Genomic DNA, 55,960 nt, shown 5'->3' with positions numbered 1-55,960 from the left:
CCTTCGGCAATGACCGTGAATTGCATGCTGCGGCCCAGGGCGATGATGGCGCGGACTATCGCCACATCGTGGGGGTCGTCCGGCAAGCCGCGGACGAATGATTGGTCGATCTTGAGAAAGTCCAGAGGCAGGCGCTTGAGATAACTCAAGGACGAGTAGCCGGTGCCGAAGTCGTCGATGGCCAGTTGCATTCCCAGGCGTTTGAGCTGATGCAGTACCTCCAGGGCTTCTTCGGCCTGGCTCATGATGAAGTTCTCGGTGATTTCCAACTGCAGCAACCCAGGCGGCAGGTCATAGTCGCGCAGCAGTTGTTCGATGCGGCCCAGCAGGTTGGGTTGGCGCAACTGGGCACCTGCCAGATTCACTGACAGTGGCCCGAAATTCTCATAGCGCTGACTCCAGGTATGGAGTTGCTGGCAGGCCCGTTCCAGTACCCAGTCCCCGATCAGCAGGATCATGCCGTTCTCTTCCGCCAATGGAATGAAATGCTCGGGGGGGACGTCGCCGAAGTTGGGGTGGTGCCAGCGAATCAGCGCTTCGGCCCCCACCAGTTCGTGGCTGCTGAGGCTGATTTTGGGTTGGAAATAAAGAGACAGCTCTCCGCGTTCGATGGCTCGTCGCAGTTCGTGCTCCAGGGCGACACGTTCGCTGGCCTGGGCGGTCAGGTCGCGGGTGTAGCGCTCGACCCGGTTGCGCCCCTTGGCCTTGGAGCGATACATGGCGGCGTCGGCGTTCTTGATCAGCGTGGCAACGTCGCAGCCGTCCTTGGGGTACAGGCTGGTGCCGATGCTGGCGCTGATGAAGAACTCGTGTTCGCCTGCCTGGAAGGGGGCGGTGAAGCAGTTCAGCAGCTTGGTGGCGATATGGTCGGCGTCGCTGGCCTGATGCAGGCCCGGAAGCAAGATGATGAATTCGTCCCCACCCAGGCGGGCGACAGTGTCGATGTCTCGCAACTGTTCCTTGAGACGTACCGCGATGCCTTTGAGCAGCAGGTCGCCCACCGGGTGCCCAAGGCTGTCGTTGATGTGCTTGAAGCGGTCCAGGTCGAGAAACAGCACGGCGCCCTGGCTGCCGTTTTCCTCTTGGCTGTTGAGCGCGGTCAGTAAGCGGCTTTCGAACAAGGTGCGGTTCGGCAGTCCGGTGAGGGGATCGTGGTGGGCCTGGTAGTCGAGGCGTGCCTGGGCATGCTTGAGGCTGGAGATGTCGGCGAACACCGCAACGAAATGGGTGATCTGCCGATCCTTGTTGCGCACTGCGTTGATCGTCAGCCAGTTGGGGTAGAGCTCGCCGTTCTTGCGGCGGTTGGAGATCTCGCCCTGCCAGTGGCCTTCCAGGGTCAGTTGGTGCCACATCGCCGCATAGAAGGCGCTGTCATGCAGGCCGGACGCCAACAGGCGCGGTGTGTGTCCCAGGGTTTCACTTTCGCTGTAACCGGTGATCTCGCTGAAGGCACGATTGACGGCGCTGATGCGCTGCTGGGTATCGGTGATCATTACGCCTTCGGCGGTGCTCTCAAACACCGTGGCGGCCTGCTGCAGTTTTTCCTGCATCAACTGGCGGTCGGTGATATCCCGGGCAATGGTCAGCATGCAGTCGTCGCCGCCAATGGGCAGCGGTCGGCTCGACAGTTCACAGAGACGGATCTGGCCATCGTTGCGTCGGATGTGGCAGCTGAAGTCACGGACAAAACCGTCCCGCTGCAGCAGGTCGAGCAGCTGCTTGCGCTCGTTGAGGTTGACCCAGATTCCCAGGTCCAGAGTCGAACGATCCAGGGACATGGCACTGTTGAAGCCGGTGATGCGGCTAAAGCCCTCGTTGACCTCGATCAGCAGTCCATCCCGTTGCCGGGTCAGCAACAGCCCATCTGGTGAAGCATGGAAGGCTTTGGCGAACTTCTCCTCTGAGGTCTGCAACTGTTGCTGGGTTTCCTTGAGCTGGCTGATGTCGCGCACTACCACCACCAGCGCCGGGGTGGTGTCGAGGTCGAAGGGTTCGGCGGAGATCAGGCCGGTGAAGAGTTGGCCATTGTGGCGGCGGAAGGGCATTTCCAGGTTGCGGATGCTACCGGCCTGCAAGCGCTGCAAGAGGCTCGGGCCGACCCCCGGGATGCCCCAGATATTCAGTTCGGTGGCGGTCTGGCCAATCACGGTTTCGGCGCTCAGGCCGATCTGCTCCTCGAAGGCTTTGTTGACCTCCAGCAGGCAGCCGTCGGACAGACGCGCGATGACCAGGATGTCCGGACACTGCTGGAACACCGAGGCGAACTTCTGTTCGGAAAGGCGCAGGGCCTCTTCGGTGTGCTTGGTCTCGCTGATGTCGATCATCAGGCCGCGCATCACCGGCTCATGGCCGTGTTCGATCAGGCTGACGATATCGCGCACCCAGAGGCATCGGCCGTCGGCGGTGATCACTCGATAGTCAAGGCTGTGGTCGCGTCCGGCCTGTACTTCGTGGTCGCAGAAGGCCTGGGCGCGAGTCAGGTCGGCGGGGTGGATGATGTTGCGCCAGAACCCCGGGATCAGCCAGTGGGATAGGGGGTAGCCCAGCAGGGCCTCGGCATGGGGGGAGACATAGCTGTAAGTGAAGTCGCTGACACGCGCCTCCCAGGCGATGGCCGAGAGGCTCTCCACCAGGCTGCGGTAATGGTATTCACTGCGGCGCAATTCTTGTTCCAGAGCTACCCTGCGGGAGATCTCCGAGCTCAGGCGACGGTTGATGCGGATCACCACCGCCAGCACTGTGACCAACAGCAGGAGGCCGGGCAGACCGTACATCAGGACATCCGACCAGAACGTCCGATGGTCGAGGACGCTGCCGACCCAATGTTGTTGAATCGCGCTGATTTCCTCGGCACTGAGGTCCGCCAGGACCTTGTCGAGTATGCCCGCCAGAATCTTGCTGTCCCGTGGGACGCCCATGGCCAACTGGTAGCGATAAGGGGTTTCGCCGCTGACGTACAGGCCCTCGAGCTTGAGCTGGCGCAGGCTCCAGACACTGGAGGCCAGATCGCCCACTACGGCGTCCACCTTGTCGGTGGCCAGGGCCTGCAGGGCCGAGCTGATATTGGGCAGGGCCACCAGGTTCAGGTCCGGGTGTTGGGTGCGCAGCAACTCGTGGGGGGCGTAGTTCTCCACCACCGCGACCTTGAGGCCGTAGAGATCCTTGAGGTTGCGCGGTTGTGCGCCACCTGCATGGGCCAGGATAACAATGGGGAAGTCGAGATAGGGGCGGGTGAAGGCCATGTAACTCTGGCGTTCCGGAGTCGACATGATGCCGGGCAGCAGGTCCAGCTTGCCTTGCTTGGCATCTTCGAGCACGGCGGTCCAACTGGCCGGTTCGACGGGCGTCAGGGTGATTGACAGGCGTTCCTGGATCAGCTGGATGTAGTCTGCTGCCAGGCCCTGGTAGCGGCCCTCTTCATCCCGATACTCAAAGGGCGGCCAGGAGGCATCTACACCCAGGCGCAGTTGCGGGTGGGCCTTGAGCCAGCCACGTTCTTCATCGGTGAGAGTCAGCGCGCCAGCCGTTGCGGTCCAGGTAAGTAGCGCCAGCAGAAGCATGGCCGACAGTCTGGGCATAACCGTCTCGTTATGGCACGGGGAATGTTTCGAGTGTAGACGGGCTATGGGGTGGGAGAGGGGGGGATCTGCAAAAAGCAAAACCCCCAGCTGGGCTGGGGGTTTTGGTCTTACTCGTCGAGGAAGGAGCGCAGATGCTCGCTTCGCGTCGGGTGGCGCAGCTTGCGCAGCGCCTTGGCTTCGATCTGACGAATCCGTTCACGGGTCACGTCGAACTGTTTACCAACCTCCTCAAGGGTGTGGTCGGTATTCATGTCGATGCCGAAGCGCATGCGCAGGACCTTGGCTTCACGGGCAGTGAGGCCGGAGAGTACTTCGCGGGTCGCTTCTTTGAGGCTCTCAACGGTGGCTACATCGATTGGCGACTGCATGGTCGAGTCTTCGATGAAGTCGCCCAGATGGGAGTCTTCGTCATCACCGATCGGGGTTTCCATGGAGATCGGCTCTTTAGCGATCTTCAATACCTTGCGGATCTTGTCCTCAGGCATTTCCATGCGTTCGCCCAGCTCTTCCGGGGTCGGTTCACGACCCATTTCCTGCAGCATCTGCCGGGAAATGCGGTTGAGCTTGTTGATCGTCTCGATCATGTGCACCGGAATACGAATGGTGCGGGCCTGGTCGGCAATCGAGCGAGTGATCGCCTGACGGATCCACCAGGTGGCATAGGTCGAGAACTTGTAGCCGCGACGGTATTCGAACTTGTCTACCGCTTTCATCAAGCCGATGTTGCCTTCCTGGATCAGGTCGAGGAATTGCAGGCCACGGTTGGTGTACTTCTTGGCGATGGAGATCACCAGACGCAAGTTGGCTTCAACCATCTCTTTCTTCGCGCGGCGGGCCTTGGCCTCACCGATCGACATGCGACGGTTGATGTCCTTGATCTCGGCAATCTTCAAGCCGGTTTCAACTTCAAGCGCGGTCAGCTTCTGCTGGCAACGGATGATATCCGGCTGCAGACGGGCAATGGCTTCGGCGTACTTGCTTTTGCCTTTGGCCAGGGCGTCGGTCCAGCTTTCATCCACTTCGTTGCCCGGGAACTGGCGCAGGAAGTCGGCACGCGGCATGCGGGCATCACGCACGCAGAGTTGCATGATGGCGCGTTCTTGCTGACGCAGACGATCCAGGGCGCTGCGTACACGTTCAACCAGGCCTTCGAATTGCTTCGGAACCAGCTTGATCGGCATGAACAGTTCGGCCAGGGCCAACATCTCGGCGATGGCTTGCTTGTTCTCGCGGCCGTGCTTCTTCAGCGCCTTGCGGGTGATCTCCATCTGATCGGCGACGGCGCCAAAGCGCTGTGCAGCGACGACCGGATCCGGACCGCTTTCGGCTTCTTCTTCGTCTTCGGTTGCTTCAGCTTCTTCGTCATCGCTGTCGTCATCCGCTTTCGCGGTTTTGGTGTCGACAGGAGGCGGTACTTCGGCGGCAGGCGGCGTAATACCGTCATCCGGGTCGATGTACCCGCTGAGAACGTCAGACAGGCGGCCACCTTCGGTGGTGACGCGAGTGTATTCGGAGAGGATGTGATCAACCGTGCCAGGGAAGTGCGCGATTGCGCCCATCACTTCACGGATGCCCTCTTCGATACGTTTGGCGATTTCGATTTCGCCTTCACGTGTGAGCAGCTCTACCGTACCCATTTCGCGCATGTACATGCGCACTGGGTCGGTAGTGCGACCAATGTCGGTTTCCACAGCCGCCAACGCTGCGGCGGCTTCTTCAGCTGCTGCTTCGTCGGTGTCGGCTTCGGCCAACAAAAGGGCATCCGCATCCGGAGCACTCTCGAATACGTTGATCCCCATGTCGTTGATCATGCGGATGATGTCTTCCACCTGTTCCGGATCTGAAATATCCTCCGGCAGGTGGTCGTTGACCTCCGCGTAAGTCAGGTAACCCTGCTCACGTCCACGGCTGATCAACTCTTTGAGGCGAGACTGCTGTTGCGCTTTTCCGGACATAACACCCTATCCACTGAAGGTCTTGGCGGGCAAAAAACAAGCCGAGGATTATACCCGAGCTATGACCTCACGCGCCAGTTGAGGTCGGGTTTGATGCGGGAACATTGCGTTTTAGAAGCTCAACCAGCTGTATTTTCTCTTCGCTGCTGAGCTCGCTTTGGCGCGATTTCCTGAGAAGTTGTTCTAAAACACGCTCGCGTTGGCGAGCGGACAAGCTATTAATGGTGTCGAAAAACTGTTGTTCAAGGTTATCTCCGTCGATCAACCACTCTTTTTCTGCCAGTGCGGTAAGCAGGTGCCCCTGTTGAGTACCGTGCCAGCGCGCCATCAGCTGATGAATAGAGCGTAGCTTAGGATTTTTCTGTACGGCTTCGATCAGGGCCACCAGCAACTGAGTGTTGGTGTTGTCGTCATCGGCAAAATGTCCGGCATCTTCAACTTTTTCTGCCAGTTGCGGGTGATGCAGCAGGGTGCGCAAGGCTGCAAGCGTAGGAGGCTCCACCGCCGCCGGGACGCGAGGGCCGCGAGGCTGGTCGCGATCGCCCTGGCGCTTGCCTTTGCTGTTCTTGTCCCAGGGCTTGTTTTCCCATTTCTTGCCACCGCCGCTTTTCTTCGGCGTCCACTCTTTTTGGGGGGCGTACGCTTCCTGATGAGGCTCGTGGTAGTCGGCATAATCCGGCATGGCGTCGTAGTCGATGCCAGCGTCATAGATTGGGGGGGATTCCGCTGGGGCGCTGTGGGCTAGTTGATTCACCGTTTCATTGGTCAGACCGGTGATTTCGGTCAGGCGCTGGCGCATCAGGGTGCGCAGGTTGGCCCCTGGGATTTTCTCGATCAGCGGTGCTGCCAGGGTCGCCAGATGAGCCTTGCCTTCCAGTGAGCGTGGGTCGGCCTCGTCGATCAGTTGTTGAAAGAAATAGTCCGCCAGCGGCTGGGCGTGCTGGTTGATGCGGGCGCGGAAGGCGTCTGTGCCTTCGGAGCGGACCAGGGTATCGGGGTCTTCCCCTTCCGGCAGGAACAGGAAGCGCGCGCGGCGCCCGTCCTGCAGGCAGGACAGGGTGGCCTCGAGGGCGCGCCAGGCAGCTTTGCGTCCGGCTTGGTCGCCGTCAAAGCAGAACAATACGTTGGGCACGATGCGGAACAGGCGCTTGAGGTGTTCCTCGCTGGTGGCGGTGCCCAGAGTCGCGACGGCATTGCGCAGGCCCTGCTGGGCCAGGGCGATCACGTCCATATAGCCTTCGACGACGATGATTTCGTCGAGGTTGCGGTTGTTCTTGCGGGCTTCGAACAGACCGTAAAGCTCTTGGCCCTTGTGGAATACCGGAGTTTCCGGAGAGTTCAGGTATTTGGGTTTGTCGTCCCCCAGCACCCGGCCGCCGAAGGCAATGATCCGGCCGCGGGTATCGCGGATCGGGAACATCACGCGATCGCGAAAGCGGTCATAGCGCTTGCCGGTCTCGGCGTTCTCAATCAGCAGTCCGGCATCGATCATGGCTTTCTGCTGCAGAGTGTCGCTGCTCAGATGCTTGAACAGGTTGTCCCAGCCGGGCGGCGCAAAACCCAGGCCGAAGTCCCGGGCAATTTCGCCGGTGAGGCCGCGCCCCTTGAGGTAGTCGACTGCTGCCTTGCGTGCCGGGTGGCTTTTCAGTGCCTGGCGATAGTAGTCGGCAGCGGCGCTGAGCAGCGGGTACAGCGGTGAGTCTGTGGGTTGTCGGGGTTTGCGCTGGCCGCGATTGCTTTCCTCGCGGGGGATCTCCATGCCGGCAGCTTTCGCCAGTTCCTCGACGGCCTGGGGAAAGTCCAGATTGTCGTGGTCCATGATGAAGCCGAGGGCATTGCCGCCTGCGCCGCAGCCGAAGCAGTAATAGAACTGCTTGTCGGGGCTGACGCTGAAGGAGGGGGTCTTTTCCTTGTGGAATGGGCAACAGGCTGTGTAATTCTTGCCGGCTTTCTTGATCTGCAGGCGCGAGCTGACTACATCGACGATGTCGGTGCGGTTCAGAAGGTCGTCAATAAAGCTCTGGGGAATAAGCCCGGCCATTGCGTTCTCGTCATCACTGCGGGGAAAAATAGCCCTGGCGACGCTGTCGAAAGATCAGGTGAGGCGGGGCCTGAAGAAGGCGCGGCTCGACTTGGTTTTCGGCTTGATCGCAGTCGGGAAGTGTATCTGCCGAACGTCCACTGACGTTAATTGCAATCAGTATTCGACTATTTGAGGCAGTGCGCTGAGTCCGACAGTGGCCATTGGAGGGCCTCGGATAGCTCATCAAACGGGCGCTGGAGAAGGGCGCCTTGGGCTGATCGTCTGCAGGAATCAGTAAGGGTGTGCTCGTCAGTAGCCTTGGAAGGCTCGTCAGAAAAGACGTGCACCGCTGGCAAGAAGCCAGGTCTGACGTGGTTAAGCAGATTCGTCTGGGTCGCATGGGCGGCTTTGACGGTGAAGCATCAAGCGTATTCCGCAAATGCCATTAGCCCGGCTGAGGGCCGGGCTTGGCAGAAGCTTGCAGCGAACGTCTGTGTATTAGTACAGACGTACGGCGCGGCGCTGTTCGCGCTGAACTTTCTTGGCGTGACGCTTAACAGCAGCAGCTGCTTTGCGCTTACGCTCGGAAGTCGGCTTCTCGTAAAATTCGCGGCTACGAACTTCAGCCAGAACACCGGCTTTTTCGCAGGAGCGCTTGAAACGACGCAGAGCTACGTCGAAGGGTTCGTTCTCTTTAACTTTGACGGCTGGCATCCAGAGCTACCTTCATTCATTACCGGGGTCAACGTTCTCGTCGCAAAAATCGCGGCTGAGGTCGTCGGTTTTTAAGGGTTGCGGATGTTAACCCCTCAACGCTCGGAATGCAAAGCCTCTGATCGAAAACCGCTGGCCGGGCGCAGGAGTGGCGACTATTATGCGCGCCTTCGAATTCAGCCTCTACAAGGCGCAAACCCATGCTAGTACTGGGATTAGAAACCTCTTGCGACGAAACCGGCGTCGCGCTTTACGACAGTGAGCGTGGCCTGCTGGCCGACGCGCTGTTCAGTCAGATCGACCTGCATCGCGTCTACGGTGGCGTGGTGCCGGAACTGGCCTCTCGTGACCACGTCAAGCGTATGCTGCCCCTGATTCGTCAGGTCCTGGCGCAAGCTGACTGTGTCTCCACCGAGATCGATGCCATCGCCTATACCGCAGGTCCCGGCTTGGTGGGCGCCTTGTTGGTAGGTGCCTCCTGCGCCCAGGCGCTGGCCTTTGCCTGGGGGATTCCGGCCCTGGGCGTGCATCACATGGAAGGTCACCTGCTGGCGCCGATGCTCGAGGAGCATCCGCCGGAATTTCCGTTCGTCGCTTTGTTGGTGTCGGGCGGCCACACCCAGTTGGTCCGGGTTGATGGCATCGGCCAATACCAGCTGTTGGGCGAGACCCTGGACGATGCGGCAGGCGAAGCGTTCGACAAGACCGCGAAAATGATTGGCCTGAATTATCCAGGCGGCCCCGAGATCGCCCGCCTGGCAACACAGGGCGTCCCTGGGCGTTTTGTCTTCCCGCGGCCAATGACCGATCGTCCGGGCCTGGACTTCAGCTTCAGCGGCTTGAAGACCTTCGCCCTGAACACCTGGCAGCAGTGTGTCAGTGCTGGAGACGACGGTGAGCAAACCCGTTGCGACATCTCTCTCGCCTTCCAGCAAGCGGTGGTGGAAACTTTGACCATCAAGTGCAAGCGCGCCTTGAAGCAGACAGGCCTCAAGCGTGTGGTCATTGCCGGGGGCGTGAGTGCCAACAAGGCCCTGCGAGCCTCCCTGGAAAACATGCTCGCCGGGATGGACGGCAATGTGTTCTACGCTCGTCCCGAGTTCTGCACCGACAACGGCGCGATGATCGCCTATGCCGGCTGTCAGCGTTTGCAGGCCGGACAGCAGGAAAGCCTGGCGATCAGTGTGCAGGCACGCTGGCCGATGGAGCAGCTGTCAGCACTCTGAGAGAGACGCGCAAGCTGAAGTCTTTTCATCTGTCGGATTCAAAAATGCCGTTCGCGCCCGGCAAACAGGTCGCGTAGATTGCCGCGATGGCGCCAAACGATCAGTAGCGTGAGTACGCTCATCGGTAGTAGTGCCTCAGGTTCCTGCCAGGCCAGTAGCGGCAGGGTCAGGGGGGTGGCGATCAGTGCGGCCAGTGAGCTGGTGCGGGTCAGGTAGAAGGTCAGCGCCCAGGCGGCGATGGCCAGGAGCGCCGCCGGGGGATAGAGCCCCAGCAACATGCCGGCAGCAGTGGCGACGCCTTTGCCGCCGCGAAAGCGGAAGTACAGTGGGAACAGGTGGCCGATTACGGCGTAGAGTCCGATCCACGCCTGTTGTTGCAACGAAAGCCCCGCAAGGTGGGCGATCAGCACAGGTACCAGGCCTTTGCACAGATCCCCCAGCAGGGTTAGGACAGCGAGTTTTTTGCCGGCCAGGCGCAGCATGTTGGTGGCACCGGCATTGCCCGATCCACTCATTCGCGGGTCGGGGTTGCCCGTGAGGCGGCTGAGCAAAATGGCGAAGGACAGAGAGCCAAGCAGGTAGGCGAGAATCGCCAGTAACCAAAACATGCTAACTATTCCGGGCGAGGATGCCCTGATTCTAACGGCGCATTGCGCCCTTGTCGTGCTGCGGAGAAGAGTGCTTGGACAGAGTGTTTATCGAAGGACTGGAAGTGGACACCGTGATTGGAGCCTACGACTGGGAGCGTGGCATCCGACAGTGTCTGCGTCTTGATCTGAGCTTTGCTTGGGATAATCGTCCGGCTGCTGCTGGGGACGATCTGACGCTGGCGTTGGATTATGCCAGTGTTTCCGCGCGGATCCAGGCGTTTGCCGAGCAGGCCCAGTACCAGTTGGTGGAAACCTTTGCCGAGCGTCTTGCCGAAGTGTTGATGAGCGAGTTTCACATTCCTTGGCTGCATTTGAAGCTGACCAAGCCAGGCGCTGTTCCGGCCGCCACTGGCGTGGGTGTGGAGATCGAGCGCGGATGTCTCTGACTCAGGTGTTTCTGGGGCTTGGTAGCAATATCGAGCGTGAAGCTCATCTGCGGGCCGGGCTCGATGCCTTGGCCGGTTTCCTGGTGGATATGCGTTGCTCGGCAGTGTTTGAAAGCCAGCCGGTGGGAATCAAGAGCGGTCCGTTCTTCAATCTGGTGGTGTCGGGTTACACCGACTTGCCGTTGACTGAACTGGACCGGCGTTTGAAGTTCATCGAGGCGGACAACGGTCGTTATGCCCCGGACCGCAAAGGTTTGCCACTGGATATCGATGTGCTGCTGTACGGCGACCTGACTGGCAATTTCGATGGCTTGATCCTGCCCCGTGCGGAAATCCTGAAGAATGCCTTTGTGCTTTGGCCGTTGTCGCTGATGGCGCCGGAGCGGCTACACCCATTGGCCGGCAAGAGCTTGGGGATGCTTTGGGATGAGGCGCAGATCGATCAGGTTCTAGCGCCCGTGGCGTTCGAATGGCAGGGCAGGCAACTGACGCCTCCGGGCCTGTAACTCCTCGGACTCTCCTTGTGCTGACAAGGCTGGAGCCTTGTCAGCCGTTTCTCAGGATGCGTGCTGTTCCTTGTAGGTCTTGATTGCCTTCAGTCGCTCCAGCCTCAGCGCCTCACCCAGTTCCGGGCCTTTGAAGCCCTGCTCCAGTAAAGGTTGAACTGCCACTGAGCGCGCCGCGTTGGCGCTGCCGCGCAGGTAATCTGCTTGGGGGTAGGGTCGTGACTCCAGTCCCAGGCGACCACGGGCGTCCATTTCGCAAGCGGCAATGAACTCTTCAAAGCGCTGCGGACGGCGGAAGACGTCGAAGTTTTGCAGCAGCTCAAGCAGTGTCGAAGCCTTCAGTTCCTGGGCCTTGTGGGCGTGGGTGTGATACTGCCCCACCAACAGCGCCAGCTCCTGGCATTCCCGTGGGGCCTTGAAGCGCTCATTGACGGCCTTGATCAGTTCAAGTCCCTTGTGCTCGTGACCAATGTGGCGTGGCCACTCCTCCTCAGGTGTCACGCCTTTGCCCAGGTCGTGGAGCAGGCAAGCCCAACGTACCGAGAGGGGCTGCTGGTGCAGCGCCGCTTGCTGCAACACGCTGAGGGTATGCAGGCCGGTGTCTATTTCCGGATGATGGGTCGGTGGCTGGGGAACGCCGAATAGTGCGTCGACCTCAGGTATCAGTACGGCCAGGGCGCCGCAGTCACGCAATACCTGGATAAAGACCTGAGGCTGATCCTCCATCAAGGCGCGAGACATCTCCTTCCAGCTGCGTTCCGCCGTCAGGGCTTGAAGCTCGCCTGACTCGCTGAGTTGGCGCATCAATTCAAGTGTCTCAGGGGCCACGCTGAAACCCAGGTCGGCGTAGCGCGCGGCAAAGCGTGCCACTCGCAGAACTCGCAGGGGATCTTCGGCGAATGCCGGTGAAACATGGCGCAACAGCCGGTTTTCCAGATCCTTTTGACCGTTGTAAGGATCAGTCACAAGACCCTGATCATCTTCGGCCATGGCGTTGATCGTCAGGTCGCGGCGAATCAGGTCCTCTTCCAGGGTGACTTCCGGGCTAGCATGGAAAGTGAAACCGCCGTAACCCCGTCCACTCTTGCGCTCGGTTCGAGCGAGGGCGTATTCCTCGCCGCTCTTGGGGTGCAAAAATACTGGAAAATCGGCGCCCACCGGGCGAAAGCCCTTGGCGATCATGTCTTGCGCACTGGCGCCCACCACGACCCAGTCGACGTCGGTGACTGGTCTGCCCAGCAGGCGATCGCGTACAGCACCGCCGACTTTATAAATCCGCATAAAAAAACCTCCGTTAGCACGACAGGATAACCCTTGTGCCGCGCTAACGGAGGCTCGTTCTTGGGCTTAGAGGTGGATGACTGCCAGGTCCAGTCGTCCGTAGTCGTTTTCGTTGTGATCGCTTCTCGGCGGTACGTGAAGGGTTTTTATCACCTGATCGCCCTGCAGGGTTTCCAAGTGAATATCGAAGCCCCAGAGGCGGTGCAGGTGCTTGAGCACCTCCTCGGTGGAATCCCCCAAGGGTTTGCGATCGTGTTGCTGATGGCGCAGGGTCAGCGAGCGGTCGCCACGACGGTCGATGCTCCAGATCTGCACGTTGGGTTCACGGTTGCCCAGGTTGTATTGCGCGGCCAGGGTTTCCCGAATGATTCGATAGCCGCTTTCATCATGGATTGCTGGTACCAGCAGGTCATCCTTCTGGTCGTCATCCATGATGCTGAACAGCTTGAGGTCGCGGATCACCTTGGGGGACAGATACTGCAGGATGAAGCTCTCATCCTTGAAACTGCTCATGGCGAACTTGATGCTCGACAGCCAGTCGGTGCCGGCCAGTTCCGGGAACCAGCGGCGATCTTCTTCGGTGGGGTCTTCGCACATGCGGCGGATGTCCCGGTACATGGCAAAACCCAGAGCGTAGGGGTTGATGCCGTTGTAATAAGGGCTGTCGAATCCCGGCTGATAAACCACGCTGGTGTGGGAGGCGAGGAATTCCATCATGAAGCCGTCGGTGACCAGGCCTTCGTCATACAGGTCATTCATCAAGGTGTAATGCCAGAAGGTGGCCCAGCCTTCGTTCATCACCTGGGTCTGGCGCTGCGGGTAGAAGTACTGGGCGATCTTGCGCACGATGCGGACAATCTCTCGCTGCCAGGGCTCCAGCAATGGCGCATGTTTTTCGATGAAATACAGGATGTTTTCCTGAGGCTCTGCGGGGAATCGCGCGTTGTCCTTGTCGCTGTATTTGTCCGCGCCTTTGGGAATCGTGCGCCACAGGTCGTTGATCTGTTTCTGCAGGTGCTCTTCCCGATCCTTCTGCCGGCGCCGTTCTTCCTCGGCGGAGATCGGGTAAGGCCGCTTGTAGCGATCGACGCCGTAGTTCATCAGGGCATGGCAGGAATCTAGCAGATCCTCCACGGCATCGATGCCATGGCGTTCCTCGCATTGCATGATGTACTGCTTGGCGAACACCAGATAATCGATGATCGAGCTGGCATCGGTCCAGGTGCGGAACAGGTAGTTGCCCTTGAAGAAACTGTTGTGGCCGTAGCAGGCATGGGCCACCACCAGGGCCTGCATGCAGATGGTGTTCTCCTCCATCAGATAGGCGATGCAAGGGTCTGAATTGATCACGATCTCGTAGGCCAGTCCCATCTGCCCACGGCTGTAGGACTTTTCGGTACTGAGAAAGTGCTTGCCATAGGACCAATGGTGATAACCCAAAGGCATGCCCACCGAGGCATAGGCATCCATCATCTGCTCGGCGGTGATCACTTCGATCTGGTTGGGATAGGTATCCAGAGCATAGCGAGCCGCGATACGGCTGATTTCGCGGTCGTAGGCCTGGATCAGCTCGAAGGTCCATTCCGAGCCGGTGGAGATAGGTTGGCGCTTCTGCTCTCTGGCGGTCATGTCACTAACCTGCGCTGGAAGAGTTCACGGAAGACCGGATAGATATCGCCGGCCGAAACCAATTGTTGCTGGGCGAACGTGTCGGAGAAGGCCTCGGCGATACGTTCGTACTCGAACCACAGGGCCTGGTGTTCACGTGGAGTGATCTCCACGTAGGTGTAGTACTGCACGAAAGGCATGATCTGGTTGATCAGGATATCGCGGCAGATGGGTGAGTCATCGTTCCAGTTGTCGCCGTCGGAAGCCTGTGCGGCGTAGATGTTCCATTCGTTGCTTGGATAGCGCTCGGCCATGATCTCCTGCATCAGTTTCAGGGCACTGGAGACAATGGTCCCGCCGGTTTCCCTGGAATAGAAGAACTCTTCCTCGTCCACTTCACGGGCGCTGGTGTGATGGCGGATGAAAACCACGTCGATCTTGTCGTAGTTGCGCTTGAGGAACAGGTACAAAAGGATGAAGAAGCGTTTGGCTATGTCCTTGGTCGCCTGGGTCATGGAGCCGGATACGTCCATCAGGCAGAACATCACCGCCTTGGAGCTGGGGTTGGGCTGTTTCACCAGCAGGTTGTATTTGAGGTCGAAGGTGTCGAGAAAGGGCACGCGGTGAATCCGCGCACTCAGGCGCTCGATTTCAGCTTCCAGTTCCTGGATATCGCCGAAGTTGTCCGGTTCTTCCCGCTTCAAGCGCTCCAGATCCTCCTTGGCCTCCCGCAGCTTGGCCCGGCTGCTGCCGGACAAGGCAATGCGTCGGGCGTGGGCCGAGCGCAAGGTGCGGATGATGTTGATCCGCGATGGGTTGCCTTCGTTGCTGATCCCGGCACGCACGGTCTTGAAGGTGTCTGTCCCGGTCAGGTTGCGTTTGACCAGGTTGGGCAGCTCCAAATCCTCGAACATGAACTCGAGGAATTCTTCCTGGGTAATCTGGAAGACGAACTCATCCATGCCCTCGCCGGAATTGCCCGCCTTGCCGCGGCCAGCACCGCCTCCACCACCACCCTGAGGCCTGGCGATATGCTCCCCAGCCGTGAATTCCTTGTTGCCGGGATGGACCACGGTCTGTTTGCCGCCACGGCCGTGGTGCAGCACCGGTTCGTCGATGTCCCGTCCGGGAATACTGATTTGTTCGCCATGCTCCATATCGGTGATGGAGCGGCGGCTGACGGCCTCTTCGACGGCCTTTTTGATGTGGTCACGGTAGCGCCGCAGAAACCGCTGGCGGTTCACCGTGCTCTTGTTCTTGCCATTGAGACGTCGGTCGATCACATAGCTCATGGGCCCCTCCGGGGAGCTTCAAGACATAAGCCTCAAGCCGTAAGTCACGCTGCAGCAGAGCCTGTGAGGGCTCTACGGCACCGCGCTTGCAGCTTGTGGCTAGAAGCTTGCAGCTGCTTTACTGCGATTTTCTGACCCGCAGATACCATTCGGACAGCAGCCGTACCTGTTTGTCGGTGTAGCCGCGCTCGACCATTCGTGTGACGAAGTCGTTGTGTTTCTGCTGATCCTCCTTGCTGGCCTTGGCGTTGAAGCTGATGACCGGCAGCAGATCCTCGGTGTTGGAGAACATTTTCTTCTCGATGACCACCCGCAGCTTCTCGTAGCTGAGCCAGGTTGGGTTCTTGCCATTGTTGTTGGCTCGTGCCCGCAGGACGAAGTTGACGATTTCGTTGCGGAAGTCTTTCGGGTTGCTGATGCCCGCAGGCTTTTCGATCTTCTCCAGCTCTTCGTTGAGGGCAACGCGATTGAGGATTTCGCCGGTTTCCGGGTCGCGGTATTCCTGATCCTGAATCCAGAAGTCCGCGTAGAGCACGTAACGGTCGAAGATATTCTGGCCGTACTCGCTGTAGGACTCGAGGTAGGCAGTCTGGATCTCCTTACCGATGAACTCGATGTAGCGTGGTGCCAGGTACTCCTTGAGGAAGCGCAGGTAGCGCTCGCGGGTTTCTGCCTGGAACTGCTCCTGCTCGATCTGCTGCTCCAGCACATACAGCAGGTGCACCGGGTTGGCCGCCACTTCATGGGGATCGAAGTTGAAGACTTTTGACAGGATCTTGAAGGCAAAGCGGGTCGATAGGCCATTCATGCCTTCATCGACGCCGGCACTGTCGCGGTACTCCTGGATCGACTTGGCCTTGGGATCGGTGTCTTTCAGGTTCTCGCCGTCATAGACGCGCATCTTCGAGTAGATATTGGAGTTTTCCGGCTCCTTGAGGCGCGACAGCACAGTGAACTGTGCCAGCATCTTCAGGGTGTCGGGGGCGCAATGGGCCTTGGCCAGCGAGCTGTTGAACAGCAGCTTGTCGTAGATCTTCACCTCATCGCTGACACGCAGGCAGTAAGGCACCTTGACGATGTAGATACGGTCAATGAAGGCTTCGTTGTTCTTGTTGTTACGGAAGGTGTGCCACTCCGATTCGTTGGAGTGGGCCAGCAGGATGCCGGTGAAGGGGATCGCCCCCAGCCCTTCGGTGCTGTTGTAGTTGCCTTCCTGGGTGGCGGTGAGCAATGGGTGCAGCACCTTGATCGGTGCCTTGAACATTTCGACGAACTCCATCAGGCCCTGGTTGGCCCGGCACAGCGCCCCGGAGTAGCTGTAGGCGTCGGCGTCGTTCTGCGGGAATTCTTCCAGTTTGCGGATATCCACCTTGCCCACCAGGGCCGAGATGTCCTGGTTGTTCTCGTCCCCGGGCTCGGTCTTGGCCACGGCGATCTGGTTGAGAATCGACGGGTAGAGTTTCACCACCCTGAACTGGCTGATGTCACCGCCGAACTCCGCCAGGCGCTTGGTGGCCCATGGCGACATGATGGTGTTGAGGTAGCGCCGCGGGATGCCGAAGTCTTCTTCGAGAATGGCGCCATCTTCCGTGGCATTGAACAGGCCCAGCGGCGATTCGAAGACCGGGGAGCCCTTGATGGCGTAGAAGGGCACTTTTTCGATCAGCTGCTTGAGCTTCTCGGCCAGGGACGATTTACCACCGCCCACCGGACCCAGGAGATAGAGGATCTGTTTCTTCTCTTCCAGGCCCTGAGCGGCGTGGCGGAAATAGGAGACGATCTGGTCGATGCATTCTTCCATGCCATGGAAGTCTTCAAAGGCCGGATAGCGCCGGATTACCTTGTTGGAGAAAATTCGCGACAGCCTCGAGTTGGTCGAGGTGTCCAGCAGCTCGGGCTCGCCGATGGCCAATAGCAAGCGCTCGGCGGCGGATGCATAGGCGCTTCGGTCCTTTTTGCACAGTTCCAGGTATTCCTGCAGCGAAAACTCTTCCTGGCGTGTGGATTCGAAGCGTTGTTGGAAGTGGCTAAAAATACTCATGACGTCACCTCGCTCGATACGTGGAGCCGGCGTCGGATCAGTCAGTCAAGTGCTGGCATGCGGCTGAGTTTCCAGCTGCTGTTTACCCCCCAGAACACTTTCAAAGCTATCGACCTTGAAAGCTAGTACCGATGACCCGCTCGCCGGTGTACCGGCTCTCCCCTGATTTGGATGGCCTGAGGCTAAGGATAGTTCGGAATCCGGGAGGTCAAGGCGAGATGGGGAATTAGTTGCGCACTACCGTTCGTCCGGTGGCGCGCAAGCCCGCGTAGTACGCGGGCTAGAGCTACTGAAAAAAATTATTCGGCGGTGCCTTGAGCGATTTCCGTCGGATAGGTACTGCGCCAAAGTTCGAAGCCGCCATCGAGGCTGTAAACGTCGGAGAAGCCCTGGCTCACTAGATACGCGGCAGCGCTCTGGCTGGAGTTGCCGTGATAGCAGACCACCACCAATGGGGCATCGAGGTCGGCACCACGAATGAAGTCGGAAATGGAGTGATTATCCAAGTGTTGCGCGCCGCTGATATGGCTCAGTGCATAGGTTTGCGGATCGCGGATATCCACGACCACGGCACCTTGTTCGCGCAGTGCCTGGGCCTGTTCTGGAGGGATGCGTTTGAATTCGCTCATGGCGGGCTCCTGGAGCTAGATAGTCAGCGCCGACTAGCGCTTTGCCGGGACGGGCAAGGGTTCTGGGGAAAGGGGCGCAGTGTGCCCCTGGGCGTCGCAATCGCAGGTCAGGCGCACGCCGGTATCGACATTCAGCAAGGTCATGGCCCCGCCCCAGACGCAACCGCTGTCCAGGGCGAAGATGCCGGGTTCGTTGCAATGGCCTTCCAGGGCCGCCCAGTGACCGAAGATGATCTTCAGGTCCCGAGTCTTGCGCTCCTTGTGACTGAACCAGGGCGCGTAGCCCGGTAGTGCGGTGTCCAGTCCTTCCTTGCTCTTGAGGTCGAGCTTGCCCTCGCTGGTGCAGAAACGCATGCGGGTGAAGTAGTTGGTGATGACGCGCAGGCGGGTCACGCCCTTGAGGTCGCTGTCCCATTTCGCTGGATCGTTGCCGTACATGCCGTCCAGGAAGGGCTCGAAGAGGTTGTCGTCGCGTAGCGCTTCCTCGACTTCGGCGGCGCACTTGAGGGCCTTCTTCAGGGACCACTGCGGGGCGATGCCGGCATGGACCAGGGCCACGTTGCGGGCTTCGTCGTAATGCATCAACTTTTGCTGGCGCAACCACTGCAACAGTTCTTCGCAATCTGGGGCTTCAAGGATTTCCCGCAGCGTGTCGGACTTCTTCAGCCGTTCGATATTGCGCCAGGCTGCCAGCAGGTGCAGGTCGTGATTGCCCAGCACGCAAACCAGCGAATCGCGGATGGAATAAAGGTAGCGCAGGGTTTCCAGTGACTGTGGGCCGCGATTGACCAAGTCTCCCACCAGCCACAGGCGGTCCCTGGCAGGGTCGAACGCGACTTGTTCAAGCAGGCACTGCAGCGGTTCCAGGCAGCCTTGCAGATCGCCGACGGCGTAGGTTGCCATCAGTGCAGGGCCCCGGGGACCGCCAGGCGGAAGGGGGCAATGATTGCGTCGAACTGTTTGCCGTCCTCGGCCAGCATCTGGTAACTGCCCTGCATGTTACCGACCCGGGTGGTCATCACCGTGCCGCTGCTATAGGTGTGGCTCTTGCCAGCGGCAATCAATGGCTGCTGGCCAACCACGCCAGCGCCACGAACCTCTTCTACATGGCCATCACCGTCGGTGATCACCCAGTGCCGGGACAGCAGCTTGGCCGGGAGTGATCCGTTGTTCTGAACGGTAATGGTGTAGGCGAAAGCGAAACGGTTCTGCTCGGGTTGCGATTGGTCTGCCAGAAAGCGGGTGACGACGCTGACGTCGACCTGATAACGAGGATCGGACATGCAAAAGGCCTTTAAAGCAAAGCGGGGCGCGGGACAAAGCTGATGGAGGTCAGTCTAGGTCAAGTATCGGGTAGTAAACCAGACATCCTGTCCGGCGTCCTACCCGATCTCGGGCAAGGGCGTTTCTCAGTCGTTGGCAGGCTTGGGCTGGTCGGCCAATTGATCGGCCAGGCGTACAAAGGCGGCCAGATCCAGCTGCTCGGGGCGCAGGCTGCCGTCGACGCCGGCGGCTTCGATCTCGGCGTTGCTGAGGAGGGCCTTGAGGGTATTGCGCAGGGTCTTGCGGCGCTGGTTGAAGGCTTCGCGCACGATGCGTTCCAGCAGTCGGTGATCCTTGGCCGGGTGTGGCAGTACCGCATGGGGCACCAGGCGCACGATGGCCGAATCAACCTTCGGTGGAGGATTGAAGGCGCCGGGGCCGACGTTGAACAGATGTTCCACTCGGCAGTGATACTGAACCATGATCGACAGGCGACCCCAGTCACCTCCACCAGGGCCGGCGGCCAGGCGCTCGACCACTTCCTTTTGCAGCATGAAGTGCATGTCGCGGATCAGCCCGGCGTTCTGCAGCAGGTGGAAGATCAGCGGGGTGGAGATGTTGTAGGGCAGGTTGCCGACCACCCGCAGGCTGCTTGGTGCGGCGCCCAGTGTATTGAAGTCGAACTTCAGGGCATCGCCCTGGTGCAGGTTGAAGTTGCTCTTGCCGGCGAACTGCTGGTTGAGGATCGGGATCAGATCCTTGTCCAGCTCCACCACGTCCAACTGGGCTCCGCTGCTCAGCAGACCTTCGGTCAGGGCGCCCTGGCCCGGGCCGATTTCCAGCATGCGGTCTTCGGGTTTGGCGTGGATAGCCCGCAGGATACGGTCGATAACGCCGGCGTCATGCAGGAAGTTCTGGCCGAAGCGCTTGCGCGCCCGGTGTTGGTATTGCTCGCTCATAAACGGTTCTCGGCCATCTGGTAGGCGGTTTCCAAGGCGACCTGCAGGCTGCCGGTGTCGATCTTGCCGCTGCCTGCCAGATCCAGGGCGGTGCCGTGGTCGACGGAGGTGCGGATGATCGGCAGGCCGAGCGTCACATTGACGGCTGCGCCGAAGCCTTTGTATTTCAGCACGGGCAAGCCTTGGTCGTGGTACATCGCCAGCACTGCGTCGCAGTGCTCCAGATATTTGGGGGTAAACAGAGTGTCGGCAGGCAGTGGGCCGCGCAGGTCCATGCCTTCGGTGCGCAGACGCTCTAGGGTAGGTTCGATGATGTCGATTTCTTCGCGGCCCAGGTGTCCGCCTTCACCGGCATGAGGGTTGAGCCCACATACCAGGATGCGTGGCTGGGGGATGCCGAACTTATGCTGCAGGTCGGCATGCAGGATTCGTGTGACCCGTTCCAGGCGCTCTACGGTGATGGCGTCGGCAATCTCCCGCAAGGGCAGGTGGGTGGTCACCAGGGCCACGCGCAGGCCACGGGTGGCCAGCATCATCACCACTTGTTCGGTGTGGGTCAGGTCCGCGAGAAATTCGGTATGCCCGGAAAAGGCGATTCCGGAGTCGTTGATCACGCCCTTGTGCACGGGGGCCGTGATCATGCCGGCAAAGTGCCCATCCAGGCAGCCTTGGCCGGCGCGAGTCAGGGTTTCCAGGACGAAGGCGGCATTGGCCTGGTCCAGCTGGCCGCTGACTACCGGCTTGGCCAGGGGCGTGTCCCAGACATACAGGCTGTCTGCGGGGGCGGGTTGACTCGGCAGTTGTTCCAGGGTCACCGGCAGCAGATTGACTGCCACACCCAGCTGCGCGGCCCGCTCAAGGAGCAGGTTGCGGCTGGTGATGGCAATCAGGGGGTATGGCTGGGGTTGCGAGGCGAGCAGCAGGCACAGGTCAGGACCTATACCCGCCGGTTCGCCGGGTGTCAGAGCGAAACGTCTGGGTTTCACTGGGCCGCCTGTTCAGCGCCAGGCAGTTTGATCTCGACGTAGGCCTCATCACGGATCTGCCGCAACCAGGTCTGCAGCTCTTCGTCGTACTTGCGGTTACGCAGGACGGTCATGGCTTGTTGCTCGCGGGCCTGGCTGGTGCTGTCGGTGGCGCGACGGCCAAGGACTTCCAGTACATGCCAGCCATAAGGGCTCTTGAACGGCTTGGACAGTTGACCTTGTGGGGTCTTGGCCATCACTTCGCGGAACTCAGGCACCAGGGCGTTCGGGTCGATCCAGTTGAGGTCGCCGCCGTTGAGCGCCGAACCCGGGTCTTCCGAGTAGCTTTTCGCCAGTTCGGCAAAGTCTTCGCCGGCTTCGATGCGGTCGTAGAGTTTCTGCGCCAGGCGCTTGGTCTCTTCTTCGCTGCGAATCTCGCTTGGCTTGATCAGGATGTGGCGCACATGCACTTCATCGCGCACCTGATTGCCGCCACCGCGCTTGTCCAGCAGCTTTAGAATGATAAAGCCGCCTGGGGTACGCGCTGGCTGGGTGATATCGCCCACGGCCATTGCGCTCAGTTCACGGTCGAACGGAGGAGGCAATTGAGCAGCTTTACGCCAGCCCATGTCGCCGCCTTCCAGGGCGTTGTCGCTGCCGGAGCGGGCAATCGCCAATTGCGCGAAGTCCGCACCTTGCTTGAGTTGCTGGTACACGTCCATGGCCTGGCGGGCGGCACTCTGAATCGCTTCGGAGTTGGCGCTTTCCGGGGTCGGGATCAGGATATTGGCCAGGTGCAGTTCTTCGGAGAGCTGCATCTTGCCCAGGTCCGAGGCCAGGAAGTTCTTCACTTCCTGTTCCGATACCTGAATACGCTCGGCCACCCGGCGCTGACGCACGCGGCTGATGATCATTTCACGGCGCACCTGGTCACGAGCGTCTTCATAAGATAGGCCGTCGCGGGCCAGAGCGGCACGGAACTGCTCGATGCTCATGCTGTTGCGCTGGGCAATGGTGCCGATGGCCTGGTTCAGTTCTTCATCGGTGATGCGGATGCCGGAACGCTCGCCAATCTGCAGTTGCAGGTTTTCAACGATCAGACGCTCCAGAACCTGCTGTTCCAGGACGCTGGTAGGCGGCACACCGCCGCCACGCTTGGCGATGGTTTGCTGAACTTCGTTAACCCGCTGGTCCAACTGGCTCTGCATGACCACGTCGTTGTCGACGATGGCCACAACCTTGTCGATGGACTGCACTGCGGCGCTGGCCGCAGTGCTCAGGAACAGCGCGCCCAACATCAGCGGGCGCAGACAATCAGAAAGCTTGGTCTTCACGTTCACGATAACCTTGGATGCCTTTGTCGAGGAAGCTCTCTACTTTGGTGCCCATGACGCCACCGAGACCCTTCAGAACAATTTGGAGGAAGATGCCGCGGTCGCCTTTCTCGTTCTCCGGAGCGTTCTGACTGAACTCGTCATACTTGACCCAGTAACGGCTGATCAGGCGCAGTTTCCAGCAGCAGTTGTCGTATTCGAAACCACCGAAGGCCTCGAGCGTGCGGTTACGGTTGTAGTCGTACTGCCAGCGGCTGATGGCGTTCCATTGCGGCACGATCGGCCAGATCACCGAGAAGTCATGCTGCTGGATCTTGTAGTAGTCCTTCACGTAGCCAGGCGTGCCTGGAGTGCCGTAGTCGCCGCCCATTTTCCAGGTACCGCTGTTCTGGTCGTAGCGGATCTGGTCGTTGCGATAGCGATAGCCGGCGTTGACCACCTTGTTCGGGTTGTCTTCAGGCTGGTAGTGGAACATCGCACTGCCGGAGCGTGCGGTGTGGCTGTCCGGGTCCCAGTTGTACTCTGCGTTGGCGCGCCAGTCGCGGTTGAAACGGTATTCGTATTCAAGGGCGTAAGGCGAGACGTTGGACGTCGCATCGTTGCGAGTGCGGTAGTCGATACCCGGCAACTGGACGGTGCGATCCTTGAAGTACAGGGCCTGGCCAACGCTGACGCGCTGACGCTGGAAGCCGTTGTCTTCGATCCAGCGGCTGGTCACGCCCAGAGACAGCTTGTTCTCGTCGCCGACACGGTCGGAGCCGGAGAAGCGGTTGTCACGGAACAGCGAGGCGTAGTTAAAGGTAGGTTCGCCGGTATCGAATACCGGAATGTCCTTCTGGTCTTCCTCGGGTACATAGAGGTAGAACGCACGCGGCTCCAGGGTCTGGCGGTAGTTCTTGCCGAACCATTGAGTGTCACGGTCGAAGTACAGGCCGCCGTCGACGCTGGCGATTGGGACGCCGCGGTTTTGTGAGCTCTTGTACGATTCACCCAAGGCAGCAGCTCTATTCCTGTTGGTGACCAAGTCGTCTTTGCCTCGGCCATCCAGATCAAGATTGTACTGGGTGTACATATACTTCAGGGATGGAGTCAGATAGCCATAACTCCAGTTCAGCGGCAGGCTGACACCAGGTTTGAGGTTCAGGCGATCACCATTGGCGCGGGCCAGGCCCGCTACGTTGGTGTCCAGGCGCGGATTGCCTACCAGCCCGGTGATAGGGTCAATCGGTCCGCCATCTTTATCTGTGTAGTTACCCTTCAGTAGATCCCGCTCAAACCGAACCAGCTCGGTTTCATAGGTGAAATCCAGACCTTGCGGATGGTACGGCAGGGCACCGTTGAAGGTGATCTGCGGCAGCTTGTTGTACGGAGTGATATTGGACACGCTTGCCAGCTCATACGCCTGCACGTTAAGACGCGCGGTGTAGTCGTCACCACGGTAGGTCACGGCGCCTTGCTGGTTGACGTAGTCGGTGGACTTCACGCCAATCTGATCGGTTTCCAGGTCCTGGAAGTAATACGGATCGCTGATCTTGGTGTAGTCGACCTCGGTCATCACCCGCGAATCAAACCCGCCCTTGTGCTGCCAGTTGAGCATGTAGCGGGTTTTTTCGTAGTCGGTCTGCTTCTTGCGATCGGTGTCGTCGTCGTTGAGGTAGGCGGCGCCGAACTGACCTTCGCTGCTCTTGGTCAGGTAGCGGAACTCGCCTTCCATCAACAGGCCGCGCTTGGACATGTAGCGCGGGTACAACGTGGCATCGTAGTTCGGTGCCAGGTTGAAGTAGTAGGGCGTGACCAGCATGAAGCCGGTATCGCCGCCTGTGCCGATGCTCGGCGGCAGGAAGCCGGACTGACGACGGTCGTCGATCGGGAAATAGATATACGGGGTGTAGAGCACCGGAATGTCTTTGACCCGCAAGGTCACGTTGGTCGCGGTACCGAAGCCGGTGGCCGGGTTCAAGGTGATGTTGTTGCCCTTGAGCTGCCAGGCGTTGCTGTTCGGTTCGCACGTGGTGTACGTACCATCCTTGAGGCGGATGATGGCGTTTTCCGCACGCTTGGCATACAGCGCACTGCCGCGAACCCGCGACTTGTGCATCACGTATTCGGCGTTATCGACTTTGGCTTCGCCAGTGTCGAGTTGCACGTCGGCGTGGTCGCCGACCATCAGCGTGCCGTTATCGCGGATGCGTACGTTGCCGCTGAGCTCGCCACGGTTCTCGGCCTGATACAGGTTGGCCTCGTCGGCTTCGACCTGCATGCTGCCCTGGCGCATGACCACGTCACCGGCCAGGGTCGCCACCTGTTCTTCCTGCTGATAACGCGAGGCCTTGGCACCGATAAAGGTGGGGGCGTCACTTTTATTCGTCTTGTCATTCATGCCAGGACGAATTGGTTCGATATAGGAACCAGAGCAGTAAGGACCGGTTTCGGCCAATTGAGCGGCGGTGAGCTTCTCGCGCGGTACCCAGTCGAGGTGGCTGTAGTCCGCGCTGCGGGACTTCAGACCCCGGCCTTTGGCCTCGGTGACCAGCACTGGCTTGTCGCCGGTAGCTTGCTCTGCGGTGCCACTGTCGGTTGCGGCGGCGCCGTTGGAACTGACCGAGCTGGCATCGTGAATCGGCCGTGGAGGCAGTGGGGCTGCACTGGCTTTCGGCGCACAGGCCCAGCCACCCGAAGCAGAGACTGAGCAGTCATACTGTTCCGCGGCGACCACGAAGGAAGTGGCTAGAGGTTGCAGGGCCAGCAAACCGCCGGTAACCAGCAACGGAAATTTTTTACGAAACGCGGGGGATTTCAATGCCATCTTATTAGTCCGGGCTTCCTGCGTGCCATCTGCCCGCGGTGTGGGCCGCACGCCTCTCGATGGTCTGAAAAAGATGCTGGATAATAAAGCATGACCCGCTTGACGGCTAGCGCCGTCGGAGACCCTTGTAATGCCTGACCAAGATGTACGCTTGCAACACCTGAAAGTTTGGCTCGATGAGCAGTTGGCGATTGTTTATGCAGCACAAGGCTGGGGTGAAGTACCCCCGGCGACATTGACCGCGGCCAGCAGCGACGCGAGTTTCCGCCGTTATTTCCGTTGGCAGGGTGCAGGCCGCAGCTTTGTGGTCATGGATGCTCCGCCCCCCCAGGAAAACTGCAAACCCTTCGTGGATATCGCCCAGTTGCTGGCGACTTCCGGCATCAATGTGCCGAAAATTTATGCCCAAGACTTGGTTCGGGGCTTTTTATTGCTCAACGACCTGGGCAACAAGACCTATCTCGATGTGATCGACGAAAGCAATGCCGATGCACTTTTCGACGATGCACTGCAGGCCTTGCTGGCGTTTCAACAGTTGCCGATGGATGCGCCATTGCCCAGCTACGATGTCGCTCTCTTGCGCCGTGAGCTGGAGCTGTTTCCTGAGTGGTACGTCGGACGTGAACTGGCTGTCACGCTCAGTGCGCAGCAGCGCGAACAGTGGCAGCGGGTCAGTGACCTGCTGATCGACAGCGCCCTGGCGCAGCCCAAGGTGCTGGTGCATCGCGACTATATGCCTCGCAACCTGATGCTCAGCGAACCGAATCCAGGGGTGCTGGACTTTCAGGATGCGGTCTACGGCCCAGTGACCTACGACGTGACCTGCCTGTTCAAGGATGCCTTCCTCAGTTGGCCGCAGCCCCGGGTGCGTGGCTGGCTGGAGGGCTATTGGCACCAGGCCCGAGCGCTGGGGATTCCGGTCCAGGAAGACTTCGAGGAGTTCCTCCGGGCCAGTGACCTGATGGGCGTACAGCGTCACCTCAAGGTGATCGGTATCTTCTCGCGGATATGCCACCGCGATGGCAAGCCTCGTTACCTGGCCGACGTGCCACGGTTCTTTGCCTATATAGAAGCAGTGCTGGCCCGTCGTCCCGAATTGGCCGAGCTTTCGCAACTGCTGCTCAGCCTGCGCCAGCCAGCGGGAGCCGATGCATGAAGGCAATGATTCTGGCCGCCGGCAAGGGCGAGCGCATGCGCCCCCTGACCCTGGCCACCCCCAAGCCGCTGTTGCCTGTAGCCGGCATGCCCCTGATCGAATACCACCTGCTGGCGCTGGCCAAGGCGGGTTTTTGCGACATCGTCATCAACCATGCCTGGCTTGGCCAGCAGATCGAGGACGCCCTTGGCGACGGTCAACGCTGGGCCCTGAACATTCAGTACTCGGCGGAAAGCGAGCCTCTGGAAACCGCCGGCGGTATTTTCAAAGCCTTGCCCTTGTTGGGGGATGAACCGTTTCTGGTGGTCAATGGCGATATCTGGACCGACTACGACTTCGCCTCCTTGCGTCGGCCCCTGGCTGGACTGGCTCACCTGGTGATGGTGGATAACCCGGCGCACCATCCCAGCGGTGGCGATTTCTGCCTGCAGGACGGGATGTTGCACGATGCCCGGCCCGGAGCTGCAGCCCTGACCTTTAGTGGGATTTCGGTTCTGCATCCGAATTTGTTCCAGCACTGTGTCCCGGGCCCCTGCAAACTGGCACCGCTGTTGCGCGAGGCCATGGCCCGGGGACAGGTCAGCGGCGAGCATATGCAGGGGCAATGGATCGACGTGGGAACGGTCGAGCGTCTGGCGCAGGTCGAAGCCCTGCTGCAAGCGAGGCGCTGATATGTGGTGGCCAGGGACTCTGATTGGAGCCGGAGCGGGTTTTGCAATTGCCAGCATTCCGGGGGCCATGCTTGGTGCGTTGTTGGGGCAGGCTCTGGACCGGCGCCTGCAACTGCACAGCTGGGCGCATGTGCGTGAGCGACTGGGCGGTCGCCCAGCGTTGCGCAATGATGAATTGCTGTTCGTGTTGCTGGGGCGCTTGGCGAAAAGTGATGGCCGGGTGGTGGATGGGCATATCCAGCAGGCGCGTCAGGAGATGCGTTCGCTGGACATGAACGATTCAGCCCAGCGCCGTGCCATTGCAGCCTTCAATCGAGGCAAGTCGGGCAATGACCGTCTGCGCGGTTATCTGCGGCGCCTGAGTGCCCAGCCCCATGCCGCGGAGGGTGTGTTGCGTGCCTGCTGGCGGATGGTTTGGGCCGATGGCCGGGTGGGTCCGGCGGAGCGTGAACTGATCCAGCTCTGGGGTAAATGGCTGGGCTGGACCACGGAACAGATCCAGGCGCTGGCGCAGGAGTATGGCCCGGCGCGCAGGTCGTTGGCCGAGGGAACCCTGACCTATCAGGAGGCGTTGCGCCTGTTGGGGGTTGCCGCCACTGCTGAACCGGCACAGATCAAGCGCGCCTATCGCCGCCTGCTTAGTCGTCATCACCCGGACAAGATCGCCGGTAGCGGTGCCAGTGCAGCCCAGGTGCGGGAGGCGACGGAAACGACCCGTGAATTGCACAGCGCCTATGCCCTGATACGCGAGCGCCGGGATTTCCGCTGAGGCGTGGCCGGGCCGCCATTGCCAGTCAGGCAGTGGCGGCTCGAGCTCTTCAGCTGTCGGTGTTCTGCGGGTTCAACCAGCCACGTACCCGGCGGAACAGCTGCTCTTGCTGGGCGGCATGATTGCCGGGCAGGGCTTTGAGGGCGATCTGGCTGAAGTTTGAATGCTTCAGGCGCTTGCTGGCTTGCAGTCGTTCCAGTGCCGCTTTCTGCGCAGCGCTTTTGTCGACATAGTAGAAATCTGCGGTTGCCAGCTTCAGGGTGGGTGTCAGCTCTGCCAGTTGTGGCTTGCCATTGGCAGGTGTCTGGGCAGCCACCATCACCAGCTTCTGTACCTGGGAGGGCTGCTTTTCGCTCAGGTAGCGTGCGGCCCAGTAGGCGCCGGTGCCGTGGCCCAGGAGCACGATGCTGCGGGCATTCTGCTGTTCGGCGAAGGCCAGGGCTGCATCGATCCGGGTGAAGATGCGCTCGGCATCGGCCTTGACCTGTTCTTCGGTGCTTTCTGCGACGGCGCGGTCCGCCACGTCGGCTTCGCCACCGGCGGCTTGTTCGATGGGCTTGGCCTCGGCGCTGGCGTCTTTGGCGGTGTTGCTGGTGTCCGCTGGCGGCGGCGCGGCCTCGACGATCCGCGGTTGTGCCGCTTCGCTGAGCATGTCCGGCAGGGTCAGGCTCAGGCTGCCCCAGTCAGTGTCCGGCAGTTTATTGCGCAGTGGGGCCACGGCTTGGGGCCAGTCGGCGCTTTCGCCGGCTCCCGGGAGGATAATCACCACGCCCTTGGGTTCGCTGGTGTTGGCCGGTTTCCACAGGGCCAGGAAGGTGTCGCCACCGGCTTGCAACTGCTGTTGCTCCTGGGCAGGCAACTGACGCTCCAGGGCGCTGGCATCTTCCTGGCTGCGTTCAGGCAGGGTTTGGCGTTGCGCCGGTTGTTCCTCGGGGCTCTTGGTTTCCGGGGCCGGGTCGGCGGCTTCCACAGAAAAGGTCCAAGGCAGGATCAGCGACAGGCACAATGCAGGCAGTGCCGAGCGGTGGACAAGGGGCATCGGATATTCCAGGCCAGAAGTAATTCCGGCAGCCTAATGGGTTGGTCAGTATTTGTCAGGGTGTGAGACTTCAGATGATGCGTTTTCGCTGCCTTCTGCTTATCGGCTGTCTGTGCCTTCCCTTGATAGGCGGGGCGGCACCGACGCCCCATGTGCCCACAGCACCCTTGAGCCACGAGCAGCGTCAATGGCTTGAACAACACCCGGAGTTGCGGGTGGGGCTGGTACTGCAGGCACCGTTCGCCCAATACGACCGGCGTCTGCAGCGCCTGTCCGGGGCTAACGTCGAACTGATGCAGACCTTGGCCCAGGCGCTGAAGATTGAACTCAGCTGGCGCAACTTTCCCGATCAGGCACAGCTGGAAAGAGCCCTGCGCGACGGCGAAGTGGACATGGCCCCCGGCCTGACCCAGACGCCCGCGGGCCTGAGGCTGTGGCTGTTCAGCGACCCTTATATGCGTGTGCCACAGCTGGTGGTGGGTGAGCGCAAGGGCGCGGGGGCCGTGGAACTGGAGAAGCTCGACAGCCAGGCCCGAGTCGCGGTGCGCATGCCCAGCGCGGTGGCCGATTACCTGCGCCTGACCTACCCCAACCTGAATCTGCAAGGGGTTCCCCTGGAGCGCCAGGCCCTGCAACTGCTGCTGAGCCAGCAAGCCCGTTATGCGGTTGTGGATGAAGCCCAGCTCAGTCGCCTGTCGGCGGAGGCAGAGTTTTCCGGGTTGGCGGTGGTGGGGGATATCGGCCTGCCGCAGCTGTTACGGGTAGCAACCCGTCGCGACTGGCCGGAGTTGGCCAGTATCGTAGAGGCCGGCTTGCACGCGATCCCGGCCAAGGAGCTGGAGCAATTGCACAGTCGTTGGCTGCAGCCCAAGTACCCGCGCCTGGGAGAATCCCCCGGCGTCTGGCAGAACCTCAGCCTACTGTTGATGATCCTGTTGCTGGCCAGCTTGGCGACTGTCTTCTGGCAGCGTCGTCAGCAACGCAGTCTGGAGCAGAGGTTGCTGGCGGCACGTGAGGATATCGCCCTGCGCGCCGCCAGCGAAGAAGCCCTGCGCCTGACCCAGTTTTCCATTGATCAAAGCACTGTGGGCATTCTCTGGGTCAACTGGGACAGTCATGTGCGTTATGCCAATCGGGCCGCTGAAGAGATGCTCGGTTATCCGGCGGGCGGAGTGATCGACCGCCCGCTGATCGATTTCGAACCCAACCTGCACATGGATCGCTGGCTCAACCTGTGGAAGCGTGCCCGGGCCAGTGAGGAGGGCGCGCAGAGTTTCGAGACCCAGTGCGTGCGTGCTGACGGCAGTATCTTGCCGGCGGACGTGTCCTTGAGCTTCCTGCGTTTTCGCGACAGTGAATACCTGGTGGTCTACCTCAATGACGTCACCGAGCGTCGTCGTGCACTGGCGGCGCTGCGGGAAAGCGAGGCGCGCCTGCAGGGTATCGCCGCCAACGTCCCGGGCCTGGTGTTCCGCCTGGAGCGAGCGCCGGTCACCGGGCAGATCGATTTCGCCTATATCAGTGAAGGCAGTGAAACCCTGGTGGGCTACTCGCCGGCGACGCTGGCCCACCGGGACACCGGCCTGCGCAGCCTGGTGCACCCGGATGACAAGGCCAGTTATCACCAGACCCAGGATCAGGCCCTGGACACCGATAGCGACTGGTCCTGGCAAGGTCGCATCCTGACCCGCCAGGGCCAGCAGCGCTGGGCCGAGATCAAGGCCATCACCCGCCGCCTGGATGACGGCGCTTTTGTCTGGGACGGCATTGTCTGGGACATCAGCGAAAGCAAGCGCATCGAGCTGGAGCTGGCCAGCTCCCGTGAGCAATTGCGGGAATTGTCGGCGCACCTGGAAAGCGTGCGCGAAGAAGAAAAGGCCCGCATTGCCCGGGAAGTCCATGACGAGCTGGGGCAGATGCTCACCGTGCTCAAGCTGGAAACCTCCATGTGCGAACTGGCCTATGCCCAACTCGACCCGGGGCTGCACGAACGACTCAACAGCATGAAGCGCCTGATTGCCCAATTGTTCCAACTGGTGCGCGACGTGGCCACGGCCCTGCGGCCGCCGATCCTCGATGCGGGCATCGCGTCGGCCATCGAATGGCAGGCCCGGCGGTTTGAAGCACGCACACAGATTCCTTGCCTGGTTCAAGTGCCGGATAACCTGCCGCGCCTGAGTGACGCCAAGGCCGTCGGCCTGTTTCGTATCCTCCAGGAGGCCCTGACCAATGTCATGCGCCATGCCCAGGCGCATACTGTGGAACTGACCCTGGCCCTGGAAGAGGGCGAGTTGTGCATGACCATCAGCGATGACGGCCTTGGTTTCGACACCGCCTCGGCACGCCCGACGTCCTTTGGCCTGGTGGGCATGCGCGAGCGGGTGCTGATCATGGGCGGCAGCCTGTCGCTGCACAGTGAACAGGGAGAGGGCACCCTCCTGAGTGTCCGGGTGCCCCTGGACCGAGAACAATAACGAGGAGACGCGCGTGATCCGTGTACTGGTAGCCGAAGACCACACCATTGTCCGCGAAGGCATCAAGCAGCTGATCGGTCTGGCCAAGGACCTGCTGGTGGTGGGCGAGGCGAGCAACGGTGAACAGCTGTTGGAAACCCTGCGCCAGGTGCCCTGTGAAGTGGTGCTGCTGGATATCTCCATGCCCGGGGTAAACGGCCTGGAAGCCATTCCACGGATTCGGGCCCTGAACAATCCCCCGGCGATCCTGGTGCTGTCGATGCATGACGAGGCGCAGATGGCGGCGCGTGCGCTGAAGATCGGCGCTGCTGGCTACGCCACCAAGGACAGCGATCCTTCACTGTTGCTGACGGCAATCCGCAAGGTGGCGTCCGGTGGGCGTTACATCGACCCGGACCTGGCGGACCGTATGGTCTTCGAGGTCGGCCTGACCGATGCCCGGCCCTTGCATTCGCTGCTTTCCGAGCGTGAGTTCTCGGTCTTCGAACGCCTGGCACAGGGTGCCAACGTCAATGATATTGCTCAGCAACTGGCCCTGAGCAGCAAGACCATCAGCACCCACAAGGCGCGGCTGATGCAGAAGCTCAATATCACCTCCCTGGCGGAACTGGTGAAATACGCCATGGAGCACAAGCTGCTCTGACGTCATCTGCAGTGCTCTCTCCACCTCCCGGGGAGGGCACTTATCCATTTACGACATCCCCGCTTTCGGCCTTCTGCCGTTTCTTGCTGCTTGTAGCTTGCCGCTGGCCTCTGCCCTTATCCAATCCCGCCATCCTTGTAGGGCAATCCCTACACGCAACCTTCCAGGCGGCTGAGGCGAATCTCTCCTGCGCCCCGATTTGCGCGGCCTGCGGCCTCCACTAGGCTTGTTCCACAGCCGTCTAAAACAAAAGGTGTGGGTATGAGCGAGGTTGATTCAAGCGCTGGGGCCAACGATGTTCTGGTCAGCTTTCGTGGTGTGCAGAAAAGCTACGACGGTGAAAACCTGATCGTCAAAGACCTCAACCTGGATATTCGCAAAGGCGAGTTCCTCACCCTGCTGGGGCCGTCCGGGTCCGGCAAGACCACCAGCCTGATGATGCTGGCCGGTTTCGAGACCCCAACCGCCGGCGAGATCCAGCTGGCCGGGCGCTCCATCAACAATGTACCGCCGCACAAGCGCGACATCGGCATGGTGTTCCAGAACTACGCCTTGTTTCCGCACATGACCGTGGCCGAGAACCTGGGCTTTCCGCTGTCGGTGCGCGGCCTCAGCAAGACCGACATCAGTGAGCGGGTCAAACGGGTGCTGAGCATGGTTCAGCTCGATGCCTTCGCCCAGCGTTATCCGGCGCAATTGTCCGGTGGCCAGCAGCAGCGTGTGGCCCTGGCCCGTGCCCTGGTGTTCGAGCCGCAGTTGGTGCTGATGGACGAACCCCTCGGTGCTCTGGACAAGCAACTGCGTGAGCACATGCAGATGGAAATCAAGCATCTGCACCAGCGCCTGGGTGTGACCGTGGTCTACGTGACTCACGACCAGGGCGAGGCCCTGACCATGTCCGATCGGGTGGCGGTGTTCCATCAGGGCGAAATCCAGCAGATTGCCCCGCCGCGCACTCTTTACGAAGAGCCCAAGAACACCTTCGTCGCCAACTTCATTGGCGAGAACAACCGTCTCAACGGTCGGCTCCACAGCCATACCGGCGAGCGTTGCGTGGTGGAGCTGGGGCGTGGCGAAAAAGTCGAGGCGCTGGCGGTGAACGTCGGCCAGGTCGGCGGCCCGGTGACCCTTTCCATCCGTCCGGAGCGCGTGAGCCTTAACGGCTCCAGCGAACGCTGCGTCAACCGCTTCTCCGGGAGGGTAGCGGAATTCATCTATCTGGGCGACCACGTCCGGGTGCGCCTGGAAGTCTGCGGCAAGAGCGACTTCTTCGTGAAACAACCGATTGCCGAGCTCGATCCTGCGCTGGCGGTGGGCGACGTGGTGCCGCTTGGCTGGCAAGTCGAGCACGTTCGCGCGCTTGACCCGCTTCTAGAGGCGAATTGATCGCCCCCCTGCAACACCAACCTGCACGTGGAGAACACAATAATGTTGAGATCCCTGAAATTCACCGCCCCCCTCAGCGCTATCGCTGTGGCACTGGGCATGCTGGGTGCGGCACACGCCATGGCGGCGGGTCCCGACCTGACCGTGGTGTCCTTTGGTGGGGCGAACAAGGCGGCTCAGGTCAAAGCCTTCTACGCGCCTTGGGAAGCCGCAGGCCATGGCAAGATCGTTGCTGGCGAGTACAACGGCGAGATGGCCAAGATCAAGGCCATGGTCGATACCAAGAGCGTGTCCTGGGACCTGGTAGAGGTCGAGTCTCCTGAACTGTCCCGCGGTTGCGACGAGGATATGTTCGAACAGCTGGACCCGGCCCTGTTCGGCAAGAGCGAAGACTACGTCAAGGGTGCCATCCAGCCTTGCGGCGTGGGCTTCTTCGTCTGGTCCACGGTGCTGGCCTACAACGCCGACAAGCTGAAAGCAGCCCCCGCCAGTTGGGCCGACTTCTGGGACACCAAGCAGTTCCCGGGCAAGCGCGGTCTGCGCAAGGGCGCCAAGTACACCCTGGAGTTCGCCCTGATGGCCGACGGCGTCGCGCCCAAGGATGTCTATAAAGTCCTGGCTGGCAAGGACGGCCAGGATCGCGCCTTCAAGAAACTCGATGAGCTCAAGCCCTACATTCAGTGGTGGGAAGCCGGCGCCCAGCCGCCGCAGTACTTGGCTTCCGGCGACGTGGTCATGAGCTCGGCCTACAACGGCCGGATCGCCGCAGTGCAAAAGGAAAGCAACCTGAAAGTGGTGTGGAACGGCGGCATCTACGACTTCGATGCCTGGGCCATTCCCAAAGGCCTGGACAAGGATCGCGCTGAAGCCGCGAAGAAGTTCATCGCCTACTCGGTACAGCCGCAGCAGCAGAAAACCTATTCGGAAAACATTGCTTACGGCCCAGCCAACATCCAGGCCGTGCCGCTGCTGGCCAAGGACATTCTCAAGGACATGCCCACTACCCCGGAAAACATCGCCAACCAGGTGCAGATCGACGTCAGCTTCTGGGCTGACAACGGTGAGCAACTGGAGCAGCGCTTCAACGCCTGGGCAGCCAAGTAACCACCCCGCTGTTGTAGGAGCGAGCTTGCTCGCGAGGGCGTGATCGGCACCACCACCGGTGTCGCCTGATGCGCCTTGTTCGCGGGCAAGCCCGCTCCTACCCCGGTGGTTTGTATTCGAAAGTTCGATTCGCGGAGTTTGTCATGACCATCACCGTTCCCTTGAACGCGGTCACCGGCCCGACCTTGAAGCAGCGGCTGGCCCGTGCCGAGCGGGTCAACCGCTGGAAGGCACAGGCCTTGATCGCGCCTCTGGTGCTGTTTCTGCTGCTGGTGTTCCTGGTACCGATTGTGGCGCTGCTGTACAAGAGCGTCGGCAACCCGGAAGTGGTCGGGGGCATGCCGCGCACTGTCGCGGCCGTGAGTGCCTGGGATGGTCGTGGCCTGCCCGCCGAAGCGGCCTACAAGGCCTTGAGCGAAGACCTGTTCGAAGCCCGCAAGAATCAAACCTTGGGCGATCTGTCCAAGCGCCTGAACATGGAGTTGGCCGGCTATCGCAGCCTGTTGACCAAGACCGCCCGTGCCTTGCCGTTCAAGGCCGAGCCCGAATCCTATAAAGAAGCCATGGAGAGTCTGGACGAGCGTTGGGGCGACCCGGCCTACTGGCAGGCGATCCGGCGCAACACCAGCAGCCTGACGCCCTATTATCTGCTGGCGGCGGTGGACCATCGCATCGATGACCTGGGAGAACTGGCCCCGGCCACCCCGGATCAGTCCATCTACCTGGACATCTTCGCCCGGACCTTCTGGATGGGCCTGGTGATCACCGCGATCTGCCTGGCGCTGGCCTATCCCCTGGCTTACCTGCTGGCCAACCTGCCGGCGCGCAAAAGCAATCTGCTGATGATCCTGGTGCTGCTGCCGTTCTGGACGTCGATCCTGGTGCGGGTAGCGGCGTGGATCGTGCTGCTGCAGTCCGGCGGCTTGATCAACAGTGCGCTGCTGGCCATGGGGGTGATCGATAAGCCGCTGGAGTTGGTGTTCAACCGCACCGGGGTCTACATCTCCATGGTGCATATCCTGCTGCCGTTCATGATCCTGCCGATCTACAGCGTGATGAAGGGCATCTCGCCCACTTACATGCGTGCAGCGATTTCCCTGGGCTGCCATCCATTCGCCAGCTTCTGGCGGGTGTATTTGCCGCAGACCTACGCCGGGGTCGGCGCCGGCTGTCTGCTGGTGTTCATCCTGGCCATCGGCTACTACATCACTCCGGCGCTGCTGGGCAGCCCGAACGACCAGATGGTCAGCTACTTCGTCGCCTTCTACACCAACACCAGTATCAACTGGGGCATGGCTACGGCCCTGGGCGGCCTGTTGTTGCTGGCGACCATCGTGCTCTATCTGATTTACAGCTGGCTGGTGGGCGCCAGTCGCCTGCGCCTGAGCTAAGGAGAGAATCGAAATGCTGAGCCCCTACATGTCGCCCGTTGAACGGGTCTGGTTCTACAGCTTGCGGATTCTCTGCGGCTTGATCCTGTTGTTCCTGGTATTGCCGGTGCTGGTGATCATCCCGCTGTCGTTCAACTCCGGGAGCTTTCTGGTGTATCCGCTGCAGGGCTTCTCGCTGCACTGGTACCAGGACTTCTTCGCTTCCGCCGAATGGATGCGAGCCCTGAAGAACAGCATCATTGTCGCCCCGGCCGCCACCTTGCTGGCGATGGTCTTCGGCACCCTGGCGGCGATCGGCCTGACCCGTGGCGACTTCCCCGGCAAGGCGCTGGTGATGGCCCTGGTGATTTCGCCGATGGTGGTGCCGGTGGTGATCATCGGCGTTGCCAGCTATCTGTTCTTTGCCCCGCTGGGCATGGGCAACAGTTTCTTCTCGCTGATCGTCGTGCATGCGGTGCTGGGGGTGCCCTTCGTGATCATCACCGTGTCGGCGACCCTGCAAGGCTTCAACCACAACCTGGTGCGGGCTGCAGCCAGCCTCGGCGCCTCGCCATTGACCACCTTTCGCCGGGTGACCTTGCCCCTGATCGCGCCTGGGGTCATCAGTGGTGCGCTGTTCGCCTTCGCCACTTCGTTCGACGAAGTGGTGGTGACCCTGTTCCTGGCCGGCCCCGAGCAAGCGACGTTGCCACGGCAGATGTTCAGCGGTATCCGCGAAAACCTCAGCCCGACCATCGCCGCCGCCGCCACGCTGCTGATCGCCTTCTCGGTGATTCTGCTGCTGACTCTGGAATGGCTGCGTGGGCGCAGTGAGAAGTTGCGCACCGCCCAGGTGTGAGGTCCTTGGCCTTCCTGACGGGTGTTGCCAGGCGCGGCACCGGTCAGGGAGAGAAGGGAATTCGTCTGCTGAATAGGCGACAATCGACAATCCGCGACTACGCTTGTGCCGGCTCCTACCTTTATATAAGAGGCTGCGCACATGAGTATTTCCTCTTTCAAGATCGCCCACAAACTGCTCACCGGCAGCACCGCCATCGAACAGCTGGCCGCCGAGCTGACCCGACTGGATGTGGATAACCCGCTGATTGTCACCGATGCTGCGTTGCTCAAGTCGGGCACGGTGGAACTGGCGCTGGCACACCTGGGTGAGCGCAGTTATGAGATTTTCGACCGGGTGCAGCCGGACCCGGAGATCGCCATTGTCGAAGACTGCATGCAGGTCTACCGCGAGGGCGGGCATGACGGCCTGATCGGCCTTGGGGGCGGTAGCGCCATCGATATCGCCAAGAGTGTCGCGGCTTATGCGGGCTACCATGGCGCCCTGGAGGATCTGTTCGGCGTTGATCAGGTCCCGCGCAAAGGACCACCGTTGATCGCCATTCCCACCACGGCCGGCACTGGCTCGGAAGTGACCAACGTGGCCATCCTGTCGGACAAGGCGGCGCTGTTGAAGAAAGGCATTGTCAGTGATTACCTGCTGCCGGATGTGGCCCTGGTCAGTCCACAGATGACCTTGACCTGTCCCCGCAGCGTCACGGCCGCCAGTGGTGTCGATGCCCTGGTTCACGCTGTCGAGTCCTACCTGTCCCTCAACGCCTCATCCATCACCGACTCCCTGGCCATTGGTGCGATCAAACTGATCGTCAAGGCGTTGCCCAAGGCTTATGCCAATCCGGCCAACCTGCAAGCCAGGGAGGACATGGCCACCGCCAGCCTGATGGCCGGCATGGCCTTCGGTAATGCCGGGGTCGGGGCGGTGCATGCCCTGGCCTATCCGCTGGGTGGACGTTTTCATGTGTCCCATGGCGTCGGCAATGCCTTGCTGCTGCCCTATGTCATGACCTGGAACAAGATGGCCTGCGTTGAGCGTATGCAGGATATCGCCGAAGCCATGGGGGTCCAGACGGCGCATTTGAGTGCCAGCGAGGCCGCTGATCGGGCCGTGGAGGCAATGACTGCGTTGTGCGCTGCGGTGGAAATCCCCAGCGGCTTGCGCAGCTTTGGCGTGCCGGAGGAGGCCATCCCCGCCATGGCGTTGGAGGCCGCGGGTATTGAGCGCCTGATGCGCAATAATCCGTGCAAACTGAGTCCTGCCGATATCGAGAAGATCTATCGCGCGGCTTACTGAAGATCGCGGTTACGGTGTGCGCTCCAAAGCATGAGGTATACAATGCGCGCCATCGTGATTCTGCTCAAAAAAGGTGCGTCATGCAGCCCTTCGCTATTGCTCCGTCGATTCTCTCTGCCGACTTCGCCCGTCTGGGTGAGGAAGTGGACAATGTCCTGGCCGCTGGTGCCGACATCGTCCACTTCGATGTCATGGACAACCACTATGTGCCGAACCTGACCATCGGCCCGATGGTCTGTTCTGCACTGCGCAAGTATGGGATCACCGCGCCGATCGATGCGCACCTGATGGTGACCCCGGTGGATCGCATCATCGGTGACTTCATCGAGGCAGGCGCGTCCTACATCACCTTTCACCCCGAAGCCACGCTGCATGTGGACCGTTCCCTGCAAATGATCCGCGAGGGCGGCTGCAAGGCCGGCCTGGTGTTCAATCCGGCGACCCCGCTGGACGTGCTCAAGTATGTGATGGACAAGGTCGACATGGTCCTGCTGATGAGCGTCAACCCGGGCTTTGGCGGGCAGAAGTTCATTCCTGGGACCCTCGACAAGCTGCGCGAGGCACGGGCCCTGATCGACGCTTCCGGTCGCGATATCCGCCTGGAGATCGACGGTGGGGTGAACGTCGGCAACATCCGTGAGATCGCCGCCGCAGGCGCTGACACCTTTGTTGCCGGTTCGGCCATCTTCAATGCGCCGAACTATCAGGAAGTCATTGAGAAGATGCGCGCCGAACTGGCGCTGGCTCGGCCATGAGCGCATTTGAGCAGCTGTTCTCGGGGCGTTTGCCGCGACTGGTGATGTTCGACCTGGATGGCACCCTGGTCGATTCGGTGCCGGACCTCGCGGCCGCCGTGGATCAAATGCTGCTCAAGCTGGGGCGCAAGCCCGCGGGTATCGAGGCGGTGCGCGAGTGGGTCGGCAACGGTGCGCCGATGCTGGTGCGCCGGGCCCTGGCCAACAGCCTGGATGCCCAGGGTGTCGACGATGTCGAGGCGGAGCACGCTCTTGAGTTGTTCAACAGCGCGTACGAGGACAGCCACGAGCTGACTGTGGTCTATCCCGGTGTGCGCGAAACCCTCAAGTGGCTGCACAAGCAGGGCGTGGAAATGGCCCTGATCACCAACAAGCCCGAGCGTTTCGTCGCGCCATTGCTGGATCAGATGAAGATCGGCCGGTATTTCCGCTGGATCATCGGCGGCGACACCCTGCCGCAAAAAAAACCCGACCCGGCGGCACTGTTCTTCGTGATGAAGATGGCCAGTGTACCGGCGTCGCAGTCGCTGTTCGTCGGCGACTCGCGCAGCGATGTGCTGGCGGCCAAGGCGGCGGGGGTCAAGTGCGTGGCGCTGAGCTACGGCTATAACCACGGCCGGCCGATTGCCGAGGAGTCGCCGGCGCTGGTGATCGACAACTTGCGGGCGCTGATCCCCGGTTGCTTAGAACCAGCCGCTGAGATAACGTTGCCCGACGCTGTTCCATCCCCTTCTGGAAATTCCATCGTGGTGGTCACTCGCAAACTCTGGATGAAAGTCATCAAGGCCTTGGCCCGTTGGCGTTGGCGCGCCTGATTTTTGTCTGGCCGGCCCTGCCGGCACGTTTGCATACCTGACTGTTAGATCCTCAAGCCACGAGGCACCCCATGATTCGCGAAGAATTCCTGCGTTTGGCCGCAGCCGGTTACAACCGTATCCCGCTGGCCTGCGAAACCCTTGCCGACTTCGACACGCCGCTGTCGATCTACCTGAAACTGGCCGATCAGCCCAACTCCTACTTGCTGGAGTCGGTGCAGGGCGGTGAAAAGTGGGGGCGCTATTCGATCATCGGCTTGCCGTGCCGCACCGTATTGCGCGTGCATGGGCACCAGGTCAGCGTGAGCCATGACGGTGTCGAGATCGAGAGCCATGAAGTGGCTGATCCGCTGGCTTTCGTCGAGGAATTCAAAGCCCGTTACAACGTGCCGACCATCGCCGGCCTGCCGCGCTTCAACGGTGGCCTGGTGGGGTATTTCGGTTATGACTGCGTGCGTTATGTCGAGCCGCGCCTGGGCCAGTGCCCGAATCCAGACCCGATCGGCGTGCCGGATATCCTGCTGATGGTCTCCGATGCGGTGGTGGTGTTCGACAACCTGGCGGGCAAGATGCACGCCATCGTGCTGGCCGACCCCAGCAAGGACAACGCCTTCGAGGCCGGTCAAGCGCGCTTGCAGGAGTTGCTTGCGCAACTGCGCCAGCCGATCACGCCGCGTCCCGGGCTGGATTTCAGCAAGCAGCAGGCGGCCGATCCGGTATTCCGCTCCAGCTTCACCCAGGCGGACTACGAGCGAGCCGTGGACACCATCAAGGAGTACATCCTGGCCGGTGACTGCATGCAGGTGGTGCCGTCCCAGCGCATGTCGATTGACTTCAAGGCTGCGCCCATCGATCTGTACCGGGCGCTGCGCTGCTTCAACCCGACGCCCTATATGTACTTCTTCAACTTCGGCGACTTTCATGTAGTGGGCAGTTCGCCGGAAGTGCTGGTACGGGTCGAGGACAACCTGATTACCGTGCGGCCGATTGCCGGCACCCGTCCGCGGGGCGCTACCGAGGAAGCCGACCTGGCCCTGGAACAGGACCTGCTGTCGGATGCCAAGGAAATCGCCGAGCACCTGATGCTGATCGATCTGGGGCGCAACGACACCGGTCGCGTATCCGAAATTGGCTCGGTGAAGCTCACCGAGAAGATGGTGATCGAGCGTTATTCCAATGTGATGCACATCGTCTCCAACGTCACCGGTCAACTGAAAGCCGGGCTGACGGCGATGGACGCCCTGCGGGCGATCCTGCCGGCGGGGACGTTGTCCGGGGCGCCGAAGATTCGCGCCATGGAAATCATCGACGAGCTGGAGCCGGTCAAGCGTGGGGTCTACGGCGGTGCCGTGGGTTACTTCGCCTGGAACGGCAACATGGATACCGCCATTGCCATTCGCACGGCGGTGATCAAGAACGGTGAGCTGCATGTACAGGCCGGTGGCGGGATTGTCGCCGACTCAGTGCCGACCCTGGAGTGGGAAGAGACGCTGAACAAGCGTCGCGCAATGTTCCGTGCCGTGGCGCTGGCAGAACAAACCCCCGCATCCAAGGTTTGAGGAGTTTCCATAATGTTGCTGATGATCGATAACTACGACTCCTTCACCTACAACGTCGTCCAGTATCTGGGCGAGTTGGGTGCCGAAGTGAAAGTGGTACGCAATGACGAGCTGACCGTGGCTGAAATCGAAGCCCTCAAGCCCGAGCGTATCGTGGTCTCGCCTGGCCCTTGCACGCCGACCGAGGCCGGTGTCTCCATCGAGGCGATCAAGCATTTCGCCGGCAAGCTGCCGATTCTGGGCGTGTGCCTGGGCCACCAGTCCATCGGCCAGGCTTTTGGCGGCCAAGTGGTGCGAGCCCGGCAAGTGATGCACGGCAAGACCAGCCCGGTGTTTCACCGTGACCTGGGGGTGTTCAACGGTTTGAACATGCCGCTGACCGTGACCCGTTACCACTCGCTGGTGGTCAAGCATGAGAGCCTGCCCGAGTGCCTCGAAGTCACGGCTTGGACCCAGTTGGAAGACGGCAGCGTCGACGAAATCATGGGGCTGCGCCACAAGACGCTGAATATCGAAGGGGTGCAATTTCATCCCGAGTCTATCCTCACCGAGCAGGGCCACGAGCTGTTCGCCAACTTCCTCAAACAGAGCGGCGGCACGCGCTAAGGACTTTTCATGGATATCAAGACTGCCCTGAGCCGTATTGTCGGCCATCTGGACCTGAGCACCGATGAGATGCGCGATGTCATGCGCGAGATCATGACCGGCCAATGCACCGATGCGCAGATTGGCGCCTTCATGATGGCCATGCGCATGAAAAGCGAAAGCATCGACGAGATCGTCGGCGCGGTATCGGTGATGCGTGAACTGGCTGACACGGTCGAACTGAAAACCCTCGACGGTGTGGTGGATGTGGTCGGCACCGGCGGTGACGGTGCGAACATTTTCAACGTTTCCACAGCGTCTTCCTTTGTTGTTGCCGCCGCCGGCTGCACTGTTGCCAAGCATGGTAACCGTGCGGTATCCGGCAAGAGCGGCAGCGCCGATCTGTTGGAGGCGGCCGGAATCTACCTGAACCTGACGCCAGTCCAGGTCGCGCGCTGCATCGACAACGTCGGCATCGGCTTCATGTTTGCCCAGTCTCATCACGGCGCCATGAAATATGCCGCCGGCCCGCGCCGAGACCTCGGCCTGCGCACCCTGTTCAACATGCTTGGCCCGCTTACGAATCCGGCCGGCGTGAAACATCAGGTGGTGGGAGTATTCACTCAGGCCTTGTGCCGGCCATTGGCCGAGGTTTTGCAACGTCTGGGCAGCAAACATGTGCTGGTGGTGCATTCCCAGGATGGCCTGGACGAGTTCAGCCTGGCGGCGCCGACCTATGTTGCCGAGCTGAAGAATGACCAGATCAGCGAGTACTGGGTGCAGCCCGAGGACTTGGGCATGAAGAGCCAGAGTCTGTTTGGCTTGGTGGTGGAGAGCCCGGCGGCGTCCCTTGAGCTGATCCGCGATGCCCTGGGACGACGCAAGACCGAGCACGGCCAGAAGGCCGCCGAGATGATTGTGCTCAATGCCGGTGCGGCGCTGTATGCCGCGGATCATGCCAGCAGCTTGAGAGAGGGCGTGGCCCTGGCGCACGATGCCTTGCACACCGGCTTGGCCCGGGAAAAGCTCGAGGAGCTGGGCGCCTTTACCGCGGTGTTCAAGCAGGAGAATGAAGGATGAGTGTGCCGACAGTTCTGGAAAAAATCCTCGCCCGCAAGGTTGAGGAAGTTGCCGAGCGCAGCGCTCGCGTCAGTCTGGCCGAGCTGGAGAGCCTGGCGCGGGCCGCCGATGCGCCGCGGGGTTTCGCCAGGGCGCTGCAGGAGCAGGTCAAGCTCAAGCAGCCGGCGGTGATTGCCGAGATCAAGAAAGCTTCGCCGAGCAAAGGCGTGATCCGCGAGAATTTCGTGCCGGCAGAGATCGCCAAGAGCTACGAGAAGGGCGGTGCCACTTGCCTGTCGGTGTTGACTGACGTCGATTACTTCCAGGGGGCCGATGCCTACCTGCAGCAGGCCCGCGCGGCCTGCAAACTGCCGGTGATCCGCAAGGATTTCATGATCGATCCCTACCAGATCGTCGAAGCCCGTGCCCTCGGTGCCGACTGTGTGCTGCTGATTGTCGCTGCGCTGGACGACCAGCGGATGGCCGAGTTGGCCACGGTGGCCAAGGGCGTCGGTCTGGATGTGCTGGTGGAAGTGCACGACGGCGACGAGTTGGAGCGGGCGCTGAAGACCCTCGACACACCGTTGGTCGGGATCAACAACCGCAATCTGCATACCTTCGAAGTCGACCTGGAAACCACTCTCGACCTGCTGCCGCGGATTCCTCGCGATCGCCTGGTGATTACCGAGAGCGGCATTCTCAACCGTGCCGATGTCGAGCTGATGGAAATCAGTGATGTCTATTCGTTCCTGGTGGGCGAGGCATTCATGCGCGCCGAGAGCCCGGGCAGCGAGTTGCAACGCTTGTTCTTCCCCGAGCGTGGCGTGCCGGTCAGCGGTTCGACCCTGGACTGAACCTGAAACAATGAATAAGCCGGCGATGCCGGCTTTTTCGTATCTATTGCAAAGGATTTCCACTGTCATGACCCAACCCCTTGCCTTGACTGTCGAAGCTGGCCTGCAGGCCGAGCAGGATCTGCTGGCGCTGGTGTGTGCTGGCGAGCAGGAGTTTGGGCTGCTGTTCTGGCAGCCCAGCGATCGGGCGCTGGTGATGCCTCGGCGCTTGAGTCGCCTGCCGGGGTTCGAGCAGGCCTGCCAGGCGTCGGCGGCCAACGGCTGGCCGGTGCTGCTGCGGGAAACCGGCGGTGAGCCGGTGCCGCAATCGGCAGCCACGGTGAATATTGCGCTGGTTTATGCGCCACCGCGCAGCGAGGGGGATCAGGGGCGGATCGAAACGGCCTATCGGCGTCTGTGCCAGCCGATTTGCGATCTGCTCAGTGAGCTGGGAGGCAATCCGTCGTTGGGGGAGGTGGACGGCGCCTTTTGCGATGGACGTTTCAACGTCAATCTGGAGGGGCGCAAGATGGTCGGTACAGCCCAGCGCTGGCGTCAGAGCAAAGGCGGACAGCGCCCGGTGGGGCTGGTACACGGTGCCCTGCTGTTGGATAACGAGCGCGACTCCATGGTGGGGGCGGTCAATACCTTCAATCAGGCTTGCGGCCTGGAGCAGCGTTGCCGGGCTGAAAGCCACATCGCCCTGCATGAGGCATTTACCGCAGAGAATGCCGTGGCCCGGCTGGACAGCCTGTACCGGCAGATGCTCAAGAGCTTTCTGCCGGGTTAGCGGGTGCCGAACACCACCATGGTCTTGCCTTTGACGTGAACCAGGTTGCGTTCCTCAAGATCCTTGAGGACGCGGCCGACCATTTCTCGGGAGCAGCCGACTATCCGGCCGATCTCCTGACGGGTGATCTTGATCTGCATGCCGTCAGGGTGGGTCATGGCATCCGGTTGCTTGCACAGCTCCAGCAGGCAGCGGGCAACCCGTCCGGTCACGTCGAAGAACGCCAGGTCGCCGACCTTGCGCGTGGTATTGCGCAGGCGCTGGGCAATCTGCCCGCTGAGGACGTAGAGAATGTCCGGGTCGTTCTGCGACAACTCGCGAAACTTGATGTAGCTGATCTCGGCGACTTCGCATTCCACTTTGGCCCGTACCCAGGCGCTGCGCTGCTGTTCGTGCCCGGCCTCTTCGAAAAGCCCCAGTTCACCGAAGAAATCCCCGGCGTTGAGGTAGGCGATGATCATCTCCCGGCCATCGTCGTCCTCGATGAGGATGGTCACCGAGCCCTTGATGATGAAATACAGGCTGTCGGACACATCACCGGCGCAGATGATGTTGCTCTTGGCCTGATACCGGCGGCGTTGACAGTGCATCAGCAACTTGTCGAGATTTTTGATCCTGGGGGTGGGGGCAATAGCAACCATGGTTGTATCCCGAGAAGACTGCACGGTATGAGGTGATTTTTATGGGCGTAAAACGAGGACGTTGAACGCTGGCTAAGCGCCAGTCATTTGGCGTCAGCTTAACAGACACATCCTTGACGGATTTAAGATTTTTCTTGGTGAAGATCGGTAATCTGCTGTGAACATGCAAAGCGCAGCCCGGGCAAAACCCTGTGCTAAGCTGGCGACCCTTTTTTTACAGTGGAGTCTTGGCGATGAAGGCACGCATCCAATGGGCTGGCGAAGCCATGTTCCTCGGTGAGTCGGGCAGTGGCCACGTTGTGGTGATGGACGGTCCGCCAGAAGCCGGTGGACGCAACCTGGGTGTTCGCCCCATGGAGATGCTCCTGCTCGGTGTGGGCGGTTGCAGCAATTTCGACGTGGTCAGCATCCTGAAGAAGTCGCGCCAGGCGGTTGAAAGCTGTGAGGCCTTTCTTGAAGCCGAGCGTGCAACCGAGGACCCGAAGGTCTTCACCAAGATTCACATGCATTTCGTGGTCAAGGGGCGTGGGCTGAAGGAGGCTCAGGTCAAGCGGGCCATCGAACTGTCTGCCGAGAAGTATTGCTCGGCTTCGATCATGCTCGGGGCTGCTGGCGTGGCCATTACCCACGATTACGAAATCGTCGAGTTGGGTTGAGCCGGGACGCAGTTCGTCGGCAAAGGAAAAGGGCGCCTCAAGAGCGCCCTTTTTTGTGTTCGGTACTGGCCGGGATCAGATCCGATAGGTGCTCTTGGTCATGACCTTGGCCAACAGGCTCATGCCGAACTTCACCGGTGCCGGGAAGCGGAAGCCGCCCGCTTCGAGAGCGGTTTCTGCGTGGTGCTCTTCGTCGATGCGCATCTGCTCCAGGATGGCCCGGGACTTTTCGTCTTCTGCCGGTAGTTGTTCCAGGTGTTCGTTCAGGTGCTTGCAGACCTGGTCTTCGGTGGCGGCGACGAACCCCAGGCTGACTTTGTCGCTGATCAGGCCGGCGGCGGCGCCGATGCCGAATGACAGGCCATAGAACAACGGGTTGAGAACGCTCGGGTGGCTGCCCAGTTGGCGGATGCGCTGTTCGCACCAGGCCAGGTGGTCGATTTCCTCTTCGGCGGCATGCTCCATGGCCTGGCGTACCTGAGGCAGTTTGGCGGTCAGGGCCTGGCCCTGGTAGAGCGCCTGGGCGCAGACTTCCCCGGTGTGATTGATACGCATCAGGCCGGCGACGTGCCGGGTATCCTCGTCACTCATCTGCGCTTCCGGCTGCACTATGGCCGGTGACGGGCGATAAGGTTGGCCGCTGAAAGGCAGCAGCGTACGCATTGCCATGTCGGCTTGCAGCAGCAGACGGTCAATCGGCGAGTAGTGACGTTGGGTAGTCATGCTTATCTCCGGGAAGAATCACGGCGGCCAGTTTACTCCAATCGACAGGGTGAAAACTGCGCTGGATCAGCGCACCCTCGCCTGGGAGTGGGCGAGAGGGCGCGGCACATGAGTGTTAGCAGGGCAATCAGCCCGGAGGCCAGTTCATCTGACGCTGACCCAGTACGTGCATATGAATGTGGTAGACGGTCTGACCGCCCAGCTCATTGCAGTTCATCACCACCCGGAAGCCGTCCTCGCAACCTTGCTCCTTGGCCAGGCGCTGGGCGGTGAACAGGATGTGTCCGGCCAGGGTTTTGTCGTCCTCGGTGAGGTCGTTGAGGGTGCGAATGGGCTTCTTCGGTATGACCAGGAAGTGCACCGGTGCTTGCGGAGCAATATCGTGGAAGGCCAGAACCTGGTCGTCCTCGTAGATGATCTTCGCGGGTATTTCTCTGTTGATGATCTTGGTGAACAGAGTATCCACAGCTGTTTCTCCATTGGGTTGGTCCGGGGTGAGTGTACTCAGGCTCACAATGTGCGCCCAGTCCGAACATCTAACGTGGGCAATAGGCCCGATTGAAGTAACCGACGATCTTGCGGGTCAGCCAGCGAGAGCCCAGGCGGCTGCTGAAGGCCATCCAGCGGTTCAAGCGGCCGGGGATGATGATGGCACGGTTCTTTTCCAGGGCCCGGACTGCGTACAACGCGACTTCTTCGGGGCTCATGAGCAACTTGCTGTCCTTGAGTTTCTGGGTGTCCATCTGGGCGGTGCGGAAGAATGCGGTGCGGGTGGGGCCAGGGCACAGCACCGAGACCTTGACCGCGCATTTTTTCAGCTCTTCGCGCAGCCCTTCGGAAAAGTGCAGAACATAGGCCTTGCTGGCGTAGTAGGTACTCATCCAGGGGCCGGGATAGAAGGCCGCTACCGAGGCGACGTTGAGTATCTGTCCTCCACCCAGCAGGGCCATGCTGTTGCCCAAGGCGTGGCAAAGGCGGGTCAGCGCGAGGATGTTGACCTCGATCAGGTCTTGTTCGGTCATCCAGTCCTGGGCCAGGAAAGGGCCGCTGGTACCGATCCCGGCGCAGTTGACCAGCAGATCGATCTGGCGGTCGCCTTCCTCCAGTTCCAGCAGGAAGCCGGACAGTCGCAGAGGCTCTCCCAGATCGCAGGCCCGGAACAATACTTCGACGCCGAAGCGTTGGGTCAGCTCCAGGGCGATGCATTCCAGCTGATCACGCTGGCGGGCCACGAGAATCAGGTTGCGGCCACGCCGGGCCAGTGCTTCGGCAAGGGCCAGGCCTATGCCGCTGGAAGCACCAGTGATCAGAGCGTAACGGGTCATGCATTTCTCCATCGCAACGGCCAGCGGCCTGCGACAGGAAGGGTCGCAGGCTGGGGCGCGTTTATTCTTGCTCGGATTCTACAGGGGCGGCGATGTCCGCTGGTTCAGCATCTTCATCGGCGCTGCTGGAATCGATGGTTTCGCTGTAGCTGGTTTCGCTGTAGCTGTCTTCCAGGGAGCTCAGGCCGCCGGCCACCACACCCACGATCAGGACGGCGATCAAGACTACCCACATCCAGGACAGGACCTTGACGGCGGTGGTGTTGGGTGGAGGTGGCGCGCCGTAGCGGTTGGCCACGTTGCTGCCCGGGCTGACCATCAGCACCAGCGGGAACACGCTGCCGACGATAGGGACGAAGTTCAGCAGCCACAGCCAGCCCGACCAGCCGAGGTCGTGCAGGCGCTGCACGCTGATCTGGATGCTGACGACGATGAAGCCGATGAAGACCACTGCCCCACCAGTAATTCCAAGGACAGTGAGCAGTGTGGAGTTGAACATTGCGGCGGACAGGATGCCGAAGAAGGCACCCACACCGATCACTGCCAGCATGGCCACCGTCAGGACCAGGGTCCAGGCCAGATAGCGCAGGCGACCGATGCGGCCTTCGAAACTGAAGACATTGAGTGTGGCGTATTGGGGGAGGGCATCGCCCACCGCCGCTTGCGGGGGCGCATAGGGCGACGCGCTGATGCTGGCGGCCGTGGGCGTGGGGGTTACTGCATCGAGGTTCAACTGCAACGAGGGCTCGGATTCGATGCGGGCATCGATCCCGGTGTTCTTCAACGCTTCCAGGTAGCGCTGGGCATCGGCCTGAGTCAGGTCGCGCTTGAGTTCCACCTGTTGGCCACTGAACAGGCGTTCCACGGCAGCGACGTCGCTTTTGAACAGTTCGGCCAGGTTCAGTTGGGCGGTGGATTTTTCCACGCCGGGCAGCAATGTGCCGTCGAAAACAATCTTGTAGCGGGTCTCACTCATGGGGGCATCCCTGTCGCTTGAAAAGAAGGCTTACATAAAAGGCCGGCAGTTTAAGGCCAGTGCCCCCCGGCTGGCCAAAAAACAATGAGAACTGGTTAGCGTGGCCAGCGTTTAATGAGTTGCGCCGAGCGTTCCTGAGCGGCCTGATACTCGCTGTCCAGGCGGGCAATCAGTTGATCGACGCTGGGCAGGTCGTTGATCTCACCGACGCCCTGGCCGGCAGACCACACGGTTTTCCAGGCCTTGGCTTCGTCGCTGATGGGTTTGAGCTTGGAGCCGAAATTGACTTCGCCTTTACCTTGCAGGGCTGCCAGGTCGAAACCAGCGTTTTCCAGGCTCTGGCGCATGAAGCTGGCAGGGACCCCGGAGACGGCGGCAGTGTGCACGATATCCGCAGCGCGAGAGTTGAGCAGCATCTCTTTATAGGCGTCCGGTGCATGGCTTTCGGTGGTGCCGATAAAACGGGTGCCCAGATAGGCCAGGTCGGCGCCAAGCAGCTGTGCGGCGAGAATCTCGTGACCGCGGTTCAGGCAGCCGGCCAGCAACAGGGTCTTGTCGAAGAACTGGCGAATCTCGGCAATAAGGGAGAACGGGCTCCAGGTTCCGGCATGTCCGCCAGCCCCTGCCGCTACAGCGATCAGTCCGTCGACTCCGGCCTCTGCAGCTTTCTCCGCATGCCGGCGGGTGGTCACGTCATGGAATACCAGCCCGCCATAGCTGTGTACGGCGTCTACCACTTCCTTGAGCGCGCCCAGGCTGGTGATGACGATCGGCACCTGGTGTTCGATGCAGATCTGTAAATCCGCCTGTAGACGCGGGTTGCTGTTGTGCACGATCAGGTTCACTGCGTAGGGGGCAGGGTTCTCCAATTTGGCCAACCCTGCTTCGATCTCCTCTAGCCAGGCCTTGAAGCCACTGCTTTCACGCTGGTTGAGGGCAGGGAAGCTGCCTACCACGCCATTGCGACAGCAGGCCAGAACCAGTTCAGGGTTGGAGATCAGGAACATTGGCGCCGCCACCAGAGGCAGGCGCAGGCGTTGTTCGAGCAGAGCGGGCAGTGACATTGGAGTACCCCCAGTGGAAGCGACTAGTAAGAGTTAGAACGGCCGTACAATGACCAAAATTACAATAGCCAGCAATATCAGGACCGGTACTTCATTGAACCAGCGATAAAAGACATGGCTGCGGGTGTTTTCGCCACGGGCAAAACGTTTCACTTGAGCGCCGCACATGTGGTGGTACCCGATCAGGATCACCACCAGGGTCAGTTTGGCGTGCATCCAGCCACCCTGGCCGAAGTAGGCGCTGGGATTGAGGCTGATCAACCAGATGCCAAAGATCAGCGCGGCGATCATTGCCGGCCCCATGATGAAGCGATACAGCTTGCGCTCCATGAGGCAGAAGCGCTCACGGCTGATGCTGTCTTCGCTTTGAGCGTGATAGACGAACAGGCGCGGCAGGTAGAAAAGGCCGGCAAACCAGCAGACCACACTGACGATGTGAAAGGCTTTGAGCCATAGATAAAGCATTTTTAGTTATTCCCAGGTTCACGGTGGCGAAGATAGTAGAGGGTAGAGCGGCCGCACGTCACCTTGACGGTTGTCGCAGGGGCGCGCCACCCCTATTATCGGCAGCTTTCCAGTGGGTTCGTTGAGGGCAGGTTTATGGTCAAGGTCGGTATTGTCGGCGGCACGGGTTACACCGGTGTCGAACTGCTGCGTCTGTTGGCACAGCATCCGCAGGCGCGAGTGGAAGTCATCACTTCGCGATCCGAGGCGGGCCTGGCCGTAGCCGACATGTACCCGAACCTGCGCGGTCACTATGACGGCCTGGCTTTCAGTGTGCCGGATATCAAGACGCTGGGTGCCTGTGATGTGGTGTTCTTCGCAACGCCCCACGGTGTAGCCCATGCACTGGCCGGCGAGTTGCTGGCGGCTGGGACCAAGGTCATCGATTTGTCGGCGGACTTCCGTCTGCAGGATGCCGATGAGTGGGCCAAATGGTACGGCCAGCCCCACGGCGCACCTGAACTGCTGGATGAGGCGGTCTACGGACTACCGGAAGTCAACCGTGAGCAAATAAAGAAGGCTCGTCTGATTGCCGTTCCCGGGTGCTATCCAACGGCCACCCAGCTGGGCTTCCTGCCATTGCTGGAGGCCGGTCTTGCCGACACTACGCAGTTGATCGCTGACTGCAAGTCCGGTGTCAGTGGAGCAGGCCGTGGTGCCAGCGTTGGTTCGCTGTACTCGGAAACCTCCGAGAGCATGAAGGCCTATGCAGTCAAAGGGCATCGTCACTTGCCGGAAATACGCCAGGGGCTGCGTCGGGCGGCAGGCAAGGACGTCGGCCTGACCTTTGTGCCGCATCTGACGCCAATGATTCGCGGCATTCACTCGACGCTCTACGCGACCGTGGTGGACCGCTCGGTTGATCTGCAAGCGCTGTTTGAGAAGCGTTATGCCAACGAGCCTTTCGTTGATGTGATGCCGGCGGGCAGTCATCCTGAGACTCGCAGTGTGCGTGGTGCCAACGTATGTCGGATTGCCGTGCACCGGCCACAGGATGGTGATCTGGTGGTGGTGCTGTCGGTCATCGACAATCTGGTCAAGGGGGCTTCCGGCCAGGCGGTGCAAAACCTCAACATTCTGTTCGGCTTGGACGAGCGCCTGGGGCTGTCCCACGCTGGCATGCTGCCTTAAGGTCGGTTTAGAGGTGAACAGAAAGGCCCGTTTGACGGGCCTTTCTGCGTTCTGCGGGCAACTGGATGACTATTGATATACCGTAACAATAGTTGACCGCTTTTCTGGGAGAAGCGGATAATGCGCGTCATTACGCAGTATGGCGGCTTAACGCCGGGAGATAGTCAGCATGAGCGTTGAATCCTTCACCCCCACGGCTTTGCAATTCACTCAAGGTGCAGCGCACAAGGTGAAGACCCTGGTCGACGAAGAGGGTAATGATCGCTTGAAGCTGCGCGTATTCGTTACGGGCGGCGGTTGTTCGGGGTTCCAGTACGGTTTCACTTTCGATGAGGAAGTGGCCGAGGACGACACCATCGTCGAGCGCGAAGGCGTAAGCCTGGTGGTCGACCCGATGAGTTTCCAATACCTGGCCGGTGCTGAAGTGGACTACCAGGAAGGTCTGGAAGGTTCGCGGTTCGTGATCAAGAACCCCAATGCCACCACTACTTGTGGTTGCGGGTCCTCGTTCTCGATCTGATCAGTCGGCAAAAACCGGATAGCAAAACGCCGCAGTGTCTAACGACTCTGCGGCGTTTTGCTATCTGGCGTTCAAGCCGGGTAGATAGCGCCCAGTACACGCAGGCCGCGGGCGCCTGTGACGCTGGGCCGGTTGGCGGCGATGCCTTCCAGGCAGCAATGGGCCAGCCAGGCGAAGGCCATGGCTTCTACCCAGTCGGGGTCCACGCCATAAATGGCGGTACTGTTGACCTGTGTCCCGGGCAGTAGCGTGCTGAGGCGCCGCATCAATGTGCCGTTATGGGCACCGCCGCCACAAACCAAAAGCTCCTGGGTGCCGACTTGTGCGGCCTGCAGCGAGTCGACGATGGTCAGCGCTGTCAGTTCCAGCAGGGTGGCCTGTACATTTTCTGCGGGGATGGCGGGATGCTGGGCCAGATGCTGATTCAGCCACTGGAGGTTGAATACCTCGCGCCCCGTGCTCTTGGGTCCTTGAGTGGCGAAGAAGGGATCGCTGAGCAGGGTCTTCAGAAGGGCCTGGTCAAGCTGGCCGCTGGCCGCCCATTGGCCGTTGCGGTCGAAGGTTTCAGCCCGTTGAGTCTGTATCCATGCATCGAGCAGCACGTTGCCGGGGCCGCAATCAAAGCCGGCGACCGGTTTGGCGGTTTCGATCAGGCTCAGGTTGCTGAAGCCACCGACGTTCAGAACGGCACGCTTTCCGGAGCGCTGCTCGAACAGGGCTTCGTGGAAGGCGGGGACCAGAGGGGCGCCTTGGCCGCCGGCAGCCACGTCGCGACTGCGGAAGTCGCTGATAACGGTGATACCGGTGAGTTCTGTGAGCAATGCGGGGTTGCCGATCTGCACGGTAAATCCGCGGCTTGGCTCATGGCGCACGGTCTGCCCGTGGCTGCCTATGGCGCGAATGTCTTGAGGCTGGAGTTGTTGTTGCTGCAGAAGGCTGTGGATGCCCTGGGCAGCCAGCTTGACCCAGTGTTGCTGGGCCATGGCGGAACGGGCGATCTCGTCAGGGCCGCTGGCGCACAAACTCAGGAGTTCGGCGCGCAGGGTCTCTGGCATGGGGATGTAGTGGGTAGCGATCAATCTGATCGCCGGGCTCTGCTCGATCAGGGCAATGTCCAGGCCGTCGAGGCTGGTTCCGGACATTACTCCTATGTAGAGCGCCATGGCTCAGCGCTTGCTCGAGGCCAGCATGGTGGCCTTTTCCTGGTCCATCCGAGCCATAAGAGGCTGGCTCTGTTGCAGGAAGCGAGCTCGCTCGGCCTTGGCAATAGGGTCAGCCATCGGCAGTTTCTGGCCCAGAGGGTCTACGTGGACGCCGTTGACCTGGAACTCGTAGTGCAAGTGAGGGCCGGTAGACAGGCCTGTGGTGCCGATATACCCAATGACCTGACCCTGTTTCACGGAGCCGCCGGTCTTGACGCCCTTGGCAAAGCCTTGCATGTGGCCATACAGGGTCCTGTAGGTGTTGCCGTGCTGAATGATCACGGTGTTGCCGTAACCACCGCGGCGGCCCGCCAGCAGAACCTTTCCGTCACCGGCAGCCTTGATCGGCGTGCCTCGTGGGGCGGCGTAGTCGACGCCCTTGTGAGCGCGGATCTTGTTCAGAATCGGGTGTTTACGACCCATGGAGAAGCGCGAGCTGATACGGGCAAAGTCCACTGGCGTACGGATGAACGCTTTGCGCATGCTATTGCCGTCGGCGGTGTAATAGCTGCTGGAACCCTGTTTGTTGGTGTAGCGCACGGCGGTGTAGGTCTTGCCGCGATTGGTGAAGCGTGCAGAAAGGATATTGCCGGTACCGACCACTTTGCCGTTGGCTACTTTCTGTTCGTAGATGACGTCAAACTCGTCACCCTGGCGAATATCCTGCGCGAAGTCGATGTCGTAGCCGAAAATGTTGGCCATATCCATGGTCAGGCTATGAGACAGGCCGGCACGTGCCGCGGACTGTGAAAGCGAACTATTGATGACGCCATGTACATAAGCCGAGCGGACTACTGGTTTAGTGATCACTCGGTTGAAGGTAAAGCCTTTGGGGCCCTTGGTCAGAGTGACGGTTTCCAGATCACTGACTTTAGTGTGCAGGTTGCTCAGTTGGCCGTCTTGAGTCAGTTCGAACTCAAGCTTTTGGCCGTGTTTTAGCTGGGAAAACTGCTTTGCTTGCTTGTCGCTTGCCAGGACTTCGTGAACAGATGTAGCTGGCAGGCCAACCTTCTCGAAGAGTGTGGACAAGGTATCGCCCTTGGCCACTATCACTTCTCTATGGCCTGGGGCTTTTTGCTCTTCCGTGACAGCGGTTGTTGGTGCAGCTTCAGCAGTCTCCGGTGTGGCTTCGGCGGCGTTGTCGATCTGTGCGAAAGGAGAGGCGACGCTTTCGCTTGTGGCTTGTTCGACGGAGGCGGCGTCTTGATCTTGTGTCAGTTGCTCGACCGGACTTTCCAGGTCAAGGCTTAGTGTCGTTTTTTTGGCTTCTACATCACTGGAAGGGAATACCAGTAGTGCCAGGCTTAGAAGGGCTGCGATGCCACTTGCGGCGAGCAGGTGGCTCTTCGGATAAAGCGGTGGCGCTTTAGACGGTTCGGTGGTCATAGGTAATTTGACTTTGAAAAGATGAAATGGAAAAGATGAATGACATGATGAAGATGAAATAACTGTATAAAATATAACCAAATCATCTGTGACGCAAGCTCGCGGACGCTCTGCTGCGTGAATGCCCCCGTACGCCGGGCAAAACTTGTAATTAGTCCGTGATCTTGTATGGTTGGTTCCCTTTTGAATCTGAGCCTTGCGGGTCTGTTATGAAGTCGGTTGAAGAGCAGCTAGCGCTGATCAAACGTGGTGCGGAAGAGTTGTTGGTCGAGTCCGAGTTGATCGAGAAGCTCAAGCGCGGCGAGCCGCTGCGTATTAAGGCTGGCTTCGATCCGACGGCTCCGGATCTGCATCTCGGCCACACCGTGCTTATTAATAAGCTGCGTCAGTTCCAGGATCTTGGTCACCAGGTAATCTTCCTGATTGGCGACTTCACCGGGATGATCGGTGATCCGAGTGGCAAAAGCGCTACTCGTCCGCCGCTGACTCGCGAGCAGGTTCTTGATAATGCAGAGACCTACAAGAGTCAGGTTTTCAAGATTCTTGATCCTGCTAAGACTGAAGTCGCATTCAACTCTACTTGGATGGACAAGATGGGGCCGGCGGACTTCATCCGTCTGACTTCCCAGTACACCGTTGCGCGCATGCTTGAGCGGGATGACTTCGACAAGCGCTATTCGACCAATCAGCCGATTGCCATTCACGAGTTCTTGTATCCGCTGGTGCAGGGCTATGACTCGGTCGCTCTGCGCGCTGATGTCGAGTTGGGTGGTACCGATCAGAAGTTCAATCTGTTGATGGGTCGTGAGCTGCAGCGTGGTTATGGTCAAGAGGCTCAGTGCATTTTGACTATGCCTCTGCTTGAGGGGTTGGATGGCGTTAAGAAGATGTCCAAGTCCTTGGGTAACTATGTAGGCATTCAGGAAGCTCCAGGGGTTATGTATGGCAAGCTGGTCTCTATTCCTGATGCGCTGATGTGGCGTTACTTCGAGCTGCTTAGCTTTCGCTCGATGGATGAGATCAATGCATTCAAGGCTGATGTTGAAGCGGGCGCCAACCCGCGTGATATCAAGATCAAGCTGGCAGAGGAGATCGTTGCGCGCTTCCATGGTGACGAGGCGGCCGCAAATGCCCATCGTGGCGCGGGCAACCGTATGAAGGATGGCGAGCTGCCGGAGGATCTGCCGGAAGTTGAGTTGGTCGCTGCTGAGGATATGCCGATTGCAGCTGTCCTTAATAAGGCTGGGCTTGTGAAGAACGCGGCAGTGGCACGGGATCTTCTAGGTTCGGGTGGTGTGCGGGTAGGGGGGGAGGTTGTTGATCGTTCCTTTATATGTGCGGTGGGTTCGACCTACGTGTGTCAGGCCGGCAAGAAGGCATTTGCACGTATTACGCTTAAATCTGAATAAAATCGAAAATAGGTGTTGACGGCGAATTATATCTCTCTATAATTCGC

General features: G+C 60.4%; 50 protein-coding genes (1 of these 50 only partly in view). 24 read left to right on the top strand and 26 right to left on the bottom strand.

Going from position 1 to position 55,960, the window contains the following annotated elements; translation table 11 throughout:
- The 4 genes from DWF74_RS12885 to rpsU all read right to left on the bottom strand — a co-directional run.
- On the bottom strand, positions 1 to 3,578 hold the 5' portion of the coding sequence (locus DWF74_RS12885; RefSeq protein ID WP_115581067.1) for a bifunctional diguanylate cyclase/phosphodiesterase. The gene continues 166 nt to the left of window position 1, outside the view; only the first 3,578 of its 3,744 coding nucleotides appear in the window; the start codon lies at positions 3,576 to 3,578; the stop codon falls past the left edge of the window.
- Between the two features lie 110 nt (positions 3,579 to 3,688).
- Positions 3,689 to 5,536: an RNA polymerase sigma factor RpoD gene (gene rpoD / locus DWF74_RS12880; protein ID WP_102861933.1), complete on the bottom strand. Its 1,848-nt coding sequence runs from the start codon at positions 5,534 to 5,536 to the stop codon at positions 3,689 to 3,691.
- Positions 5,537 to 5,603: 67 nt separating this feature from the next.
- Positions 5,604 to 7,577 (bottom strand): DNA primase, encoded by a 1,974-nt coding sequence (gene dnaG, locus DWF74_RS12875; RefSeq protein WP_115581066.1) that lies wholly within the window; start codon positions 7,575 to 7,577, stop codon positions 5,604 to 5,606.
- A gap of 480 nt (positions 7,578 to 8,057) precedes the next feature.
- A complete protein-coding gene (gene rpsU / locus DWF74_RS12870; RefSeq protein ID WP_002551877.1) occupies positions 8,058 to 8,273 on the bottom strand; it encodes a 30S ribosomal protein S21 in 216 nt (71 codons plus the stop codon).
- 200 nt (positions 8,274 to 8,473) lie between these two features.
- On the opposite strand from rpsU, the gene tsaD reads away from it, so the two are divergent.
- Positions 8,474 to 9,499, top strand: coding sequence for a tRNA (adenosine(37)-N6)-threonylcarbamoyltransferase complex transferase subunit TsaD (tsaD, locus tag DWF74_RS12865; RefSeq protein ID WP_115581065.1), 1,026 nt, complete (start codon positions 8,474 to 8,476; stop codon positions 9,497 to 9,499).
- A 38-nt stretch (positions 9,500 to 9,537) separates the two neighbouring features.
- On the opposite strand, the gene plsY is transcribed toward tsaD, so the two are convergent.
- Complete coding sequence (gene plsY, locus DWF74_RS12860; RefSeq protein ID WP_102861930.1) at positions 9,538 to 10,107, bottom strand: glycerol-3-phosphate 1-O-acyltransferase PlsY; 570 nt, start codon at positions 10,105 to 10,107, stop codon at positions 9,538 to 9,540.
- Between the two features lie 74 nt (positions 10,108 to 10,181).
- Between plsY and folB the strand changes: the two genes are divergently transcribed.
- On the top strand, positions 10,182 to 10,535 hold the full coding sequence (gene folB, locus DWF74_RS12855) for a dihydroneopterin aldolase (protein ID WP_102861929.1): 354 nt from the start codon (positions 10,182 to 10,184) through the stop codon (positions 10,533 to 10,535).
- Positions 10,526 to 11,041: a 2-amino-4-hydroxy-6-hydroxymethyldihydropteridine diphosphokinase gene (gene folK, locus DWF74_RS12850; RefSeq protein WP_102861928.1), complete on the top strand. Its 516-nt coding sequence runs from the start codon at positions 10,526 to 10,528 to the stop codon at positions 11,039 to 11,041. The genes folB and folK overlap by 10 nt, the downstream gene beginning before the upstream one ends.
- A gap of 51 nt (positions 11,042 to 11,092) precedes the next feature.
- Here folK and DWF74_RS12845 read toward each other — a convergent pair whose 3' ends face one another.
- The 11 genes from DWF74_RS12845 to DWF74_RS12795 form a co-directional block, all read right to left on the bottom strand.
- On the bottom strand, positions 11,093 to 12,322 hold the full coding sequence (locus tag DWF74_RS12845) for a multifunctional CCA addition/repair protein (RefSeq protein ID WP_115581064.1): 1,230 nt from the start codon (positions 12,320 to 12,322) through the stop codon (positions 11,093 to 11,095).
- 66 nt (positions 12,323 to 12,388) lie between these two features.
- Positions 12,389 to 13,951 carry a SpoVR family protein gene (locus tag DWF74_RS12840; protein ID WP_102861926.1) on the bottom strand — a complete coding sequence of 521 codons (1,563 nt, stop codon included), beginning with the start codon at positions 13,949 to 13,951 and terminating at the stop codon, positions 12,389 to 12,391.
- Positions 13,948 to 15,222: a YeaH/YhbH family protein gene (locus DWF74_RS12835; RefSeq protein ID WP_102861925.1), complete on the bottom strand. Its 1,275-nt coding sequence runs from the start codon at positions 15,220 to 15,222 to the stop codon at positions 13,948 to 13,950. The genes DWF74_RS12840 and DWF74_RS12835 overlap by 4 nt, the downstream gene beginning before the upstream one ends.
- Before the next feature lie 118 nt (positions 15,223 to 15,340).
- Positions 15,341 to 17,263 (bottom strand): PrkA family serine protein kinase, encoded by a 1,923-nt coding sequence (locus DWF74_RS12830; RefSeq protein ID WP_016967942.1) that lies wholly within the window; start codon positions 17,261 to 17,263, stop codon positions 15,341 to 15,343.
- A gap of 299 nt (positions 17,264 to 17,562) precedes the next feature.
- The gene (glpE, locus tag DWF74_RS12825) at positions 17,563 to 17,892 is read right to left on the bottom strand and encodes a thiosulfate sulfurtransferase GlpE (RefSeq protein ID WP_102861924.1); all 330 of its coding nucleotides are present in this window, start codon (positions 17,890 to 17,892) and stop codon (positions 17,563 to 17,565) included.
- Positions 17,893 to 17,925: 33 nt separating this feature from the next.
- Positions 17,926 to 18,795 carry a symmetrical bis(5'-nucleosyl)-tetraphosphatase gene (locus DWF74_RS12820; RefSeq protein WP_102861923.1) on the bottom strand — a complete coding sequence of 290 codons (870 nt, stop codon included), beginning with the start codon at positions 18,793 to 18,795 and terminating at the stop codon, positions 17,926 to 17,928.
- On the bottom strand, positions 18,795 to 19,175 hold the full coding sequence (apaG, locus tag DWF74_RS12815; protein WP_025131262.1) for a Co2+/Mg2+ efflux protein ApaG: 381 nt from the start codon (positions 19,173 to 19,175) through the stop codon (positions 18,795 to 18,797). The genes DWF74_RS12820 and apaG overlap by 1 nt, the downstream gene beginning before the upstream one ends.
- Before the next feature lie 126 nt (positions 19,176 to 19,301).
- Positions 19,302 to 20,114, bottom strand: coding sequence for a 16S rRNA (adenine(1518)-N(6)/adenine(1519)-N(6))-dimethyltransferase RsmA (gene rsmA, locus DWF74_RS12810; RefSeq protein ID WP_115581063.1), 813 nt, complete (start codon positions 20,112 to 20,114; stop codon positions 19,302 to 19,304).
- A complete protein-coding gene (gene pdxA / locus DWF74_RS12805; RefSeq protein WP_115581062.1) occupies positions 20,111 to 21,100 on the bottom strand; it encodes a 4-hydroxythreonine-4-phosphate dehydrogenase PdxA in 990 nt (329 codons plus the stop codon). Before pdxA ends, rsmA begins: the two co-directional genes overlap by 4 nt.
- Positions 21,097 to 22,413 (bottom strand): peptidylprolyl isomerase SurA, encoded by a 1,317-nt coding sequence (gene surA / locus DWF74_RS12800; RefSeq protein ID WP_146036396.1) that lies wholly within the window; start codon positions 22,411 to 22,413, stop codon positions 21,097 to 21,099. The genes pdxA and surA overlap by 4 nt, the downstream gene beginning before the upstream one ends.
- Entirely contained in the window at positions 22,394 to 25,219 is a 2,826-nt protein-coding gene (locus DWF74_RS12795) for an LPS-assembly protein LptD (RefSeq protein ID WP_115581061.1), read from the bottom strand. Before DWF74_RS12795 ends, surA begins: the two co-directional genes overlap by 20 nt.
- A gap of 130 nt (positions 25,220 to 25,349) precedes the next feature.
- On the opposite strand from DWF74_RS12795, the gene DWF74_RS12790 reads away from it, so the two are divergent.
- The 3 genes from DWF74_RS12790 to DWF74_RS12780 are packed head-to-tail and all read left to right on the top strand — an operon-like array spanning position 25,350 to position 27,815.
- On the top strand, positions 25,350 to 26,375 hold the full coding sequence (locus DWF74_RS12790) for an aminoglycoside phosphotransferase family protein (protein ID WP_115581060.1): 1,026 nt from the start codon (positions 25,350 to 25,352) through the stop codon (positions 26,373 to 26,375).
- Positions 26,372 to 27,046, top strand: a complete 675-nt coding sequence (gene murU, locus DWF74_RS12785) for an N-acetylmuramate alpha-1-phosphate uridylyltransferase MurU (RefSeq protein WP_102861917.1) — start codon at positions 26,372 to 26,374, stop codon at positions 27,044 to 27,046. The genes DWF74_RS12790 and murU overlap by 4 nt, the downstream gene beginning before the upstream one ends.
- A gap of 1 nt (position 27,047) precedes the next feature.
- On the top strand, positions 27,048 to 27,815 hold the full coding sequence (locus DWF74_RS12780; RefSeq protein ID WP_102861916.1) for a TerB family tellurite resistance protein: 768 nt from the start codon (positions 27,048 to 27,050) through the stop codon (positions 27,813 to 27,815).
- 49 nt (positions 27,816 to 27,864) lie between these two features.
- Here DWF74_RS12780 and DWF74_RS12775 read toward each other — a convergent pair whose 3' ends face one another.
- Positions 27,865 to 28,854: an alpha/beta hydrolase family protein gene (locus tag DWF74_RS12775; protein WP_115581059.1), complete on the bottom strand. Its 990-nt coding sequence runs from the start codon at positions 28,852 to 28,854 to the stop codon at positions 27,865 to 27,867.
- Positions 28,855 to 28,928: 74 nt separating this feature from the next.
- Between DWF74_RS12775 and DWF74_RS12770 the strand changes: the two genes are divergently transcribed.
- From DWF74_RS12770 to DWF74_RS12705, 14 genes are all read left to right on the top strand, one after another.
- Positions 28,929 to 31,328 (top strand): PAS domain-containing sensor histidine kinase, encoded by a 2,400-nt coding sequence (locus DWF74_RS12770; RefSeq protein ID WP_102861914.1) that lies wholly within the window; start codon positions 28,929 to 28,931, stop codon positions 31,326 to 31,328.
- Positions 31,329 to 31,341: 13 nt separating this feature from the next.
- Entirely contained in the window at positions 31,342 to 31,971 is a 630-nt protein-coding gene (locus DWF74_RS12765) for a response regulator (RefSeq protein ID WP_102861913.1), read from the top strand.
- 261 nt (positions 31,972 to 32,232) lie between these two features.
- Positions 32,233 to 33,357 (top strand): ABC transporter ATP-binding protein, encoded by a 1,125-nt coding sequence (locus DWF74_RS12760; protein WP_102861912.1) that lies wholly within the window; start codon positions 32,233 to 32,235, stop codon positions 33,355 to 33,357.
- Between the two features lie 42 nt (positions 33,358 to 33,399).
- Positions 33,400 to 34,461 carry an ABC transporter substrate-binding protein gene (locus DWF74_RS12755; protein ID WP_102861911.1) on the top strand — a complete coding sequence of 354 codons (1,062 nt, stop codon included), beginning with the start codon at positions 33,400 to 33,402 and terminating at the stop codon, positions 34,459 to 34,461.
- A gap of 143 nt (positions 34,462 to 34,604) precedes the next feature.
- Complete coding sequence (locus tag DWF74_RS12750) at positions 34,605 to 35,852, top strand: ABC transporter permease (RefSeq protein ID WP_102861910.1); 1,248 nt, start codon at positions 34,605 to 34,607, stop codon at positions 35,850 to 35,852.
- 13 nt (positions 35,853 to 35,865) lie between these two features.
- Positions 35,866 to 36,690 carry an ABC transporter permease gene (locus tag DWF74_RS12745; protein WP_102861909.1) on the top strand — a complete coding sequence of 275 codons (825 nt, stop codon included), beginning with the start codon at positions 35,866 to 35,868 and terminating at the stop codon, positions 36,688 to 36,690.
- A 141-nt stretch (positions 36,691 to 36,831) separates the two neighbouring features.
- Positions 36,832 to 37,980 carry an iron-containing alcohol dehydrogenase gene (locus DWF74_RS12740; RefSeq protein ID WP_115581058.1) on the top strand — a complete coding sequence of 383 codons (1,149 nt, stop codon included), beginning with the start codon at positions 36,832 to 36,834 and terminating at the stop codon, positions 37,978 to 37,980.
- 80 nt (positions 37,981 to 38,060) lie between these two features.
- Positions 38,061 to 38,735 carry a ribulose-phosphate 3-epimerase gene (gene rpe / locus DWF74_RS12735; RefSeq protein ID WP_115581057.1) on the top strand — a complete coding sequence of 225 codons (675 nt, stop codon included), beginning with the start codon at positions 38,061 to 38,063 and terminating at the stop codon, positions 38,733 to 38,735.
- A complete protein-coding gene (locus DWF74_RS12730) occupies positions 38,732 to 39,550 on the top strand; it encodes a phosphoglycolate phosphatase (protein ID WP_102861906.1) in 819 nt (272 codons plus the stop codon). The genes rpe and DWF74_RS12730 overlap by 4 nt, the downstream gene beginning before the upstream one ends.
- A gap of 71 nt (positions 39,551 to 39,621) precedes the next feature.
- A complete protein-coding gene (gene trpE / locus DWF74_RS12725; RefSeq protein ID WP_115581056.1) occupies positions 39,622 to 41,109 on the top strand; it encodes an anthranilate synthase component I in 1,488 nt (495 codons plus the stop codon).
- Between the two features lie 12 nt (positions 41,110 to 41,121).
- Complete coding sequence (locus DWF74_RS12720) at positions 41,122 to 41,715, top strand: aminodeoxychorismate/anthranilate synthase component II (protein ID WP_102881031.1); 594 nt, start codon at positions 41,122 to 41,124, stop codon at positions 41,713 to 41,715.
- A 9-nt stretch (positions 41,716 to 41,724) separates the two neighbouring features.
- Positions 41,725 to 42,774 carry an anthranilate phosphoribosyltransferase gene (gene trpD / locus DWF74_RS12715; RefSeq protein ID WP_115581055.1) on the top strand — a complete coding sequence of 350 codons (1,050 nt, stop codon included), beginning with the start codon at positions 41,725 to 41,727 and terminating at the stop codon, positions 42,772 to 42,774.
- Positions 42,771 to 43,607, top strand: a complete 837-nt coding sequence (gene trpC, locus DWF74_RS12710) for an indole-3-glycerol phosphate synthase TrpC (protein ID WP_102861902.1) — start codon at positions 42,771 to 42,773, stop codon at positions 43,605 to 43,607. The genes trpD and trpC overlap by 4 nt, the downstream gene beginning before the upstream one ends.
- Before the next feature lie 67 nt (positions 43,608 to 43,674).
- Complete coding sequence (locus DWF74_RS12705) at positions 43,675 to 44,376, top strand: lipoate--protein ligase family protein (protein WP_110594498.1); 702 nt, start codon at positions 43,675 to 43,677, stop codon at positions 44,374 to 44,376.
- On the opposite strand, the gene crp is transcribed toward DWF74_RS12705, so the two are convergent.
- Positions 44,373 to 45,017: a cAMP-activated global transcriptional regulator CRP gene (crp, locus tag DWF74_RS12700; RefSeq protein WP_102861900.1), complete on the bottom strand. Its 645-nt coding sequence runs from the start codon at positions 45,015 to 45,017 to the stop codon at positions 44,373 to 44,375. The genes DWF74_RS12705 and crp overlap by 4 nt on opposite strands.
- A 233-nt stretch (positions 45,018 to 45,250) precedes the next feature.
- Here crp and DWF74_RS12695 point away from each other — a divergent pair, with 233 nt between their 5' ends.
- Entirely contained in the window at positions 45,251 to 45,673 is a 423-nt protein-coding gene (locus tag DWF74_RS12695) for an OsmC family protein (protein WP_020295492.1), read from the top strand.
- A gap of 75 nt (positions 45,674 to 45,748) precedes the next feature.
- Here the strand turns inward: DWF74_RS12695 and coq7 are convergent, their stop codons facing one another.
- From coq7 to hemJ, 6 genes are all read right to left on the bottom strand, one after another.
- Positions 45,749 to 46,396 carry a 2-polyprenyl-3-methyl-6-methoxy-1,4-benzoquinone monooxygenase gene (gene coq7 / locus DWF74_RS12690; protein WP_011063796.1) on the bottom strand — a complete coding sequence of 216 codons (648 nt, stop codon included), beginning with the start codon at positions 46,394 to 46,396 and terminating at the stop codon, positions 45,749 to 45,751.
- A gap of 127 nt (positions 46,397 to 46,523) precedes the next feature.
- A complete protein-coding gene (locus tag DWF74_RS12685; protein ID WP_011063795.1) occupies positions 46,524 to 46,862 on the bottom strand; it encodes a histidine triad nucleotide-binding protein in 339 nt (112 codons plus the stop codon).
- 70 nt (positions 46,863 to 46,932) lie between these two features.
- On the bottom strand, positions 46,933 to 47,721 hold the full coding sequence (locus tag DWF74_RS12680; protein WP_115581054.1) for an SDR family NAD(P)-dependent oxidoreductase: 789 nt from the start codon (positions 47,719 to 47,721) through the stop codon (positions 46,933 to 46,935).
- A 61-nt stretch (positions 47,722 to 47,782) separates the two neighbouring features.
- Positions 47,783 to 48,697, bottom strand: coding sequence for a DUF805 domain-containing protein (locus DWF74_RS12675; RefSeq protein WP_115581053.1), 915 nt, complete (start codon positions 48,695 to 48,697; stop codon positions 47,783 to 47,785).
- Between the two features lie 95 nt (positions 48,698 to 48,792).
- Positions 48,793 to 49,761 (bottom strand): NAD(P)H-dependent flavin oxidoreductase, encoded by a 969-nt coding sequence (locus tag DWF74_RS12670; RefSeq protein ID WP_115581052.1) that lies wholly within the window; start codon positions 49,759 to 49,761, stop codon positions 48,793 to 48,795.
- 33 nt (positions 49,762 to 49,794) lie between these two features.
- Complete coding sequence (gene hemJ, locus DWF74_RS12665) at positions 49,795 to 50,226, bottom strand: protoporphyrinogen oxidase HemJ (protein WP_115581051.1); 432 nt, start codon at positions 50,224 to 50,226, stop codon at positions 49,795 to 49,797.
- 135 nt (positions 50,227 to 50,361) lie between these two features.
- On the opposite strand from hemJ, the gene argC reads away from it, so the two are divergent.
- Both argC and erpA read left to right on the top strand, forming a co-directional pair.
- The gene (gene argC, locus DWF74_RS12660) at positions 50,362 to 51,396 is read left to right on the top strand and encodes an N-acetyl-gamma-glutamyl-phosphate reductase (RefSeq protein WP_102881023.1); all 1,035 of its coding nucleotides are present in this window, start codon (positions 50,362 to 50,364) and stop codon (positions 51,394 to 51,396) included.
- Between the two features lie 169 nt (positions 51,397 to 51,565).
- Positions 51,566 to 51,916, top strand: a complete 351-nt coding sequence (gene erpA, locus DWF74_RS12655; protein WP_011063789.1) for an iron-sulfur cluster insertion protein ErpA — start codon at positions 51,566 to 51,568, stop codon at positions 51,914 to 51,916.
- A 71-nt stretch (positions 51,917 to 51,987) separates the two neighbouring features.
- On the opposite strand, the gene DWF74_RS12650 is transcribed toward erpA, so the two are convergent.
- Together DWF74_RS12650 and DWF74_RS12645 are read right to left on the bottom strand one after the other, a co-directional pair.
- Positions 51,988 to 53,079 (bottom strand): anhydro-N-acetylmuramic acid kinase, encoded by a 1,092-nt coding sequence (locus DWF74_RS12650; protein WP_115581050.1) that lies wholly within the window; start codon positions 53,077 to 53,079, stop codon positions 51,988 to 51,990.
- Positions 53,080 to 53,082: 3 nt separating this feature from the next.
- Positions 53,083 to 54,504: a peptidoglycan DD-metalloendopeptidase family protein gene (locus DWF74_RS12645; RefSeq protein WP_102861893.1), complete on the bottom strand. Its 1,422-nt coding sequence runs from the start codon at positions 54,502 to 54,504 to the stop codon at positions 53,083 to 53,085.
- 209 nt (positions 54,505 to 54,713) lie between these two features.
- Here DWF74_RS12645 and tyrS point away from each other — a divergent pair, with 209 nt between their 5' ends.
- The gene (gene tyrS / locus DWF74_RS12635) at positions 54,714 to 55,913 is read left to right on the top strand and encodes a tyrosine--tRNA ligase (protein WP_102861892.1); all 1,200 of its coding nucleotides are present in this window, start codon (positions 54,714 to 54,716) and stop codon (positions 55,911 to 55,913) included.
- The last annotated feature ends 47 nt before the right edge of the window (positions 55,914 to 55,960 follow it).

The organism is Pseudomonas protegens (genome assembly GCF_003363755.1).
Taxonomy (GTDB): domain Bacteria; phylum Pseudomonadota; class Gammaproteobacteria; order Pseudomonadales; family Pseudomonadaceae; genus Aquipseudomonas; species Aquipseudomonas danubii.
This window is presented reverse-complemented; position numbering and strand designations above follow the sequence as displayed.

Excerpts from the sequence above, each read along its gene's own strand:
- tsaD (WP_115581065.1), top strand. The coding sequence starts at position 8,474 with ATGCTAGTACTGGGATTAGAAACCTCTTGCGACGAAACCGGCGTCGCG.
- DWF74_RS12670 (WP_115581052.1), bottom strand. The coding sequence starts at position 49,761 with ATGTCACTGCCCGCTCTGCTCGAACAACGCCTGCGCCTGCCTCTGGTG.
- coq7 (WP_011063796.1), bottom strand. The coding sequence starts at position 46,396 with ATGACTACCCAACGTCACTACTCGCCGATTGACCGTCTGCTGCTGCAA.
- DWF74_RS12790 (WP_115581060.1), top strand. The coding sequence starts at position 25,350 with ATGCCTGACCAAGATGTACGCTTGCAACACCTGAAAGTTTGGCTCGAT.
- DWF74_RS12645 (WP_102861893.1), bottom strand. The coding sequence starts at position 54,504 with ATGACCACCGAACCGTCTAAAGCGCCACCGCTTTATCCGAAGAGCCAC.
- DWF74_RS12695 (WP_020295492.1), top strand. The coding sequence starts at position 45,251 with ATGAAGGCACGCATCCAATGGGCTGGCGAAGCCATGTTCCTCGGTGAG.
- rsmA (WP_115581063.1), bottom strand. The coding sequence starts at position 20,114 with ATGAGCGAGCAATACCAACACCGGGCGCGCAAGCGCTTCGGCCAGAAC.
- DWF74_RS12760 (WP_102861912.1), top strand. The coding sequence starts at position 32,233 with ATGAGCGAGGTTGATTCAAGCGCTGGGGCCAACGATGTTCTGGTCAGC.
- DWF74_RS12745 (WP_102861909.1), top strand. The coding sequence starts at position 35,866 with ATGCTGAGCCCCTACATGTCGCCCGTTGAACGGGTCTGGTTCTACAGC.
- erpA (WP_011063789.1), top strand. The coding sequence starts at position 51,566 with ATGAGCGTTGAATCCTTCACCCCCACGGCTTTGCAATTCACTCAAGGT.
- folK (WP_102861928.1), top strand. The coding sequence starts at position 10,526 with ATGTCTCTGACTCAGGTGTTTCTGGGGCTTGGTAGCAATATCGAGCGT.
- rpsU (WP_002551877.1), bottom strand. The coding sequence starts at position 8,273 with ATGCCAGCCGTCAAAGTTAAAGAGAACGAACCCTTCGACGTAGCTCTG.
- DWF74_RS12840 (WP_102861926.1), bottom strand. The coding sequence starts at position 13,951 with ATGACCGCCAGAGAGCAGAAGCGCCAACCTATCTCCACCGGCTCGGAA.
- apaG (WP_025131262.1), bottom strand. The coding sequence starts at position 19,175 with ATGTCCGATCCTCGTTATCAGGTCGACGTCAGCGTCGTCACCCGCTTT.
- crp (WP_102861900.1), bottom strand. The coding sequence starts at position 45,017 with ATGGTTGCTATTGCCCCCACCCCCAGGATCAAAAATCTCGACAAGTTG.
- rpe (WP_115581057.1), top strand. The coding sequence starts at position 38,061 with ATGCAGCCCTTCGCTATTGCTCCGTCGATTCTCTCTGCCGACTTCGCC.
- plsY (WP_102861930.1), bottom strand. The coding sequence starts at position 10,107 with ATGTTTTGGTTACTGGCGATTCTCGCCTACCTGCTTGGCTCTCTGTCC.
- argC (WP_102881023.1), top strand. The coding sequence starts at position 50,362 with ATGGTCAAGGTCGGTATTGTCGGCGGCACGGGTTACACCGGTGTCGAA.
- trpD (WP_115581055.1), top strand. The coding sequence starts at position 41,725 with ATGGATATCAAGACTGCCCTGAGCCGTATTGTCGGCCATCTGGACCTG.
- glpE (WP_102861924.1), bottom strand. The coding sequence starts at position 17,892 with ATGAGCGAATTCAAACGCATCCCTCCAGAACAGGCCCAGGCACTGCGC.
- DWF74_RS12775 (WP_115581059.1), bottom strand. The coding sequence starts at position 28,854 with ATGCCCCTTGTCCACCGCTCGGCACTGCCTGCATTGTGCCTGTCGCTG.
- DWF74_RS12755 (WP_102861911.1), top strand. The coding sequence starts at position 33,400 with ATGTTGAGATCCCTGAAATTCACCGCCCCCCTCAGCGCTATCGCTGTG.
- DWF74_RS12845 (WP_115581064.1), bottom strand. The coding sequence starts at position 12,322 with ATGCGGATTTATAAAGTCGGCGGTGCTGTACGCGATCGCCTGCTGGGC.
- DWF74_RS12770 (WP_102861914.1), top strand. The coding sequence starts at position 28,929 with ATGATGCGTTTTCGCTGCCTTCTGCTTATCGGCTGTCTGTGCCTTCCC.
- DWF74_RS12730 (WP_102861906.1), top strand. The coding sequence starts at position 38,732 with ATGAGCGCATTTGAGCAGCTGTTCTCGGGGCGTTTGCCGCGACTGGTG.
- DWF74_RS12780 (WP_102861916.1), top strand. The coding sequence starts at position 27,048 with ATGTGGTGGCCAGGGACTCTGATTGGAGCCGGAGCGGGTTTTGCAATT.
- DWF74_RS12740 (WP_115581058.1), top strand. The coding sequence starts at position 36,832 with ATGAGTATTTCCTCTTTCAAGATCGCCCACAAACTGCTCACCGGCAGC.
- tyrS (WP_102861892.1), top strand. The coding sequence starts at position 54,714 with ATGAAGTCGGTTGAAGAGCAGCTAGCGCTGATCAAACGTGGTGCGGAA.
- murU (WP_102861917.1), top strand. The coding sequence starts at position 26,372 with ATGAAGGCAATGATTCTGGCCGCCGGCAAGGGCGAGCGCATGCGCCCC.
- DWF74_RS12650 (WP_115581050.1), bottom strand. The coding sequence starts at position 53,079 with ATGGCGCTCTACATAGGAGTAATGTCCGGAACCAGCCTCGACGGCCTG.
- dnaG (WP_115581066.1), bottom strand. The coding sequence starts at position 7,577 with ATGGCCGGGCTTATTCCCCAGAGCTTTATTGACGACCTTCTGAACCGC.
- hemJ (WP_115581051.1), bottom strand. The coding sequence starts at position 50,226 with ATGCTTTATCTATGGCTCAAAGCCTTTCACATCGTCAGTGTGGTCTGC.
- rpoD (WP_102861933.1), bottom strand. The coding sequence starts at position 5,536 with ATGTCCGGAAAAGCGCAACAGCAGTCTCGCCTCAAAGAGTTGATCAGC.
- DWF74_RS12820 (WP_102861923.1), bottom strand. The coding sequence starts at position 18,795 with ATGGCAACCTACGCCGTCGGCGATCTGCAAGGCTGCCTGGAACCGCTG.
- DWF74_RS12795 (WP_115581061.1), bottom strand. The coding sequence starts at position 25,219 with ATGGCATTGAAATCCCCCGCGTTTCGTAAAAAATTTCCGTTGCTGGTT.
- trpE (WP_115581056.1), top strand. The coding sequence starts at position 39,622 with ATGATTCGCGAAGAATTCCTGCGTTTGGCCGCAGCCGGTTACAACCGT.
- trpC (WP_102861902.1), top strand. The coding sequence starts at position 42,771 with ATGAGTGTGCCGACAGTTCTGGAAAAAATCCTCGCCCGCAAGGTTGAG.
- DWF74_RS12675 (WP_115581053.1), bottom strand. The coding sequence starts at position 48,697 with ATGAGTGAGACCCGCTACAAGATTGTTTTCGACGGCACATTGCTGCCC.
- DWF74_RS12750 (WP_102861910.1), top strand. The coding sequence starts at position 34,605 with ATGACCATCACCGTTCCCTTGAACGCGGTCACCGGCCCGACCTTGAAG.
- DWF74_RS12705 (WP_110594498.1), top strand. The coding sequence starts at position 43,675 with ATGACCCAACCCCTTGCCTTGACTGTCGAAGCTGGCCTGCAGGCCGAG.
- DWF74_RS12830 (WP_016967942.1), bottom strand. The coding sequence starts at position 17,263 with ATGAGTATTTTTAGCCACTTCCAACAACGCTTCGAATCCACACGCCAG.
- DWF74_RS12835 (WP_102861925.1), bottom strand. The coding sequence starts at position 15,222 with ATGAGCTATGTGATCGACCGACGTCTCAATGGCAAGAACAAGAGCACG.
- DWF74_RS12680 (WP_115581054.1), bottom strand. The coding sequence starts at position 47,721 with ATGACCCGTTACGCTCTGATCACTGGTGCTTCCAGCGGCATAGGCCTG.
- DWF74_RS12720 (WP_102881031.1), top strand. The coding sequence starts at position 41,122 with ATGTTGCTGATGATCGATAACTACGACTCCTTCACCTACAACGTCGTC.